General features: G+C 37.6%; 61 protein-coding genes, 1 tRNA gene, 1 other RNA gene and 2 pseudogenes (1 of these 65 only partly in view). 51 read left to right on the forward strand and 14 right to left on the reverse strand.

Features of this window, described 5'->3' with window-relative positions; all coding sequences use genetic code 11:
- Nucleotides 1–881: the 5' portion of a LysR family transcriptional regulator gene (locus JFU20_RS16715; protein ID WP_201038768.1), read on the reverse strand. 13 nt of this gene lie to the left of the window's left edge; the window shows 881 of its 894 coding nt (coding positions 1–881); its start codon is at nt 879–881; its stop codon lies beyond the left edge, outside the window.
- 152 nt (nt 882–1,033) lie between these two features.
- Here JFU20_RS16715 and JFU20_RS16720 point away from each other — a divergent pair, with 152 nt between their 5' ends.
- The 24 genes from JFU20_RS16720 (at nt 1,034) to JFU20_RS16835 (ending at nt 22,106) form a co-directional block, all read left to right on the forward strand.
- Nucleotides 1,034–2,056 (forward strand): YeiH family protein, encoded by a 1,023-nt coding sequence (locus JFU20_RS16720; RefSeq protein WP_002068312.1) that lies wholly within the window; start codon nt 1,034–1,036, stop codon nt 2,054–2,056.
- Nucleotides 2,057–2,310: 254 nt separating this feature from the next.
- Nucleotides 2,311–2,508 carry a helix-turn-helix transcriptional regulator gene (locus JFU20_RS16725; RefSeq protein ID WP_002016109.1) on the forward strand — a complete coding sequence of 66 codons (198 nt, stop codon included), beginning with the start codon at nt 2,311–2,313 and terminating at the stop codon, nt 2,506–2,508.
- Nucleotides 2,509–2,519: 11 nt separating this feature from the next.
- The gene (locus tag JFU20_RS16730; protein ID WP_201038769.1) at nt 2,520–2,909 is read left to right on the forward strand and encodes a hypothetical protein; all 390 of its coding nucleotides are present in this window, start codon (nt 2,520–2,522) and stop codon (nt 2,907–2,909) included.
- A 17-nt stretch (nt 2,910–2,926) separates the two neighbouring features.
- Nucleotides 2,927–3,148, forward strand: coding sequence for a hypothetical protein (locus JFU20_RS16735; RefSeq protein WP_201038770.1), 222 nt, complete (start codon nt 2,927–2,929; stop codon nt 3,146–3,148).
- Nucleotides 3,149–3,208: 60 nt separating this feature from the next.
- On the forward strand, nt 3,209–3,436 hold the full coding sequence (locus tag JFU20_RS16740; RefSeq protein ID WP_201038771.1) for a hypothetical protein: 228 nt from the start codon (nt 3,209–3,211) through the stop codon (nt 3,434–3,436).
- Between the two features lie 100 nt (nt 3,437–3,536).
- The gene (locus JFU20_RS16745; RefSeq protein ID WP_201038772.1) at nt 3,537–4,298 is read left to right on the forward strand and encodes a MerR family transcriptional regulator; all 762 of its coding nucleotides are present in this window, start codon (nt 3,537–3,539) and stop codon (nt 4,296–4,298) included.
- Nucleotides 4,295–4,915 carry a hypothetical protein gene (locus JFU20_RS16750; RefSeq protein WP_002184673.1) on the forward strand — a complete coding sequence of 207 codons (621 nt, stop codon included), beginning with the start codon at nt 4,295–4,297 and terminating at the stop codon, nt 4,913–4,915. Before JFU20_RS16745 ends, JFU20_RS16750 begins: the two co-directional genes overlap by 4 nt.
- Before the next feature lie 46 nt (nt 4,916–4,961).
- Nucleotides 4,962–5,393 (forward strand): DUF4362 domain-containing protein, encoded by a 432-nt coding sequence (locus JFU20_RS16755; RefSeq protein ID WP_201039233.1) that lies wholly within the window; start codon nt 4,962–4,964, stop codon nt 5,391–5,393.
- A 151-nt stretch (nt 5,394–5,544) separates the two neighbouring features.
- Nucleotides 5,545–7,521, forward strand: a complete 1,977-nt coding sequence (uvrB, locus tag JFU20_RS16760) for an excinuclease ABC subunit B (RefSeq protein ID WP_201038773.1) — start codon at nt 5,545–5,547, stop codon at nt 7,519–7,521.
- A gap of 5 nt (nt 7,522–7,526) precedes the next feature.
- The gene (gene uvrA / locus JFU20_RS16765; protein ID WP_002016096.1) at nt 7,527–10,397 is read left to right on the forward strand and encodes an excinuclease ABC subunit UvrA; all 2,871 of its coding nucleotides are present in this window, start codon (nt 7,527–7,529) and stop codon (nt 10,395–10,397) included.
- Nucleotides 10,398–10,455: 58 nt separating this feature from the next.
- On the forward strand, nt 10,456–10,905 hold the full coding sequence (locus JFU20_RS16770) for a DUF4275 family protein (protein WP_201038774.1): 450 nt from the start codon (nt 10,456–10,458) through the stop codon (nt 10,903–10,905).
- A 114-nt stretch (nt 10,906–11,019) separates the two neighbouring features.
- Complete coding sequence (locus tag JFU20_RS16775; RefSeq protein WP_002166471.1) at nt 11,020–11,400, forward strand: phage holin family protein; 381 nt, start codon at nt 11,020–11,022, stop codon at nt 11,398–11,400.
- 156 nt (nt 11,401–11,556) lie between these two features.
- Nucleotides 11,557–12,486 carry an HPr(Ser) kinase/phosphatase gene (gene hprK / locus JFU20_RS16780; protein ID WP_002016091.1) on the forward strand — a complete coding sequence of 310 codons (930 nt, stop codon included), beginning with the start codon at nt 11,557–11,559 and terminating at the stop codon, nt 12,484–12,486.
- 24 nt (nt 12,487–12,510) lie between these two features.
- A complete protein-coding gene (lgt, locus tag JFU20_RS16785) occupies nt 12,511–13,323 on the forward strand; it encodes a prolipoprotein diacylglyceryl transferase (RefSeq protein WP_002016090.1) in 813 nt (270 codons plus the stop codon).
- A gap of 66 nt (nt 13,324–13,389) precedes the next feature.
- On the forward strand, nt 13,390–14,037 hold the full coding sequence (gene ppaX / locus JFU20_RS16790; protein WP_002089567.1) for a pyrophosphatase PpaX: 648 nt from the start codon (nt 13,390–13,392) through the stop codon (nt 14,035–14,037).
- Between the two features lie 53 nt (nt 14,038–14,090).
- The gene (locus tag JFU20_RS16795) at nt 14,091–14,597 is read left to right on the forward strand and encodes an acyltransferase (RefSeq protein ID WP_002129892.1); all 507 of its coding nucleotides are present in this window, start codon (nt 14,091–14,093) and stop codon (nt 14,595–14,597) included.
- Between the two features lie 145 nt (nt 14,598–14,742).
- The gene (locus JFU20_RS16800; RefSeq protein WP_201038775.1) at nt 14,743–16,254 is read left to right on the forward strand and encodes a tetratricopeptide repeat protein; all 1,512 of its coding nucleotides are present in this window, start codon (nt 14,743–14,745) and stop codon (nt 16,252–16,254) included.
- A gap of 84 nt (nt 16,255–16,338) precedes the next feature.
- Complete coding sequence (gene trxB / locus JFU20_RS16805; RefSeq protein WP_002089563.1) at nt 16,339–17,295, forward strand: thioredoxin-disulfide reductase; 957 nt, start codon at nt 16,339–16,341, stop codon at nt 17,293–17,295.
- 160 nt (nt 17,296–17,455) lie between these two features.
- Nucleotides 17,456–18,262, forward strand: a complete 807-nt coding sequence (locus tag JFU20_RS16810; RefSeq protein WP_002016085.1) for a DUF368 domain-containing protein — start codon at nt 17,456–17,458, stop codon at nt 18,260–18,262.
- 215 nt (nt 18,263–18,477) lie between these two features.
- Nucleotides 18,478–18,936, forward strand: a complete 459-nt coding sequence (locus JFU20_RS16815) for an NUDIX hydrolase (RefSeq protein WP_001190080.1) — start codon at nt 18,478–18,480, stop codon at nt 18,934–18,936.
- Nucleotides 18,937–18,956: 20 nt separating this feature from the next.
- Complete coding sequence (gene rapZ, locus JFU20_RS16820) at nt 18,957–19,838, forward strand: RNase adapter RapZ (RefSeq protein ID WP_002016084.1); 882 nt, start codon at nt 18,957–18,959, stop codon at nt 19,836–19,838.
- A gap of 3 nt (nt 19,839–19,841) precedes the next feature.
- The gene (locus tag JFU20_RS16825) at nt 19,842–20,795 is read left to right on the forward strand and encodes a gluconeogenesis factor YvcK family protein (RefSeq protein WP_002016083.1); all 954 of its coding nucleotides are present in this window, start codon (nt 19,842–19,844) and stop codon (nt 20,793–20,795) included.
- Between the two features lie 88 nt (nt 20,796–20,883).
- Nucleotides 20,884–21,834: a DNA-binding protein WhiA gene (whiA, locus tag JFU20_RS16830; protein ID WP_002016082.1), complete on the forward strand. Its 951-nt coding sequence runs from the start codon at nt 20,884–20,886 to the stop codon at nt 21,832–21,834.
- A gap of 23 nt (nt 21,835–21,857) precedes the next feature.
- Nucleotides 21,858–22,106, forward strand: a complete 249-nt coding sequence (locus tag JFU20_RS16835; protein WP_002016081.1) for an HPr family phosphocarrier protein — start codon at nt 21,858–21,860, stop codon at nt 22,104–22,106.
- Nucleotides 22,107–22,631: 525 nt separating this feature from the next.
- Here JFU20_RS16835 and clpP read toward each other — a convergent pair.
- The 9 genes from clpP to JFU20_RS16880 form a co-directional block, all read right to left on the reverse strand.
- Nucleotides 22,632–23,213: an ATP-dependent Clp endopeptidase proteolytic subunit ClpP gene (gene clpP, locus JFU20_RS16840; RefSeq protein ID WP_001049163.1), complete on the reverse strand. Its 582-nt coding sequence runs from the start codon at nt 23,211–23,213 to the stop codon at nt 22,632–22,634.
- Nucleotides 23,214–23,453: 240 nt separating this feature from the next.
- Nucleotides 23,454–24,323 carry a DUF421 domain-containing protein gene (locus JFU20_RS16845; protein ID WP_002016080.1) on the reverse strand — a complete coding sequence of 290 codons (870 nt, stop codon included), beginning with the start codon at nt 24,321–24,323 and terminating at the stop codon, nt 23,454–23,456.
- A 20-nt stretch (nt 24,324–24,343) separates the two neighbouring features.
- Entirely contained in the window at nt 24,344–24,550 is a 207-nt protein-coding gene (locus JFU20_RS16850) for a DUF1657 domain-containing protein (protein ID WP_002034728.1), read from the reverse strand.
- A 9-nt stretch (nt 24,551–24,559) separates the two neighbouring features.
- Complete coding sequence (gene spoVAE, locus JFU20_RS16855) at nt 24,560–24,910, reverse strand: stage V sporulation protein AE (RefSeq protein ID WP_000575919.1); 351 nt, start codon at nt 24,908–24,910, stop codon at nt 24,560–24,562.
- The gene (gene spoVAD, locus JFU20_RS16860) at nt 24,907–25,923 is read right to left on the reverse strand and encodes a stage V sporulation protein AD (RefSeq protein ID WP_000938981.1); all 1,017 of its coding nucleotides are present in this window, start codon (nt 25,921–25,923) and stop codon (nt 24,907–24,909) included. Before spoVAD ends, spoVAE begins: the two co-directional genes overlap by 4 nt.
- The gene (gene spoVAC / locus JFU20_RS16865; protein ID WP_000095410.1) at nt 25,924–26,400 is read right to left on the reverse strand and encodes a stage V sporulation protein AC; all 477 of its coding nucleotides are present in this window, start codon (nt 26,398–26,400) and stop codon (nt 25,924–25,926) included.
- Between the two features lie 28 nt (nt 26,401–26,428).
- Entirely contained in the window at nt 26,429–26,917 is a 489-nt protein-coding gene (locus JFU20_RS16870) for a YhcN/YlaJ family sporulation lipoprotein (RefSeq protein WP_002016077.1), read from the reverse strand.
- Nucleotides 26,918–27,024: 107 nt separating this feature from the next.
- Nucleotides 27,025–27,231: a DUF1657 domain-containing protein gene (locus JFU20_RS16875; RefSeq protein WP_000216167.1), complete on the reverse strand. Its 207-nt coding sequence runs from the start codon at nt 27,229–27,231 to the stop codon at nt 27,025–27,027.
- A gap of 75 nt (nt 27,232–27,306) precedes the next feature.
- On the reverse strand, nt 27,307–28,083 hold the full coding sequence (locus tag JFU20_RS16880; protein ID WP_002016076.1) for a WXG100 family type VII secretion target: 777 nt from the start codon (nt 28,081–28,083) through the stop codon (nt 27,307–27,309).
- Nucleotides 28,084–28,383: 300 nt separating this feature from the next.
- Here JFU20_RS16880 and JFU20_RS16885 point away from each other — a divergent pair, with 300 nt between their 5' ends.
- From JFU20_RS16885 to eno, 10 genes are all read left to right on the forward strand, one after another.
- The gene (locus JFU20_RS16885; RefSeq protein ID WP_002016075.1) at nt 28,384–28,584 is read left to right on the forward strand and encodes a hypothetical protein; all 201 of its coding nucleotides are present in this window, start codon (nt 28,384–28,386) and stop codon (nt 28,582–28,584) included.
- 355 nt (nt 28,585–28,939) lie between these two features.
- Nucleotides 28,940–29,015 (forward strand) — tRNA-Arg (locus JFU20_RS16890).
- Nucleotides 29,016–29,273: 258 nt separating this feature from the next.
- Nucleotides 29,274–30,581 (forward strand): RNA polymerase factor sigma-54, encoded by a 1,308-nt coding sequence (gene rpoN, locus JFU20_RS16895; protein WP_002016074.1) that lies wholly within the window; start codon nt 29,274–29,276, stop codon nt 30,579–30,581.
- A 9-nt stretch (nt 30,582–30,590) separates the two neighbouring features.
- Nucleotides 30,591–30,836 (forward strand): glutaredoxin family protein, encoded by a 246-nt coding sequence (locus JFU20_RS16900; RefSeq protein ID WP_002089547.1) that lies wholly within the window; start codon nt 30,591–30,593, stop codon nt 30,834–30,836.
- Between the two features lie 135 nt (nt 30,837–30,971).
- Nucleotides 30,972–32,000, forward strand: a complete 1,029-nt coding sequence (cggR, locus tag JFU20_RS16905) for a gapA transcriptional regulator CggR (protein WP_002089545.1) — start codon at nt 30,972–30,974, stop codon at nt 31,998–32,000.
- A gap of 26 nt (nt 32,001–32,026) precedes the next feature.
- Nucleotides 32,027–33,031 (forward strand): type I glyceraldehyde-3-phosphate dehydrogenase, encoded by a 1,005-nt coding sequence (gap, locus tag JFU20_RS16910; RefSeq protein WP_002016071.1) that lies wholly within the window; start codon nt 32,027–32,029, stop codon nt 33,029–33,031.
- Between the two features lie 139 nt (nt 33,032–33,170).
- Complete coding sequence (locus JFU20_RS16915; protein WP_002016070.1) at nt 33,171–34,355, forward strand: phosphoglycerate kinase; 1,185 nt, start codon at nt 33,171–33,173, stop codon at nt 34,353–34,355.
- A 32-nt stretch (nt 34,356–34,387) separates the two neighbouring features.
- Nucleotides 34,388–35,143, forward strand: a complete 756-nt coding sequence (gene tpiA / locus JFU20_RS16920; protein WP_002016069.1) for a triose-phosphate isomerase — start codon at nt 34,388–34,390, stop codon at nt 35,141–35,143.
- Nucleotides 35,140–36,669: a 2,3-bisphosphoglycerate-independent phosphoglycerate mutase gene (gene gpmI / locus JFU20_RS16925; protein WP_033715994.1), complete on the forward strand. Its 1,530-nt coding sequence runs from the start codon at nt 35,140–35,142 to the stop codon at nt 36,667–36,669. Before tpiA ends, gpmI begins: the two co-directional genes overlap by 4 nt.
- Nucleotides 36,670–36,699: 30 nt before the next feature.
- Nucleotides 36,700–37,995 (forward strand): phosphopyruvate hydratase, encoded by a 1,296-nt coding sequence (gene eno / locus JFU20_RS16930; RefSeq protein WP_000103948.1) that lies wholly within the window; start codon nt 36,700–36,702, stop codon nt 37,993–37,995.
- Nucleotides 37,996–38,045: 50 nt separating this feature from the next.
- Here eno and JFU20_RS16935 read toward each other — a convergent pair.
- Nucleotides 38,046–38,995 (reverse strand): annotated as a pseudogene (locus JFU20_RS16935) (nucleoside hydrolase).
- 286 nt (nt 38,996–39,281) lie between these two features.
- Between JFU20_RS16935 and JFU20_RS16940 the strand changes: the two are divergent.
- The 13 genes from JFU20_RS16940 to alo all read left to right on the forward strand — a co-directional run bounded on the left by JFU20_RS16940 (nt 39,282) and on the right by alo (nt 52,913).
- A complete protein-coding gene (locus JFU20_RS16940; RefSeq protein ID WP_002016064.1) occupies nt 39,282–39,659 on the forward strand; it encodes a CidA/LrgA family holin-like protein in 378 nt (125 codons plus the stop codon).
- Nucleotides 39,656–40,348 carry an LrgB family protein gene (locus tag JFU20_RS16945; RefSeq protein ID WP_002129877.1) on the forward strand — a complete coding sequence of 231 codons (693 nt, stop codon included), beginning with the start codon at nt 39,656–39,658 and terminating at the stop codon, nt 40,346–40,348. Before JFU20_RS16940 ends, JFU20_RS16945 begins: the two co-directional genes overlap by 4 nt.
- Nucleotides 40,349–40,442: 94 nt before the next feature.
- Nucleotides 40,443–40,676: a preprotein translocase subunit SecG gene (gene secG, locus JFU20_RS16950; RefSeq protein ID WP_002016062.1), complete on the forward strand. Its 234-nt coding sequence runs from the start codon at nt 40,443–40,445 to the stop codon at nt 40,674–40,676.
- Between the two features lie 161 nt (nt 40,677–40,837).
- Entirely contained in the window at nt 40,838–41,578 is a 741-nt protein-coding gene (locus JFU20_RS16955; protein ID WP_162836430.1) for an alpha/beta hydrolase, read from the forward strand.
- Nucleotides 41,579–41,800: 222 nt separating this feature from the next.
- Nucleotides 41,801–44,239, forward strand: coding sequence for a ribonuclease R (gene rnr / locus JFU20_RS16960; RefSeq protein WP_374222327.1), 2,439 nt, complete (start codon nt 41,801–41,803; stop codon nt 44,237–44,239).
- Between the two features lie 216 nt (nt 44,240–44,455).
- Nucleotides 44,456–44,923, forward strand: coding sequence for an SsrA-binding protein (smpB, locus tag JFU20_RS16965; protein ID WP_002089531.1), 468 nt, complete (start codon nt 44,456–44,458; stop codon nt 44,921–44,923).
- Nucleotides 44,924–45,048: 125 nt separating this feature from the next.
- Nucleotides 45,049–45,403: a transfer-messenger RNA gene (ssrA, locus tag JFU20_RS16970) on the forward strand.
- 381 nt (nt 45,404–45,784) lie between these two features.
- A complete protein-coding gene (locus JFU20_RS16975; RefSeq protein ID WP_002016045.1) occupies nt 45,785–46,462 on the forward strand; it encodes a response regulator transcription factor in 678 nt (225 codons plus the stop codon).
- A gap of 483 nt (nt 46,463–46,945) precedes the next feature.
- Complete coding sequence (locus JFU20_RS16980; RefSeq protein WP_201038777.1) at nt 46,946–47,959, forward strand: siderophore ABC transporter substrate-binding protein; 1,014 nt, start codon at nt 46,946–46,948, stop codon at nt 47,957–47,959.
- Nucleotides 47,960–47,978: 19 nt separating this feature from the next.
- A complete protein-coding gene (locus JFU20_RS16985) occupies nt 47,979–48,995 on the forward strand; it encodes an ABC transporter permease (protein ID WP_002166486.1) in 1,017 nt (338 codons plus the stop codon).
- Entirely contained in the window at nt 48,992–50,056 is a 1,065-nt protein-coding gene (locus JFU20_RS16990) for an iron chelate uptake ABC transporter family permease subunit (protein WP_002089519.1), read from the forward strand. The genes JFU20_RS16985 and JFU20_RS16990 overlap by 4 nt, the downstream gene beginning before the upstream one ends.
- Entirely contained in the window at nt 50,053–50,805 is a 753-nt protein-coding gene (locus JFU20_RS16995; RefSeq protein ID WP_000590058.1) for an iron ABC transporter ATP-binding protein, read from the forward strand. Before JFU20_RS16990 ends, JFU20_RS16995 begins: the two co-directional genes overlap by 4 nt.
- A 569-nt stretch (nt 50,806–51,374) precedes the next feature.
- On the forward strand, nt 51,375–52,913 hold the full coding sequence (alo, locus tag JFU20_RS17000; RefSeq protein WP_002016038.1) for an anthrolysin O/cereolysin O family cholesterol-dependent cytolysin Alo: 1,539 nt from the start codon (nt 51,375–51,377) through the stop codon (nt 52,911–52,913).
- Nucleotides 52,914–52,964: 51 nt separating this feature from the next.
- On the opposite strand, the gene JFU20_RS17005 is transcribed toward alo, so the two are convergent.
- The 3 genes from JFU20_RS17005 to JFU20_RS17015 all read right to left on the reverse strand — a co-directional run bounded on the left by JFU20_RS17005 (nt 52,965) and on the right by JFU20_RS17015 (nt 55,435).
- Nucleotides 52,965–54,245, reverse strand: coding sequence for a purine/pyrimidine permease (locus JFU20_RS17005; RefSeq protein ID WP_201038778.1), 1,281 nt, complete (start codon nt 54,243–54,245; stop codon nt 52,965–52,967).
- A 127-nt stretch (nt 54,246–54,372) separates the two neighbouring features.
- On the reverse strand, nt 54,373–54,822 hold the full coding sequence (gene cynS, locus JFU20_RS17010; RefSeq protein WP_001081567.1) for a cyanase: 450 nt from the start codon (nt 54,820–54,822) through the stop codon (nt 54,373–54,375).
- 31 nt (nt 54,823–54,853) lie between these two features.
- Nucleotides 54,854–55,435 (reverse strand): beta-class carbonic anhydrase, encoded by a 582-nt coding sequence (locus tag JFU20_RS17015; RefSeq protein WP_002016036.1) that lies wholly within the window; start codon nt 55,433–55,435, stop codon nt 54,854–54,856.
- A 167-nt stretch (nt 55,436–55,602) separates the two neighbouring features.
- Here JFU20_RS17015 and JFU20_RS17020 point away from each other — a divergent pair, with 167 nt between their 5' ends.
- From JFU20_RS17020 to speG, 4 genes and pseudogenes are all read left to right on the forward strand, one after another.
- Entirely contained in the window at nt 55,603–56,034 is a 432-nt protein-coding gene (locus JFU20_RS17020) for an Lrp/AsnC family transcriptional regulator (RefSeq protein WP_002016035.1), read from the forward strand.
- A gap of 32 nt (nt 56,035–56,066) precedes the next feature.
- Nucleotides 56,067–56,363, forward strand: a pseudogene (locus JFU20_RS17025) (winged helix-turn-helix transcriptional regulator).
- A gap of 71 nt (nt 56,364–56,434) precedes the next feature.
- Nucleotides 56,435–56,839, forward strand: a complete 405-nt coding sequence (gene psiE, locus JFU20_RS17030; protein WP_002089513.1) for a phosphate-starvation-inducible protein PsiE — start codon at nt 56,435–56,437, stop codon at nt 56,837–56,839.
- Between the two features lie 137 nt (nt 56,840–56,976).
- The gene (speG, locus tag JFU20_RS17035; protein WP_002166488.1) at nt 56,977–57,492 is read left to right on the forward strand and encodes a spermidine N1-acetyltransferase; all 516 of its coding nucleotides are present in this window, start codon (nt 56,977–56,979) and stop codon (nt 57,490–57,492) included.
- The last annotated feature ends 179 nt before the right edge of the window (nt 57,493–57,671 follow it).

The raw sequence follows: 57,671 nt of genomic DNA on the forward strand, positions 1-57,671 counted from the left end.
TTCGCAAAAGAATCTACGTGTTTTAAAAAGACTTGAATAGCTTTAGACGGGATAAAATATTTGCCGCGCACGATGGAGAATGGACGGATTAGCTCTTCGTTCGGAACAGGGATGTGGAATAGTTCTTTTGCTAATAGTTCTTTTCGAACAGTCCAATCTGAAAGGATAGCGATGCCAAGACCGGCTGCAACGGCTTCCTTCACGCTTTGAATACTGCTAAATGTAAAGAAGCGTTTCATTTTTAAATGATGTTGGTGTATAAAGCGATCGCTATAGGCACGTGTGCCAGAGCCGCTCTCCCTTAATACCCAGACTTGGTCTTGCAATGCATTTTCGTTAATCCCCTTGATCTGGAGCAATGGATGGTTTGGCGGGACGACGAGTTTCATTTCATCTTGCATAAAAGTTTCAACATCTACGTCAGCGTATACGACTTGGCCTTCCACTAAGCCGATATCAATTTGATTAGAGCGGAGGCTTTGCAAAACTTCTTCCGTATTGGAGATAAATGTATGAACTTCGACGTGTGCATTTTCATTGGCAAAGCGCGCAAGTATTTTTGGAAGTAAGTATTCGCCAATTGTAAAGCTAGCGCCGATGCGAAGTGTTCCTGTTACAACGTTATGCAGCTCGTTAATTTCTTGTTTCGCATCTTCATAAAGTGAGAGCATCTGCTTTGCGTGTATGTATAATATGTTTCCAGCTTCCGTAACTTGGACGTGCTTTGGGGAGCGCTGAATAAGTGTAGTCCCAAATTCATTTTCCAAGTTGCGAATGTGCATACTAACGCCAGGTTGTGAAAGGTTTAATAGTTCCGCAGCACGCGAAAAATGTTTTTGTTCAACGACAGTAACAAAGATCTTTAAAATGTCGACGTTCATTTGTTAGGCCCCTTTATTTTTGCTTTTATTTTATCATAAGTATTTCTGATGATAGGGATTCAATATTGATATTAAACTTATTATTAAAACTCTCTTATAATGTAACTAGAAAGAACATGCATGTTCCAATACGATTATTGGGGTGGTACAAAGTGGAACAAACACTTGTTATACAAAAGAAGAAGGGCTTTGGATTTTCGCAAGGTATTGGGATTACGTTATTAATCGCAATCGCCGCGAAATATTTAGCAGAGCTTCCATTTTTAAATATTATGGGACAATTAGTAATCGCTATTCTAATCGGGATGGTTTGGCGCGCCGCAATCGGGATTCCTCAAGAAGCGATAGTGGGAACGAACTTTGCGAGTAAGAAGTTGCTTCGCTTTGGGATCATTTTACTTGGAATGCGGTTAAATCTTGTAGATATTGCGAAGGCGGGGCCGAAAGTATTGGTCATCGCAGCGGTTGTTATTACATTTACAATTTTCGTTGTATATGGACTAACGAAAGTATTTAAAGTAGAACAGAAACTTGGAATTTTAACAGCATGTGGGACGGCAATTTGCGGTGCGGCAGCGGTCGTGGCAATTGCACCGCAAGTGAAAGCGAAAGATGAAGAAACAGCAGTCGGGGCAGCAATTATTGCAATTTTAGGTACAATATTTACACTTATTTATACGCTATTATACCCAGTGCTTGGCTTCTCACCCTACGGTTACGGGGTGTTCTCAGGGGCGACGCTGCACGAAATTGCTCATGTTATCGCAGCTGCAGCGCCAGGAGGTAGCACGGCTGTAGACATCGCGGTTATTGTGAAGTTAACGCGCGTAGCGATGCTTGTGCCAGTAGCGATTTTAATTGGATTATGGTTTGGTAAGAGCGAGGAAAGCAAGGAAAAAAGATCGTGGCGCGACCTTCCGATTCCTTGGTTCATCTTCGGATTTTTAGCAATGAGTGCGGTGCATTCGATTGGGATTATCCCAGAAGTTGTTGCCGGATATATTGTAGTAATTGCGTACATGCTTATTGCAATGGCAATGGCAGGGCTAGGTTTAAATGTAGAGTTTAAAACGTTCCGCAAATTAGGAAGTAGGGCATTTGTGGCAGGGTTGATTGGCTCGGTTTGCTTATCTGTTCTTGGGTATGTTCTTGTGTATGCGTTAGGATTTATGTAGTAGGACGAAGAAGCTGTCCCAAAAGATATTTTGGGGCAGCTTCTTTCTTATGCTTATAGTTCTACGGATGTCGATATTTGTCGGTAAGTCGATATATTTAAAAAATCGCTGATATAAATTTAATTACTCTTGTACTTTGTTAGAGAAGATGTTCAGTGAAATGTTTTTCTAAAATTTGTAAAGATATCTTTACTTGGATTTGGAAAATATTTATAATTAAAGTAAAGATATCTTTACTTTCGAAGGTGGAGCCTATGGGTGTGAAAAATAAAATTAAAGAATTGCGAAAACAACATCATATAACGCAAATTGAAATGGCAAAGGCGATGCAAGTGACGCGGCAGACAATCGTGGCGATTGAGAACCACCACTATAACCCAAGTCTAGAGTTATCCCTAAAAATCGCCAAATATTTTGGAATGAAGGTAGAGGAAATATTTACGCTGGAGTAAGGGGAGAGAAAATGAACGATACTAAAAAGTTGTATATCGCTACGGTCTTAGGATTATGTGGAGGGGACGTTTTAGTTCGTATTATGGACCCATCTATACCGATGTTATCGCTTATAGTTAGTAACATTTTAGCAATTCTACTTTTAACAGTTTATGTGTATTACAAAAAGCGTAAGTACAAAAAAGAAGAACTTCCAGATATAGATGAGCGAGTAAATGAAAATATAAAAAAGTATGTAAATGTCTCATTTATATTCGCGTTTATTCTGCTTATAGTTTATATTGTTGCGAGCAAAGGAATGGGAAGGGCTGTTATACCGATTCCAGAAATATTCATTGTATGTAGTTTCTTATTTGCTGGTAGTCTCATCATAGGAGTAATGGCGGGAAAACGAGCATAACGATAGGAGGAATGAAAATGCAAGATGAGTTTGAGAGATTTCAGTCGGATAAAGCGTTTAAATATTTAGGGTTGTTTTTAACAATGAGTTTAGCAGTATGGAGTTTGTATAATTTAATTGTTTATGGAAATGCGGGCATGCCGTTTGTTTTATTTGTATTAGGACAGTTTGTTTATTTCTTTGTGAACTATTGGCCGAAATGGAAATATAGAAATAGTAAAGAAGCTGATCGTGTATGAGTATGGCATCGACGAGTGTGTTAGCAACAAGAAATAATAGATAGAAAAAGGGGAACTGGGATGGGATTACCGGTGTTATGTGTCGCTACAGCTATATTTGCACTTTTGTGGGGGATGCAAAACTTCTCTCGTAATCCAGTGCCAAGTGTATGTATTATGATTGGTGCTGTAGGTTTATCATACTATTTATTAATTTTAGCGCATTATCATAAAACAGCAACAAGTGTTGTTGTAGGGGCAATTATTTTATTTTGTGGGCGTGCTATACAAAAGGGGTTATTTCCATAAAAGCTGTTTATACAAAAGGTATAAATAGCTTTTTGTATTTTTTTTACAAACTACTTGAAAGTTACGTTACGTCACCTTTTATAATGAAGGAGAAGAGGTGATGGAGTTGATTTCAATTCAAGAACTAACGAGGGAAACAGGGGTTACAGTAAGGACGTTACGTTATTATGATCAAATTGATTTATTAAAGCCGAGTGGGAAAACTGATGGAGGACATCGGTTATATAGCGAGAGAGATGTTGTTCGTTTGCAGCAAATTTTATTTTTAAAAGAAATGGGTTTTTCATTAAAAGAGATTACGAATATGTTAATAACGGATGAGCTCAATTTAAAAGTATCGCTTGAAAAGCAACTTAGATTTGTACAGGAAGAACAGAAAAAATTTAATCGAATGGAACGTATTTTACAGGCAGTTGTTTATTCAGTAGATGTGGAGGGAGAACTGGATTGGAAAGTTATGTTTGAACTCATTCAGCTTTCGAAACAGTCTCCGCGAATACGTGAGATGTTTCAAAATGAAGTTTTTTCTAAGGGAGAACAAAAGTTGCTTCATAATTTGCCGAACATGAGTGAAGAAGACCCGAATGTTTTAGAATGGGTAAATTTATTAAAGCAACTAAGTAACTTTATGAAAGACGGTAAGGAAGCATCATGTGATGAAGTACAAGGCGCAACAAAGAAATTAATGCAGAAGTGTTTAGAGATGGCAAATGGTGATGAAGCATTTTTAGATAAACTGTGGGAAGTAAGAAAGTCAAAAGAAGATTCACAGAAAATGAGTATGTATCCAATTGAGGAAGAGCTTCTAGTATATATGGATGAGGCTTTTCGTATATATGATGAAAGGGAGAGGGATAAATGAGTATACTCGCAGAATATCAATGGTACTTTTTAATTGGTGCAGAGATTGTATTTTGGCTATCAGCTATTGGATTCTTTTTACTAAGGTATGGATTTCGCTTGAAAAAGGCGAGCTTTATTATGGGGATTGTGCTACTCATAAATGAAGTGTTTATTTTAACTTTAGGGGTATTGGACTATTATCAAACAGGGAAGTTCTCTAATTTTCAAATCATTACGGTAATCATTTTATTATATGCAGTTTTTTATGGGAAAAAGGATTTGAAGAAATTAGACATATATGCACAAAAATTAGTTGCGAAGTGGCGGAATGAACCGGCGCCTATTATCGAAGAACCACTTGAAGTAACAGGGATGGCGCATGCGAAGCAGGAAATAAAAAATTGGATTTTACATCTTATTTTGTTTATTGCGGTTCATATATTCTTTTTCTTCATGTATGGGCTTATTCCAGTAGAACAGTGGGGGAATTGGTTAGAGTCAGGAATCGTTTTAAATAAAACAGCAAGCCGTGTAAGCCAAGTATGGGCTATTATTCTTTTAGTGGATACTGCGATTTCATTTTCATATGTTATTTTTCCGAAGAAGGAGAAAGGGAAAGAAAAGCTACTTTCATAGAGGAAAGTAGCTTTTTCTAGTATACCAATAGTTTGTATAGGAGAGGATAACAATAGGAAAAAGAACAGGTTTTATATGCTTATTTCTCTTTAGTTTAGTAGCATGTTCACAACCTAACAGTGCAATCGATAAGAAGAATGATGTCGTTGCAAAGGGGGCAGAAATTTCTAATCTAGATAAATTCGAGAAGTTCGTTTGGAATGTGGAACAAGGGGAAGTTGATAAAATAAGAATTGTACAGTATACACATGAAGGTGACCCGATTTTTCAAACGTTAGAGCATAGTGAGAAAGATATACTTTATGTGTTAGATAATAGACAAGATCAATTTGCTGGTGACCATAAAGGGTTACATAAAGATAGTTGTAAAAGGATTGTTAAAGAGCAACGTGAATCAGAAACGGCATATAGGTTAATAGATTGTACGAATGAAAATGGGCGCAATGGATATGACTTATTATATGTACTTAAAAAATAGAGTTAGTAGAGGAAGGAAGTATTTATTCCTTCCTTTTTCTATATATAACTTGTCGAAAATTTTACCGAATATCTGTTCGTTTTTTTAGGTTTTTTATGGGCATTCGTGGTAAAATAATAATACAGATTTTTATGAGGAGGTCGGTTTTTAGTTGGAACATCCATTTGAAATTATCTCAGAGTATTCCCCGCAAGGTGATCAGCCGGGAGCGATAGAGAAGCTTGTAGAGGGAATTAATAGTGGAAAGAAAAAGCAAGTGTTGCTTGGAGCGACAGGAACGGGTAAGACATTTACGATTTCAAATGTCATTAAAGAAGTGCAGAAGCCAACACTTGTAATGGCTCATAATAAAACGTTAGCAGGACAGTTATATAGTGAGCTGAAAGATTTCTTTCCTAACAATTCTGTGGAGTATTTTGTTAGTTATTACGATTATTATCAGCCGGAAGCGTACGTACCACATACGGATACGTTTATTGAAAAAGATGCGCAAATTAACGATGAAATTGATAAATTACGCCACTCGGCAACGTCTTCCTTATTTGAACGAGATGATGTTATTATCGTTGCGAGTGTTTCGTGCATATACGGTTTAGGTTCTCCGGAAGAATACCGCGAGTTAGTTGTTTCGCTTCGAGTTGGTATGGAAAAGGACCGCAATCAATTGCTTCGTGAACTTGTTGATGTACAGTATGGACGTAATGATATTGATTTTAAGCGTGGTACATTCCGTGTGCGCGGAGATGTAGTTGAAATCTTCCCCGCATCACTTGATGAGCATTGTATTCGAATTGAATTTTTTGGGGATGAAATAGATCGTATTCGAGAAGTAAATGCATTAACGGGTGAAGTATTAGCAGAACGTGATCATGTAGCAATCTTCCCGGCATCTCACTTCGTTACACGTGAAGAAAAGCTGAAGGTCGCTATTGAAAATATCGAAAAAGAATTAGAAGAGCGTTTAAAAGAATTAAATGATAACGGTAAGTTGTTAGAGGCGCAGCGCATAGAACAGCGAACGCGTTATGATTTAGAAATGATGCGCGAGATGGGCTTTTGTTCAGGGATTGAAAACTATTCCCGTCATTTAACACTTCGTCCAGCAGGTTCAACGCCGTATACGCTTTTAGATTATTTTCCAGAGGATTTCTTAATCGTTATGGATGAGTCGCACGTATCGGTTCCGCAAGTAAGAGCGATGTATAACGGGGACCAAGCACGTAAGCAAGTGCTTGTTGATCATGGATTCCGTCTGCCATCAGCTTTAGATAATAGACCGCTCACGTTTGATGAGTTTGAAGAGAAAACGAATCAAGTTATTTACGTTTCGGCAACGCCAGGACCGTACGAGTTAGAGCAGTCACCGAAAGCAATAGAACAAATTATTCGTCCAACAGGGCTTTTAGATCCACCAATTGATATACGACCAATTGAAGGACAAATAGATGATTTATTAGGAGAAATCCATGACCGGATTGCGAAAAATGAACGTGTATTAATTACGACTTTAACGAAGAAAATGTCAGAGGATTTAACGGACTATTTAAAAGATGTAGGAGTTAAAGTGAATTATCTTCATTCTGAAATTAAAACATTAGAGCGTATTGAAATTATTCGTGATCTTCGCCTTGGTAAGTTTGATGTACTTGTCGGTATTAACTTATTACGAGAAGGATTAGATATTCCAGAAGTATCACTTGTAGCCATTTTAGATGCTGATAAGGAAGGTTTCTTACGTTCAGAGCGTTCATTAATTCAAACAATTGGTCGTGCGGCGCGTAATGCAAACGGCCGCGTTATTATGTACGCAGATCGCATAACGAGATCAATGGGAATTGCAATTGAAGAAACACAGCGTCGTCGTAGTATACAAGAAGCTTACAATGAAAAGCATGGTATTACGCCGAAAACGATTCAAAAAGGAGTACGTGACGTTATTCGTGCGACAACAGCAGCTGAGGATACGGAAATATATGAAGCAACATCAGCTAAGAAGATGACGAAAAAAGAACGTGAAAATACAATTGCGAAGATGGAAGCAGAGATGAAAGAAGCAGCAAAGGCATTAGATTTCGAGCGTGCAGCTGAATTAAGAGATTTACTATTAGAATTAAAAGCGGAAGGGTGAAAAGAGTGAGTAAAGATTTTATTGTTGTAAAAGGTGCTAGAGCGCATAATTTAAAAAATATTGACGTAACCATTCCGAGAAATCAGCTTGTTGTTGTGACGGGATTGTCTGGTTCGGGGAAATCATCGTTAGCATTCGATACGATTTATGCAGAAGGACAGCGTAGATACGTGGAATCTTTATCTGCGTATGCGCGCCAGTTTTTAGGGCAAATGGATAAGCCGGATGTTGATATGATTGAAGGTTTATCTCCAGCGATTTCAATTGATCAAAAAACGACGAGTCGTAATCCTCGTTCAACGGTTGGAACGGTAACGGAGATTTATGATTATTTACGTTTATTATTCGCACGAATTGGTACGCCGATTTGTCCGAATCATGGAATTGAAATTACATCACAAACAGTGGAACAGATGGTAGACCGTGTTCTTGAATATCCTGAACGTACGAAGTTGCAAGTGCTAGCGCCTATCGTGTCAGGGCGTAAAGGTGCGCATGCGAAAGTATTAGAAGATATTAAGAAGCAAGGTTATGTTCGTGTGCGCGTTGATGGAGAGATGCTGGATGTATCGGAAGAGATTACTTTAGAAAAAAATAAGAAGCATTCAATTGAAGTTGTTATTGACCGTATTGTTGTGAAAGAAGGAATTGCAAGCCGACTTGCAGATTCACTAGAAAGTGCTTTAAAGCTTGGCGGGGGCCGAGTTTTAATCGATGTAATGGGAGAGGAAGAACTTCTATTTAGTGAACATCATGCTTGTCCACATTGTGGTTTTTCAATCGGAGAATTAGAGCCGCGTATGTTCTCGTTTAATAGTCCGTTCGGTGCGTGTCCTTCTTGTGATGGACTTGGATCGAAGTTAGAGGTAGATTTAGAACTTGTTATTCCGAACTGGGATGTATCATTAAATGAACATGCGATTGCTCCTTGGGAACCGACAAGTTCACAATATTACCCGCAATTATTAAAATCTGTGTGTAATCATTACGGCATCGATATGGATATGCCGGTGAAAGATATACCGAAGGATTTATTTGATAAAGTGCTGTACGGAAGCGGGGAAGAGAAGCTTTATTTCCGCTATGTGAATGAATTTGGTCAAGTAAAGGAAAATGAGATTTTATTTGAAGGTGTTATTCCGAATATTGAGCGTCGTTATCGTGAGACGAGTTCTGATTATATTCGTGAGCAAATGGAGAAATATATGGCAGAGCAAGCTTGTCCGAAGTGTAAAGGTGGACGCTTAAAGCCTGAGAGTTTAGCTGTTTTCGTTGGTGATAAAACGATTGCCGATGTAACGAAATATTCTGTTCAAGAAGTACAGGAGTTCTTCTCAACTGTTGAGTTAACGGAGAAACAACAAAAAATTGCTCATTTAATTTTAAGAGAAATTCAGGAACGTGTTGGGTTCTTAGTGAACGTCGGTTTAGATTATTTAACGTTAAGTCGTGCCGCAGGAACTTTATCAGGTGGTGAGGCGCAGCGTATTCGTTTAGCGACACAAATTGGTTCTCGCCTTACTGGCGTACTTTACATTCTTGATGAGCCTTCTATTGGTTTGCATCAGCGTGATAATGATCGTCTTATTCGTACATTGCAGGAAATGCGTGATTTAGGAAATACGTTAATTGTTGTTGAGCATGATGAAGATACGATGATGGCTGCTGATTATTTACTTGATATCGGACCTGGTGCAGGTATTCATGGTGGTCAAGTTGTATCAGCAGGTACACCAGCTGAAGTTATGCAAGACGAGAATTCATTAACTGGGAAATATTTAAGCGGTAAAGAGTTTATTCCGGTACCACTTGAAAGACGTAAAGGTGACGGACGTAAAGTGGAGATTGTCGGTGCGAAAGAAAATAACTTAAAGAATGCGAAAATGTCATTCCCCCTAGGAACATTTGTAGCAGTAACAGGCGTATCGGGCTCTGGAAAAAGTACGATAATTAATGAAGTACTATACAAATCATTAGCTCAAAAGCTATATAAAGCGAAAGCAAAGCCAGGGGCTCATAAAGAAATTAAAGGTCTTGAGCAGTTAGATAAAGTTATTGATATTGATCAATCACCAATCGGGCGTACACCACGTTCAAATCCGGCGACATACACTGGCGTATTTGATGATATTCGTGATGTATTTGCGCACACGAATGAAGCGAAAGTACGTGGGTATCAAAAAGGACGTTTCAGCTTTAACGTAAAAGGCGGCCGTTGTGAAGCGTGCCGCGGTGATGGAATTATTAAAATCGAAATGCATTTCTTACCAGACGTGTATGTTCCATGTGAAGTTTGTCACGGTAAACGTTACAACCGTGAAACGTTAGAAGTGAAATATAAAGATAAGAATATTTCTGAAGTGTTAGGGATGACAATTGAAGATGGGGTAGAGTTCTTTGCTAATATCCCGAAAATTAAGCGTAAACTTCAAACTCTTGTAGATGTAGGGCTTGGTTATATGAAATTAGGACAACCAGCTACGACGTTATCAGGTGGTGAGGCGCAGCGTGTGAAATTAGCTTCTGAATTACATCGTCGTTCTACAGGGCGTACGTTATACATTTTAGATGAGCCAACGACTGGCTTACATGCACATGATATTGCACGCCTTCTAGAAGTGTTGCAACGTCTTGTTGAGAGTGGTGAGACGGTACTTGTAATTGAGCATAATTTAGATGTTATTAAAACAGCTGATTATATTATTGACCTTGGACCAGAAGGCGGAGACAAAGGCGGACAAATCGTTGCTTCCGGAACGCCAGAGCAAGTAGTGAAAGAAGAGCGCTCTTATACAGGTAAGTATTTAAAAGAGATTTTAGATCGTGATAAAGCAAGAATGAAAGAGAAAATAAAAGAAGTAGAGTTATCACAATAAGTTGTTAATAAAAACCGAGTGGGAATTGTACTCGGTTTTTATTTTATAGGGGGAGAAAATGGAGTTTATAGAGGTATTGAGAAAGAAAAATATGAAGGTAAGAGAATTTCAAAAGTGGGGCGTATACTTTAGAAAACGCTGGGAGGATAACTTTGCGAATCATTTGAGTTATGAAGAGAAAGAAGAGATTCATTTATATGGGGATAAATATAGCTGTGGTTACTTGTGGCACATATTTAGTTATGAAAAGAAAAAGTGTTTAGAAGGTAAAGAAGCGGAGGATATGTTTCATAATGAGATGAAAAAGGAGTGTTACATCTTCTTTCAACATTGTGATGAAGTACTGCTAATAAAGGATGCGAGTTTATTACGTATGGATGATATATTACGTGAGACAGACGATGCGTATAAAGGCGATATCTATATTGTAGATGAAAATTTCACTTGGACCTTTGTGAAAACTCATGAACATAGATGGTGTGGACCTTATTTTACAAGGAAATGTTAATAGGTATACAAGCATGAAGGATAGAATAAGTTGATATAAGTGTATGTATGTTACTTGCGTTTATTGTCTATTAGCGTATGATGAAATATATATGTTAAAAGGATGTGTAAGGAAATGAGATGGATTGTATCACTTCTTGTAAATAGCGTTGTGTTAATCGCTGTATCCGGACTTTTAAAAGGGGTTGCACCAGACGCATTTTACATAGCAAATATACAAACTGCAATTATTGCGAGTATTATATTGGCGATTTTAAACGTATTTGTAAAGCCGCTTTTAATCTTAATTACGCTACCGATTACTCTTATAACTTTCGGTTTCTTCTTAATTGTTATTAATGCGATTACGTTAAAGATGACGGATTCGTTATTAGGGGACGCCTTTAATATATCTGGATTTGGTGTAGCGATTGTTGCGGCAATTTGTATTTCTATTTTTAATATGATAATTGAAAAAGTAATTGTTGAACCATTACATGAAAAAAAGAGAAAATGACAAAAAGAAAAACATTTCATGATTCATATGAAATGTTTTTTTCTATTTATTAGAAACCGAGTTTCTTGTTTCCAGAAAAAAATGGTACAATATCCGATAGAATAGAATTTTACATCAAATGAGACTGAACCCGCAGCGGAGTGGAGGTTTATACATATGCCGAAAGTAAGGACAAAAGATTTAATTGAACAATTTCAATTGGAGTTAGTAAGTGGTGAAGAAGGGATTCATCGTCCGATTGATACGAGTGATTTATCGCGACCTGGAATTGAAATGGCAGGATTTTTTACATATTATCCAGCTGATCGCGTGCAGCTTCTTGGGAAAACGGAGCTTACGTTCTTTGATACGTTAACGACAGAGCAAAAGCAAGAGAGAATGAAAGCGCTTTGTACTGAGGAGACGCCTTGTATTATTGTAACTCGTAATCAAGATGTACCGGATGAGTTATTACAAGCATCACGTGAATCAGGCGTGCCTTTATTACGTTCTGCTCAAACGACAACGAGATTATCAAGTCGTTTAACAAACTATTTAGAAGGTAAGTTAGCACCAACAACAGCTGTTCATGGTGTGTTAGTAGATATTTATGGTGTTGGTGTTTTAATTACAGGTCAAAGTGGTGTCGGGAAAAGTGAGACAGCGCTTGAACTTGTAAAGCGTGGTCACCGCCTTGTTGCGGATGATAGCGTAGAAATTCGTCAAGAAGATGAAGATACATTAGTAGGGAGCTCACCTGATTTAATTGAGCACTTATTAGAAATTCGTGGTCTAGGTATCATTAACGTAATGACGTTATTCGGTGCAGGGGCAGTACGAAATTATAAACGTATTACACTTGTTATTAATCTTGAAATTTGGGATCAAAAGAAAAATTATGATCGCTTAGGTCTTGATGAAGAGAAGATGAAGATTATTGATACAGAACTTACGAAGATTACACTTCCAGTTCGTCCTGGTCGAAACTTGGCTGTTATTATTGAAGTAGCAGCGATGAACTTCAGATTAAAACGTATGGGAGTCAATGCGGCACAACAGTTCTCTGAACGATTAATGAGTGCGATTGAGTTAGGAAATCAAGAGTAGACTCTGGAGAGGGAGGTCATATATATGCTGTTAGGTTCTGTACCACAGCTTGACCGTATAGCAGTCCAACTTGGGCCGTTCCCTGTTTATTGGTATGGGGTTATTATCGGTACAGGTGTGCTATTAGGTCTTTGGCTAGCAACTCGCGAGGGAGAAAGGCTTGGTATTCACAAAGATACATTTATCGACCTTGTATTAATCGCAGTACCAATTGCCATTCTTTTTGCGAGAATGTATTATGTCGTTTTTGAATGGGAATATTATTCGCAAAATCCGAGTCAAATTATTAATATTCGTCAAGGTGGTTTGGCGATTCATGGTGGTTTAATCGGGGCTGTTATTACAGGAATCCTTTTTGCGAAACGACGCGGGCTTTCATTCTGGAAGTTAGCGGATATTGCTGCGCCGAGTATTTTACTAGGACAAGCAATTGGCCGATGGGGAAACTTTATGAACCAAGAGGCGCATGGTGATGAAGTAACGAGACAGTTTTTAGAAGGTCTTCATTTACCAGATTTCATTATTAATCAAATGTACATTGATGGTGTGTATTATCACCCAACGTTTTTATATGAATCATTATGGAACTTTGCAGGTGTTATTTTACTACTCGCGTTACGAAAAGTGAATTTACGCCGTGGTGAATTATTCTTCACATATTTAATTTGGTATTCAGTGGGACGCTTCTTCGTAGAAGGTTTGCGTACAGATAGTTTAATGTTAGGACCACTTCGTATTGCACAAGTAATGTCTATTGGAATTGTTGTTATTTCTATCATTTTCATTATTGTGAGACGAAAAATGGGGCAAGCTGATAAAAGATATTTAGAAAATTAGAGAAAAGTAGCATCTTATATAAGATGCTGCTTCTTTCATATTCAGGTAATGAAAGGATTAAGGACGATGAAAATAAATACAGTGTTATTTGATTTAGATGGAACGTTAATTAATACAAATGAACTTATTATCTCTTCTTTTTTACATACGTTAAATCACTATTATTCTAATCAGTATAAGCGTGAAGATGTATTGCCATTTATCGGTCCATCTTTGCATGATACTTTTAGTAAGATTGATGCAAGTAAGGTTGAAGAGATGATTACATGTTATCGTCAATTTAATCATGAGCATCATGATGAATTAGTGGAAGAGTATGAAACTGTATATGAAACGGTTCAAGAATTGAAGAAGCAAGGTTATAAGATCGGCATCGTTACAACGAAAGCGAGACAGACGGTTGAAATGGGATTAAAGCTTTCGAAACTTGATCAGTTTTTTGATGTTGTCGTGACGATTGATGATGTGGAACATGTGAAACCACATCCAGAACCACTTCAAAAAGCATTGAAATTATTAGATGCAAAGCCAGAAGAAACATTGATGGTTGGTGATAATCATCATGATATCGTCGGTGGACAAAATGCAGGTACGAAAACAGTAGCGGTTTCATGGACATTGAAAGGTAGAGCGTATTTAGAAGCGTATAAACCAGATTATGTGCTAGATAAAATGAGTGATTTACTACCGATTTTGTCCCGCATTAACGGGTAGTAAGATTCCTGCCGGTTAAAGTGTCACTTTATATAAGTAGAGGAGAGAGTTCAGTGCGACGGACAACGCGCTATCCTGTTTCAGGAGAAAATTCATTGTGGAATGTGTATAAAACAGTTTCTTTTTGGAAGGTGATGAAAAACTTTATTATCATCCAAATCGCACGTTACACGCCATTTTTATCCGTAAAGAATTGGTTATATCGCACGTTTTTACGGATGGAAGTAGGAAAGAAAACGTCGTTTGCACTTATGGTAATGCCAGATATTATGTTTCCAGAAAAGATTACTGTGGGAGAAAATTCAATTATCGGCTATAATACAACGCTTTTAGCGCATGAATATTTAATTCGTGAGTATCGACTCGGAGAAATCGTCATAGGGAATGAAGTTATGATTGGAGCGAATACGACAATTTTACCAGGTGTGACAATTGGAGATGGAGCTATCGTTTCTGCAGGCACACTTGTCCATAAAGATGTACCAGGCGGCGCTTTCGTAGGCGGAAATCCGATGCGTATTATTTATACGAAAGAGGAAATGGCCACTAGAGAAGGTTGATGTTAAAAATGTAACATTTCCCTTCTCTTTTTATGAATAAAAAGGAAATAATTGATTATAATATACTGTTTTGTTTTTTACGGAATCGTTTATACTTATAGATAGAAGAATGTGTGAACGAAGAAAACAAAAAACTGGAGGATATATGGGGAAAAATCAAAGAATATATAAGGAGAACGGACAAGTTATCTCTTTTAATCAGTTAGCGGACTTCTTTTATAAAAAAGGGATGAGGGCTTATAAAGGGCAAAAATTGCAAGATGCAATTAAATATTTTCGAAGAGCAGCACAAAGCGAGAAGGAGCCGTTTATTTTATGCCAACTAGCAATAGCATTATCTGAATCTGGTGAATATCAAGAGTCGAATCAGATATTTCTAAAGCTTGTTAGATCCAATCCTGAACTTGAGCAATGCTATTATTTTATTTCAAATAATTATGCATATATGGGCTTGTTTCAACAGGCGAAGAAGTATGCAGAGCGATATTTAGAAGTTGCGGAAGAGAAGGAATTTGTAGAAGATACATTAGAATTGCTTGAGATTATGGAAGAAGATGCAATGGGTGCGGAAGAGATTGAGGATGAAGATGAGCTAATTGTTATGCAAGAAGAAGCGAACCGCTACATTCGTAACGGACAATTAGAAGAGGCGATTGCTACACTAGAAGTTGTTACGAAAGAATATCCAGAATTTTGGTCAGGACATAATAATTTAGCGATTGCACATTTTCAATCAGGTAATGTAGATCAAGCGCTTAAGCTAACAGAAATGATTTTAGAGAAAAATCCTGGTAATATGCATGCGCTTTGTAATACGCTTATTTTTCTATATTCAATTGGAGAGCATAAGCAAGTAGAGTCATTAGCGGGGCAGTTAGGTTCGCTATATCCAATTTCATTTGAGCATCGTTTGAAACTTGGAACAACGCTTGCAACAATTAGTCATTTTGAACCTGCATATAAATGGTTCAAAGTATTAAAGCGTCAAGGGTACGAAGGAGACGTCAGTTTTTATTACTGGTTTGCATACTCTGCGTATATGGTGAAGGAACAGCAAGTAGCTGAAAAAATGTGGCAACATGTTGTAGAATTGCATCCTGATAAAAAAGGAAAAGAACCGTGGAATGCACTGAATTTAGCAGATGAAGGACAAAATCTTTTATTTGAAGAGTTACGAAAATCATTTCAGCAAAGTACGACGCTAGAAGAGAAAATGCTAGCTTTATATTTAATGAATGAATTGTCAACACCAGAGAAGGTTGGATTCTTCTTTGATGTAACGCAAGCGAAAAATGGTGTTCCAATCGTATCGCAACTTGCAAAATATTTCTTTTTACTTAATAGTCATAAAAGCATCCCAGCTGATTTACAGCAATTTGAAAAGTGCGTACGAATCGCGGATGCATTATACAATTATACGAAAAAAGACGATGAATTAATCGAGGAGTGTTTGAATTTTTGGTTTTGTACGTTCATACGTTTATATACATCTGGAGCGACTTTTACAAATGTGTACGGTTGGTCAGCGGCAATTGAATACATTGTGCGCGGCGAACAAAGAAATAAGATGACACAGGCAGAGCTTGGTGATGTATATAATGTATCTGTAGCGACTGTACGAAAGTATGTGCAGGCTGTTAAGCGCACGCACACGTAGGGTAGGCAAATCATTGGGAAAAAAATGATGCTAACAGTATAATGAGGGTAACTTAATGTGTATGAATGAATGGGAGTGAATAGTGTGTCAGAAGAAAAAATTTATGATGTCATTATTATTGGTGCAGGACCAGCTGGTATGACAGCTGCGGTATATACATCTCGTGCGAATTTAAGCACACTGATGCTTGAGCGTGGTATTCCAGGTGGACAAATGGCAAATACAGAAGATGTAGAGAACTATCCAGGTTATGAGTCTATTTTAGGACCAGACTTATCAAATAAAATGTTTGAGCATGCGAAGAAATTTGGTGCTGAATATGCATACGGTGATGTGAAAGCAATCATCGATGGTAAAGAGTACAAAACAATTATTGCTGGTAAAAAAGAATATAAAGCACGTGCAATTATCGTTGCAAGCGGTGCAGAGTATAAAAAAATTGGTGTGCCAGGTGAAACAGAACTTGGCGGCCGCGGTGTATCATATTGTGCAGTATGTGATGGTGCATTCTTTAAAGGGAAAGAACTTGTTGTTATTGGCGGCGGAGATTCTGCTGTGGAAGAGGGTGTGTTCTTAACACGCTTCGCATCAAAAGTAACGATCGTTCACCGTCGTGACACTCTTCGTGCACAGAAAATTTTACAAGATCGTGCTTTCCAAAATGAGAAAGTAGATTTCATTTGGAATCACACTATAAAAGAAATTAACGATGCAAATGGTAAAGTAGGAAGCGTAACACTTGTAGATGTAAACAGCGGAGAAGAACAAGAAGTTAAAACTGACGGCGTTTTCATATACATCGGTATGTTACCATTATCAAAACCGTTTGTTGAGCTAGGTATTACAAATGAAAATGGTTATGTTGAAACGAACGAGCGTATGGAAACGAAAGTTCCTGGTATTTTCGCAGCTGGTGATGTTCGTGAAAAAATGCTTCGTCAAATTGTAACGGCAACAGGCGATGGTAGTATTGCAGCGCAGAGTGCACAGCATTATATAGAAGAGTTAGTAGAGGAACTAAAGACTGTAACAGAAAAATAAGGTTATTTTTCCTTTTGAGAAGAAAGCTACCGATAGGTGGCTTTCTTTTTTTGTCCAAATGTCAAACTATTGTCAAAAACAATTAAGAATATAATGATTCTTATTGTTATACTAGAATTTACGGGAAAAATCATTATAAGAAATGAGGAATTTATTCAGTATGGAATGGCGTAATATATATCGTGGATTTTGTATGGGCGTTAGTGATTTAATTCCTGGTGTGAGCGGCGGAACAATCGCTGTTGTGTTGGGAATTTATGAACAATTGCTCGCAGCAATTAGCGGATTTTTTAGTCGTGAATGGAAAAAACATTTAGCGTTTTTAATCCCACTTGCAGCTGGTGTAGCGGCAGCTTTTCTAACGTTAAGTCACGTTATTAAATATTTATTAGCAAATCATTATGAACCGACTCAATTTTTCTTTCTCGGTTTAATTATTAGTATATTACCGATGTTAATGAGAGAAGCTGATGCAAAGGCAACGTTTAAAGGTAGTCATATTGCCCTGTTAATAATTGCAGCAATTCTTGTTGCAATAACAGCATTCTTTAAACCAGATAAGGCAGCTGATCCGATTACGACGTTAACAATTTTAAATGCAATTGGTTTATTTTTCGCAGGATGGATGGCTAGTATGGCAATGCTTCTTCCTGGAATTAGTGGATCGTTTATTTTATTAATTATTGGTGTGTATCCGACAGCAATTAACGCTTTAACTACACTCAATTTACCGTTAATCGTGGTTATCGGTGCCGGCGTGATGGCTGGATTTGTTGTAAGTAGTAAAGGAATTAGTTATTTGTTAGATCGTTATAAAAGTATGACATTTGCGGCAATCATTGGGCTCGTTATCGGGTCGATTGTCATTGTGTTCCCTGGCATTCCGACTGGTGGAATTTCAATTGTAAGTTCAATTATTACTTTTATTTTAGGATTTGCGGTTGTTACTTATTTCGGTAAGAAATAAGTGTTTTAATCCCCTTAACGATAAAAATCGTTAAGGGGATTTTTATGTGCTATTCATGGGAAGTAAGGTATTTTGATTGCTTGTTATAGAACGAATTTTTACAATTGCTTAGCGAAAGGGGACTGGCACCTTCGTTGTAGCAAACTGTTTTTGATAGTATAATGAAATGAGTATGCAGTGAGAAATTTTGCTGCAAGTAGCTGAGGTGAAGAAACATGCAAAGAGTGACAAACTGTGTGTTAATTAGAGATAATGAAGTACTCTTACTCCAAAAACCTCGCCGGAATTGGTGGGTTGCACCGGGCGGGAAAATGGAGCGTGGTGAGACAGTAAGAGATTCCGTTGTTCGCGAGTATCGTGAAGAAACAGGTATTTATTTAAAGAATCCAGCATTAAAAGGGGTCTTCACTTTTGTCATCCAAGAAGGTGATAAAGTTGTTTCTGAATGGATGATGTTCTCCTTTTTAGCAACAGATTTTGCAGGAGAAAACAAATTAGAGAGCGAAGAAGGCATCATTGGTTGGCATACATTTGATAAAATTGATGATTTAGCAATGGCACCAGGAGATTATCACATTATTGATTATTTAATTAAAGGGAATGGTATAATCTACGGTACATTTGTATATACCCCAGATTTTGAGTTGCTTTCATATCGATTAGATCCGAGTTAAACCTGCAAGGAGAGGATACGATGACAGAGAATAATGATATAAAAATGGTAATTATTACAGGGATGTCTGGAGCTGGAAAGACGGTAGCGTTACAAAGTTTTGAAGATTTAGGATATTTTTGTGTAGATAATTTACCACCGATGTTATTGCCGAAGTTTATTGAACTTATGGCAGATTCAAAAGGTAAAATGAATAAAGTGGCACTCGGTATTGATTTACGTGGCCGAGAGTTTTTTGAATATTTATGGGGAGCGCTTGATGATTTATCAGAACGTACATGGATTATTCCTCATATTTTATTTTTAGATGCGAAAGATAGCACACTTGTAACTCGTTATAAAGAAACGAGACGTTCGCATCCACTTGCGCCAACTGGCTTGCCGTTAAAGGGAATTGAAGCTGAGCGTGGTCTCTTAACTGATATGAAGGCACGAGCGAATATTGTGCTTGATACATCTGATTTGAAACCGAAAGAATTACGAGAAAAAATTGTTCACTTATTCTCAACAGAAACTGAGCAAGCATTTCGTGTAAATGTTATGTCATTTGGATTTAAGTACGGAATTCCAATTGATGCTGATTTAGTATTTGATGTTCGTTTTTTACCAAATCCATATTATATTCCACATATGAAGCCATTAACAGGACTGGATGAAGAAGTTTCGTCGTATGTGTTGAAATTTAATGAAACACATAAGTTTTTAGAGAAATTGACGGATCTTATCACTTTCATGCTGCCTCATTATAAAAGAGAGGGTAAGAGTCAACTTGTAATTGCGATTGGATGTACAGGTGGGCAACATCGTTCTGTTACGCTTACAGAGTACCTTGGGAAACATTTGAAACCAGAGTATAGCGTTCATGTATCTCATCGTGATGTGGAGAAGAGAAAGGGCCATTAAGGGATGAAAAAAGAGAGAAAACCTAAAATTGTTATCATGGGAGGTGGAACTGGACTTTCTGTTTTATTAAGGGGATTAAAACAATATCCTGTTGATATTACAGCAGTTGTAACAGTAGCCGACGATGGAGGCAGTTCAGGTAGACTACGTGATGAGCTAGAAATTCCACCTCCAGGTGATATTCGTAACGTACTTGTTGCGTTATCGGATGTAGAACCATTAGTGGAAGCTTTATTTCAGCACCGTTTTACAACTGGAGACGGACTGAAAGGGCATGCGTTAGGGAATTTACTATTGGCAGGTATGACTTCGATTACAGGAGACTTTTACCACGCGATTACGGAAACGAGTAAAGTATTAAATGTCAGAGGACGTGTATTACCAGCAGCGAATCAAAGTGCGGTACTTCATGCAGAATTAGAAGATGGAGAAATTGTAACAGGTGAATCAAAGATTCCTCATTTCGGGAAGAAGATTAATCGTGTCTTTTTAACTCCAGAAGATGTAGAACCGTTATGTGAAACGTTGACGGAAATTAAACGAGCTGATTTGCTTGTTTTCGGTCCAGGAAGTCTGTACACAAGTATATTACCGAATTTAGTCGTTAACAAAATTGGAGACGCTGTTCTTGCTGCAAAAGCGAAGAAGGTATATGTATGTAATGTTATGACGCAAGCGGGCGAAACGAAGGGTTATACTGCGTTTGATCATGTGCAGGCGTTACATGATCATTTAGGTAAACCATTTATCGACACTGCGATTGTAAATAATCGTGATATTCCTCGTGAATTACGTAAGTTATATGAGGAAGAGATGTCGGAACCAGTGGCACTGGATACAAATCGTTTTGCTGAACATAATATCGAAATCATCCAAGATCGATTAGCGAAATATGATGATCGTGTTGTAAGACATGATACATTAAAGTTAGCTTCTATTTTATATTCATTGTTATAAATGTGCGTTGCCTCATTTGAGGTAACGCTCCTCATTCATATAGGACAAGATTTTTGTTCCAAAGTAATAGTATAAGGAGGTGTTGACTGTGTCATTTGCATCAGAAACAAAGAAAGAGTTGACCAACCTTGAAATGAAGGAATGCTGCGAGAAATCAGAATTATCGGCGTTGCTTCGAATGAACGGATCGCTTTCTTTTTCAAACCGTCGCCTATCTATCGATATTCAAACGGAAAATGCAGCAATTGCAAGAAGGATTTATACGCTTTTGAAAAAAGGATATGATGTGACGGTAGAATTACTTGTTCGTAAAAAAATGCGATTGAAGAAAAATAATGTATATATCGTGCGGCTTGTTGAGAAGTCTCGCGAAATATTAGCAGATCTTCACATTGTTCGAGATGACTTTTCGTTTATTCGAAATATATCGCAGGAATTAATCGAAAAGAAATGTTGTAAACGATCGTATTTACGCGGTGCATTTTTAGCAGGTGGTTCAGTAAATAACCCAGAAACATCATCTTATCATTTAGAGATCTTTTCGTTATATAAGGAACATAATGATTCTATATGTGAACTGATGAACGGATTTGATTTAAATAGTAAGACGTTGGAAAGAAGAAAAGGGTACATTACGTATTTGAAAGAAGCTGAAAAAATTACAGAGTTTTTAAATATTATAGGTGCTCATAATGCACTTTTAAGATTTGAAGATATTCGAATTGTTCGCGATATGCGTAATTCAGTAAATCGTTTAGTTAACTGCGAAACAGCTAATTTAAATAAAACAATTGGTGCAGCGCTAAGGCAAATTGAGAACATCCGCTATATTGATGAGACGGTTGGGCTTGATATTTTGCCAGATAAATTAAGAGAAATTGCACAGTTACGAAGAGATTATCAAGATGTAACATTGAAAGAGTTAGGTGAGATGGTATCCGGGGGGAAAATTAGTAAATCGGGTATTAATCATCGTTTGCGTAAAATCGATGAAATTGCAGAGAAATTACGCGCGGGGGAAACAGTAGCAAAAAAATAAAAGGTTAAAGGGGAAATGGAGCTGTGGTTCAAAAACTGGTTAAAGTAGCATTAAAAAACGGCTTACAAGCACGTCCGGCTGCGTTGTTTGTACAAGAGGCAAATCGCTTTCATGCGGATATCTTCATCGAGAAAGATGGAAAGACAGTGAATGCAAAGAGCATAATGGGGATTATGAGCTTAGCAATCGGAACTGGTAGCATGATTACAATCACAACAGAAGGTTCAGATGCAGAAGAGGCTTTGGAAGCATTAACTGCATATGTACAATAAAGGGTTATCGCGAATGTGCGATAGCTTTTTTTATTTTTCTGTTTGTGGGGTGCGTGGTTGGTGCGGTAACGAATGATCGGTGGGTATATAGCTGGTTCGCACTTGTCGGAAATTGTCGGTAAGTCGATAAGTTGTGTCGAAACGCCGATATAATTTGAGTTGTGGTCGATAAAATTGAAAAATCACCGATATATTGGATTAGATACTAGGTGGGGTATGTGATACCCTTGTACATAATAAAAAAAGCGCCCTGTAATAGGGCGCTTCCGCTTTTAGATGTATCCAGCTCCAGCGGCTAGAATCTCCGGTCGTTTCGCCCCTTCATTCGAGGCAAAAAGCGCCTCGGAATCAGGGGCTTAGGCGCCCTGCGATTCTGAACGAGCCACTTCCGCTTTAAATTCTATCCAGCTCCGGCGGCTAGAACAGTCGGTCGTTTCACCCCTTCATTCGAGGCAAAAGGCGCCTCGGAATCAGGGGTTCCAACTTCCTCCTGTTCTAAACGAGCCGCCTCCGCTTTTAAGTGTATTAACGATTTGTAAAGATCTTATCGATTAAGCCGTATTCTAGAGCTCTTTCTGCTGTCATGAAGTTGTCGCGGTCTGTGTCGCGTTGTAGAACTTCAAGTGGTTGACCTGTGCGGTCAGCAAGAATTTGGTTTAATTTTTCACGTAAGAATAGGATACGTTTTGCAGCGATTTCGATTTCAGTCGCTTGACCTTGTGCTCCGCCAAGTGGTTGGTGAATCATAACTTCACTGTTTGGAAGTGCGTAACGTTTTCCTTTTTCACCTGCTGCAAGTAAGAATGCACCCATAGATGCAGCCATACCGATACAGATTGTTGATACTTGTGGTTTAATAAACTGCATTGTATCGTAAATTGCCATACCAGCTGTGATAGAACCACCAGGGCTGTTGATGTAAATGTGAATATCTTTTTCTGGATCTTGAGATTCCAAGAATAAAAGCTGGGAAACGATTGAGTTTGCTACATTGTCATCAATTGCGCTACCAAGCATAATGATGCGATCCTTTAATAGTCGAGAGTAAATATCGTAAGCGCGTTCTCCACGATTTGTTTGTTCAATTACTGTAGGAATTAAATTCATCTGTTATTTCCTCCTTTAAAAGCTTTCTTAGTCTTATAATACAATTATGGTCAATGAAGGTCAAACGAAACCACTTTAAATCAAAAAATATGTAGTTGTATCATGATTTATTCGCTATGTTTTTAAAATTCCCTGCTTATGTATCTTCAACATCATAACCGAATTACATAAATTTAAACGTGATTAATGGTGTGGGAAAGGCAAAAGAACGCCTTTTGTATAGAAGCGTTCTTTCATTTTTTATTCTTTTAACAAATAGGTTACTTTATTTAAGATTTTCTCGATTTGTTTTGCGTTTTTACTATACATATCACTCGCTGATTTTGATTTCGTTTCTAAAGAGAATAATTCAAGATCAGCATTGCATTTCTTTAAGGATGCCAATAGTAAAGGCTTGTTTTGAGGAGAAGGCATTTGGAGTTTATCATTATAGATGTCGATAGTAAGTTGTCCGTATGAATCAACTTGACCAAGAAAGACATTTTCAATGACAACACCGAGTTTTTCTAGCTCAGAATGTAACCAAGCGCGATTATGCCCGCTAGCAGAAAGAGGTTCATCTAGTACATTTCCATCCATAATAACAGTTTGCGGTTCTTTTTCGTTTGGCACTTTTAAGCTGATATCTTTTGCTGTAAGTGGTTGGCGATCTTTCTTTAATAATACATTTAATTCACCGCTCGGTTCTAGTACAGCAAATTCAACATCAGCTACGCTGAACGCATTTTTTCCTCTGAGAAGCTCAAGTAATTCATCACTTGTATACTTTTCTTTCTTTAAATTATCTTCAAGTATTTTGCCATCTTTTATTAATACGGTAGATTTTCCTTCAAAAAAATCTCGAGCTGTTTTGTTCTTTAAAGAGAGGATTCCAGTGAAAAAAGGTACCACAGCGAAAATGAGTATCGCAAAGACGCCGTGGAAAAATTTTGAATCAAGCCCTGTAGATACTTGGGCAGCGATGTCACCGATTGTCATTCCGGCTATGTATTCAAAAAAGGAGAGCTGAGAGATTTGTCTTTTTCCTAACCATTTCGTAATAGCGAATAAAATAATTAATATGAATACAGAGCGAAGAATGACAAGTGTCCATTCCGGCAGGTGAGACATAGTCATTTCCTCCAGTCTACTTAAAACCCTTTATATTGAGGTTCTTCACGTTCTAATACTGAAACTCTATTCTGTAAATCGGTGATGATGCTGTCCATTTCTAACATACATTCATGAAATACACGTTTTGATTCCGCGTCCTGTGAATTTAGTGAAAGGGAGCTTAAACTTGCTTGAGCGCCCCTTACACTGGCAAGGCAGGTTTTAACGCTAGCGATAACTGTCATACGAACACCTTATCCTTTCGGTTTGAATAGCAATGCTCCAATGAAGCCGAAAATAATGGCAGCTGATACACCAGCACTCGTTACTTTAAACATGCCGGTAATAACGCCGACGATGCCATGTTTGGCTGCTTCCTCCATCGCGCCATGAACGAGGGCATTACCGAAACTTGTAATAGGTACAGTTGCCCCAGCGCCTGCAAAGTCGATTAATGGTTCATACAGATTGAATCCATCTAATATAGCTCCAGCAACAACGAGTGTTGCCATCGTATGAGCGGGGGTTAGTTTGCCGACATCAAACATAAGCTGTCCGATTACGCATATGAGTCCACCAATGACGAAAGCCCAGAAAAAAATCATTGCGTTGCACCTCCAAATTCAATCGAAACAGCGTGAGCGATACACGGAATCGTTTCTTCTTGTTGGAATGTAAGTGGAGATAGTAAAGCGCCTGTCGCAACGACAAGTATTTTCTTGAATTCTCCTCTTTTCATTCGGTTTAATAAATGTCCGTATACGACTGTTGCTGAACAGCCTGGACCACTTCCACCAGCTATGACAGGTTGACCTTCTCTATAAATGATGATTCCGCAATCTTGAAATTGCTCGCTCTTTACCTTTGTTCCATGTTTATGTAGTAGGTCGTAAGCGATTTCGCGACCGACATGTCCAAGGTCACCTGTTACGATTAAGTCGTAATAAGAGGCGTCAATTTGTCGTTCGCGTAAATGAGCTTCAATCGTATCGACAGCAGCTGGGGCCATCGCACCACCCATATTAAAAGGATCTGTTAGTCCCATATCAATAACTCGTCCAATGGTGGCCGATGTTACTTGTGGACCATATCCAGTGTCGCTTAAAATAGCCGCGCCTGCACCGGTCACTGTCCACTGAGCCGTAGGAGGTTTTTGACCACCATATTCAGTTGGATAGCGGAATTGTTTTTCTACCGCAGCGTTATGACTTGATGCCCCAGTTAATAAATACTTTGCACCTTTTGCATTTACGATACTTGCGCCGAGTGCTAAGCCTTCCATAGAGGTAGAACAGGCGCCGAATAAACCGAGATAAGGTGTTCCGAGTGTGCGGCATGCAAAGCTCGTTGGAGTTATTTGGTTAATTAAATCCCCTGCGAGTACGAATTGAATATCGTCTTTACGGAGCTTTGCCTTTTCGGTAGCGCGGCTACAAGCTTCTTCAAATAAAATTTTATGCGCCTTTTCGTAAGAATCTTGTCCGAGCCATAAATCTTCATGCAGGGTATCGAAGTCTTCAGGAATTTTTCCATTTGCCTCAAATGGGCCACCGACTACACCTGTTGAGATGATAACTGGTTTGTTTTCGAATACCCATGTTCGGTGTCCTTGTAACATTTACAGCCCTCCCCATTGAAAGAGAATCGTTTTAATAAGAGCGATGACAAAAGCTGAAAATACGCCAAATAAGATGACCGATCCTGCTAGTTTAAACATGTTACCACCAACGCCGAGAACGAACCCTTCTGTACGGTGTTCAATACACGCGGCAATAACAGAGTTACCAAATCCAGTAACGGGAACTGCGGTACCAGCACCAGCAAATTGTCCGAGGCGATCGTAGACGCCAAATCCCGTCAGTAGCATAGAAATAAAAATAAGAGTTGCAACAGTAGGGTTCCCGGCAGATCTTTCAGTGAAATCAAAGTACGTAATATAAAAGGTGGAAATCAGTTGGCCTATTAGACAAATGAATCCCCCGACGAAAAAAGCTTTTATACAATTTTTTAAAACGGGGCGCTTCGGTTCGCGCTGTTGTTCAAATTTTTTATATTCTTGTTGCACAGGTGTTAAATTTTTATCTTTACTAGACATTTGAATCCTTCCTTCTCTTTTAGAAAACTTAAATATTAGATCCCATTTCTGATTGAATGAGTTTCAATTGATCTTTAATGCCATCCTTGCTTATTTTCTTGTTCTTAATTTTGTTTTCAAGTTCTTCTATGAGCATAAAAATCTTTTTGTCTGTACTTACACGAATATCGAAAGTAGGGTTTTCATCACTTAGCTTCTTTTTTAATTTACTTCGTAAAGGTTTTAAACCAAATCTTTCGTGATGTTCAGGTTTGATGGCTATGTAAAGATCTAAATTTGTATTAACTGCGGTAGCTTCTATAATTCCCTCCATAGCAAGAGCTTTTTTCTTAGCGTCTTGCGATATAGATTGATTAAAGGATTCTGTACTCATTTTTGTTAATTTAGGGCCCTTTTTCTCATCTGCCCGCTTAGCTTCTTCTTTCTTTACTTTTTTATCTAACGGGCTATTATCACATCCGGTAAGTGAACCGAATAGGAGCATAAATAACGCGGTTATGATTCCAAGTTTTCGCATTATAATCATTCCATTTCTATTGCAGTATGTAATGTGAGAGAAAAAGGATGATTGCATATCATCCTTTTTCTCAAATTGTGTACCATTAGATGAAATGGCACTTTTGGTTATTGCTGTGTATATTGTGGTTCTTCTTGCTGGACTTCTTCAACACGCGGGTTTAAAGAATCGATAATTGTTTGTGTTTGCTGCGCAGCTGTTTGGAAAAGTTGCTTTGCTTGTTGGTTATCCGTATCAAGAGCGAATCCCTCTAAGCTAGCTTGTGCACTTTTTAATCCAGAAACAGTTTGCTTTAGTTTTGTAATTACAGTCATTGAATGAAGCCCCCTTTGGAATATCAATTCAAAGATTATAATTTGTGAGTTGGGGTGAATTTATGATTGGAAAATTTAGGGGAAGGCTTTTTTCTGATTTTTAGTAAGGGGTGCAGTAGGTGACGATTTTAACTCCACTAAGTCAATCTTACCATTTGCGTCCTTGCCTCCTATATCTATACGAGTGCGTACGCCCGATTTTGTTTGTACGGTTATTTGTTCATTCAATTCAGATTTAGGTTTTTGTTGTTTTATAACCTCGAACATTTTTGTTTCGTATTCTTTACCTGCTAAGCTATTAGCTTTTAAAGTTTTCCGTTGTTTTTCTAGTGTGGCTGCTGCATCTATTGCATTGGAAACTTTTTTGGCGCCTTTGACTACTTTTATTCCCTTACCAACAGGAGTAAGACCCGCAAAAACCATGACACCAGCACCAGTGCGTTCCCACCACGAAAGTTTTTCACCAGTGTCGGGGTCAACACCTTCTATAACGCGTCGTACATCATATTCACCCGATAACTCGCCCGCTAGGTCTCTAGTAACTTTCTCTAAACTTTCGCCATTTTTTTTCGAAGAAGGTGTATTAATTGCATCCCTTCCTTTTTCTGAAGAAGCCGCAGTATTTGTTATCTCGCCTTTGATTAGATTGCCTTCGTATTCAGCATCCGCCGTGTGGAATTTTTCCGCAGCCCTTTCTAGTTCGTCAGCTATTTTATCGAATTCCGTTAAAACAGTGAACATTTTCGGCTTAGCTTCGTTAAACATTTGATAGAAATGTTGACTGGTTGCCCCTATCCAGTTTGCAGATATATATTCGGTTTGGTTATATAAGTCGTTACATAGTCGATTCAAAGGCGCAACGATCCCAGAAAATGCGATCTATGAATTCAGCGCTTATTTAGCTATCGTGTACAATGATACGAATCGAATGCAACAACAGGGGACCGCATCGTTTAGTATTACGGGGGGGGGGTGGTTCATTCACGTTCAAAGAAAACAACGTATCAAGCGCGATCGGCCAGCCATTATCCGAGTTGATCCCCAATAGTGTGTTAAAATTAATCGAAGAGGTCAACGACAACCTTCAATTGACTGGACGCATGATCGGTTGGACAATTTAAGAGGGTTGCGTAAACGGGAGATGACGCAAAGATGGCGAAAGCAAACGAGAATGATATAACGGAGAAATTGGCAGAAGGTCACCGAAAATATGGTGACGGCAACTTTACAATACAGAACATGGGTGATGAAACTAACCCGAATTGGACTGTCTTAAAAAACGTGAGGAAGGGAGCGGCGGGTATTCACGAGGGCGAAGATATATTTAGCCTGCGATCAAAATATATAAAATAGTGCGGAAATGGGCGGAAATCACTTCGCCTGTCTTTCTTTTTGTAGACTATATGCGGAAAGTGCGATGCCGAGCGGCGCAATTCCAGTCGATTAAATTTAATGTGATGAACAGTTATACACCTATATGCGTTCTATTGCGATTTAATTAGATTAAGAGGGGGAACGAAAGAAGGAAAACTGCGTGCTAAAGCTAGTGTAGACGAGATTTTTATGCTTGCGCATTAGGTTAGCGTCAGGATATAATATCCATATGTAAAGAAGCGAACGTCTACGTGTTCGTATCCTACGTTTAACTTTCGGTAAGAACAAATCGGAAGAAGACGGAAGCAAACCGTTGATATTATCATATTTTCATGCGCCCATAGCTCAGTCGGATAGAGCGGTGGTTTCCGGTACCACGTCTGCCGGGGGTTCGAATCCCTCTGGGCGCGTCAAAAAGTCCCAACTTACGTTTTGTAGGTTAGGACTTTTTTATTTCCCTCTTGTTATATCTAGTTATAGGATTTACTATTAGTATGTGGTAATAACTTTTTCGCGTTATTATTTTCTTTCAATATTATTCAAATTTCGGTTGTAAGTTGTAAATCTCATTAATACATATAAATTAATAATATTTTGGAATGGGTGTCTGCGATAGGATTCTCCTTTTACCAAACTTATTGTACAATAGAAACAAGGGGGAGATTAGTTTGAAGGCAAGTCTTTTACAAGAACAAAGCTTACGTTTGGCAATGACACAAGAGTTAAGGCAAGCGATTACAATGCTCCAGTATAATGTACAAGAATTATCGGAGTTTTTGTATGAGCAATCGTTAGAGAATCCCCTTATTGAGTTAGGTGGTTTTGAGAGGGAGAAGAAAAAGAGCTCTAACACAAGTAAAAGTACCCGCAAACAAGTCGAGAATCAAATGGAAATCTACAGTGTGGATTCTACAACGATTCAGCAACATTTATTAAATCAACTACAGTATTATAAAATAGATGAAGAAGAGCGAAAAGCAGCTTCTTTCATTATTATGAACATGGATGGAAATGGCTATTTACAAGAAACTAATGAAGAGTTATCAGAGCTTCTTTCTGCGCCAATTGATGTAGTGGACTGTTCCGTGGAGCTTGTTCAATCGTTAGAGCCAGCAGGGGTAGGTGCGCGTAATATTCAGGAATGTCTATCAATCCAATTGAAGCGCTTACAAAGAAGAAATGGGTTAGCGGAAGAAATTATAGATGATCATTTTAATTATTTCGTTAAGAAAGATTGGCGAAAGCTCGTTCAAGTGTTGAAGTGTACTAACGAGGAATTACAGGATGCGGTGAACTGTATTACATCATTGCAGCCGAAACCAGGTCTTGCATTTTCTTCTGATAAACCACTTTATATCGTGCCTGATATGGCGGTAAAAAAAGATGGCGATCATCTCGTTTTACAGATGAATGAGAGAAATATGCCAAGAATTGAAATTCACTCTGAGTATAGTGCGTTACTAAATAATAGTGAAAGTGAAGTGGCTTCTTACGTATCGGAGAAGTATCAGCATGTGCAATGGATTATGCGCAGTTTGAAACAGAGAAAACAAACACTCTTACAAGTGATGAATATTATTATGGAAAAACAGCATGATTTCTTCTGGGGAGGTCCAGAGTATTTAAAACCACTTGCTTTAAAAGAGGTGGCGGAAGAGTTAGGTGTGCATGAGTCTACAATTAGTCGTGCAACGCGTAATAAATATGTGCAAACGCCGCACGGTTTATTTGAGATGAAATCGTTCTTTAGTAATTCTATTTCTACGACGGAAGATGAGGCGGTTTCTACAAAGCGTGTGAAACAATTCATTCAAACGCTTGTTGGAGCAGAAAATAAGAAAAAGCCACTTTCGGATCAAAAGATTTCAAAATTATTAGAAGAAGAGCATGAAATCGTTATTTCTCGAAGAACGGTTGCGAAATATAGAGAACAAATGCATATTCCTGCTTCGTCTCTAAGAAAAACAATTGGATAGGTGAAGAAGATGAAGGTTGTACTATATACAAAAAAAGATTGTGGTCTTTGCGTGAAGGCGAAACAAGTTTTAAAAGAAGTACAATATGAATATTCTTTTCAAATTGAGGAAATAGATATATATGAAGATAATGACCTTTTAGAGAAATACCATCTAATGATTCCTGTTGTAGAAATAGGCGGAAGACAAGTAGAATATGGTAACATTCACAAAGGTGTCATAATAAACTATATAAACAATGCAGTTAAGAGTTGAATAAGTTTCTGTCTCCTGTTACAATAATACACGTAGCAGGGATTATTTTTTTAACCTAAGTGGGACGGAAAATGTCACTATGGGACATAAAGTGACCACGAAGGAAAATGAACCGATGTAGTGAGGAGAAAAGATATGCGCTCATGGATTCAGAACACAAAAAAATTATTACCTGATCTGCTACCTGTTATGCAAACGAGAATGCAAGTGCTTCAGTACATTAGGCTTATGCAGCCGATTGGAAGAAGAAACTTATCTGCAAGTCTCGGTATGACAGAACGAGTATTGCGAAGTGAAGTTCAAGTTTTGAAAGAACAAAACTTAGTTCACGTCGCTTCTTCTGGAATGACTTTGACAGAAGAAGGAACAGCTTTAGTTCTTGCTTTGGAAGACTTTATGAAAGAAATTTCCGGGTTAAAGGTTTTAGAAAAACAACTTAAGGAAACATTAGACTTGGATGAAGTTTTCGTTGTCCCTGGTGATAGTGATGAATCACCTTGGGTCAAACTGGAGATGGGCCGTGCTTGTGTGACTTGTATAAAAGACCGTCTGACAGTGAATAATATCGTTGCTGTGGCTGGAGGAACTACGCTAGCTGCTGCTGCGGACATGATGCAACTTGATTGCAAAGATTTACATATGCTATTTGTCCCAGCACGTGGTGGAATTGGAGAAGGTGTCGAGTTAGAAGCCAATACCATTTGCGCCAAAATGGCACAAAATACGATGAGTAATTATCGCTTATTGTATGTTCCAGATCACGTTAGTAGCGAAGCATATGCGTCTATTGTAACAGAGCCCTCCGTGAAAGAAGTTCTTGAGTTGATTCGATCTTCCAATATCGTCATTCATGGAATTGGTGATGCGTTAACAATGGCACGTCGCAGAAATACTTCAGAAGCAGATTGGTTAAAGATTCAGGCAAGCGAAGCAGTTGGCGAAGCTTTCGGTTACTACTTTAATGAACAAGGAAATGTTGTTCATAAAGTAAGAACAGTTGGTATGCAACTTGAAGATTTACAACATGTATCTCACGTTGTTGCAGTCGCTGGAGGTTCTTCAAAGGCAAAGGCAATACAGGCTGTAATAAAGCAAGGGCACACTTCAATTCTAATTACAGATGAAGGTGCAGCAAAACAATTAACAAAGGGTATTACCCTTTAATATAATCCCCCAAGGAGGAAATTTAAATGACTAAAATTGGTATTAATGGATTTGGACGTATCGGACGTAACGTATTCCGCGCAGCTCTTAACAACTCTGAGGTAGAAGTAGTAGCAATCAACGACTTAACAGATGCTAAAACATTAGCTCACCTTTTAAAATATGATACAGTTCACGGAACTTTAAATGCAGAAGTATCTGCTAACGAAAACAGCATCGTTGTTAACGGTAAAGAAATTAAAGTTATCGCTGAGCGTGACCCAGCTCAATTACCATGGAGCGACTACGGAGTAGAAGTAGTAGTAGAATCTACTGGCCGTTTCACTAAAAAATCAGACGCTGAGAAACACTTAGGTGGATCAGTTAAGAAAGTTATCATCTCAGCTCCAGCTTCTGACGAAGATATCACTGTAGTTATGGGTGTTAACCACGAACAATACGATGCAGCTAACCACAACGTAGTATCTAATGCTTCTTGTACTACAAACTGTCTAGCTCCATTCGCTAAAGTATTAAACGAAAAATTCGGCGTAAAACGCGGAATGATGACAACAATTCACTCTTACACTAACGACCAACAAATCTTAGACTTACCACATAAAGATTTACGTCGTGCTCGTGCAGCAGCTGAAAACATGATCCCAACATCTACTGGTGCTGCTAAAGCTGTAGCATTAGTATTACCAGAACTTAAAGGTAAATTAAACGGCGGCGCTGTACGTGTTCCAACTGCTAACGTTTCTCTTGTTGACTTAGTTGTTGAACTTGACAAAGAAGTAACAGTTGAAGATGTAAACGCAGCATTCAAAGCAGCTTCTGAAGGCGAATTAAAAGGTATCCTTGGATACAGCGAAGAGCCATTAGTATCTATCGACTATAACGGATGTACAGCTTCTTCTACAATCGATGCATTATCTACAATGGTAATGGAAGGTAACATGGTTAAAGTACTTTCTTGGTACGATAACGAAACTGGTTACTCTAACCGCGTAGTAGACCTAGCTGCATACATGACTTCTAAAGGTCTTTAATTCTTAAGTATATAAGCAATCAATGACAAAACGAGGGAGAGGGTTTGTTCCCTCTCTCTCTTCTTTCGTTTTAGAAGCAAATGTGTTAAGCTTTTGAATGGGTTTTGTCAATCCTAACTAGTAGTCGGAGGGAAATCCAATGAACAAAAAATCAATTCGTGACGTAGATTTAAAAGGTAAGCGTGTATTTTGCCGCGTTGATTTCAACGTACCTATGAAAGAAGGCAAAATTACAGATGAAACTCGTATCCGTGCAGCTCTTCCTACAATTCAATATTTAATAGAGCAAGGTGCGAAAGTAATTTTAGCAAGTCATTTAGGCCGTCCAAAAGGTCAAGCAGTAGAAGAGTTACGTCTTACTCCAGTAGCAGCACGTTTAGGCGAGCTTCTTGGTAAAGATGTTAAAAAAGCGGACGAAGCATTCGGACCAGTTGCACAAGAAATGGTTGCAGCAATGAACGAAGGCGACGTATTAGTTCTTGAAAACGTACGTTTCTATGCGGGCGAAGAAAAGAACGATGCAGAACTTGCGAAAGAATTTGCAGCTCTTGCTGATATCTTCGTAAACGATGCATTCGGTGCAGCTCACCGTGCTCACGCTTCTACAGCAGGAATCGCAGACTACCTACCAGCAGTATCTGGTTTATTAATGGAAAAAGAGTTAGATGTATTAGGTAAAGCACTTTCTAACCCAGAACGTCCATTCACAGCTATCATCGGTGGTGCGAAAGTAAAAGATAAAATCGGTGTAATTCGTCATCTATTAGACAAAGTAGATAACTTAATCATCGGTGGCGGACTTGCTTACACATTCGTTAAAGCATTAGGTCATGAAATTGGTCTATCTCTATGTGAAAACGACAAAATTGAACTAGCTAAAGAATTTATGCAACTTGCAAAAGAAAAAGGCGTAAACTTCTATATGCCAGTTGATGTTGTAATCACAGAGGAATTCTCTGAAACTGCAACAACTCAAATCGTTGGTATCGACTCTATCCCTTCTACATGGGAAGGCGTGGACATCGGTCCTAAAACACGTGAAATTTATGCAGATGTAATTAAAAACTCTAAGCTTGTTGTATGGAATGGACCAATGGGTGTATTCGAAATGACTCCATTCGCAGAAGGTACAAAAGCAGTAGGGCAAGCATTAGCAGATGCAGAAGATACATACTCTGTTATCGGCGGTGGTGACTCTGCAGCAGCTGTTGAAAAATTCGGTATGGCTGATAAAATGAGCCACATTTCTACTGGCGGCGGTGCGTCATTAGAATTCATGGAAGGTAAAGAACTTCCAGGTGTAGTTTGTCTTAACGACAAATAAGTAGCAGCCAAAGAAAAAGGACGGTGCAAAGCATGCGTAAACCAATTATCGCAGGTAACTGGAAAATGAATAAAACTCTATCTGAAGCAGTTAGCTTCGTAGAGGAAGTTAAAGGTCAAATCCCAGCAGCTTCAGCTGTTGATGCAGTAGTTTGTTCGCCAGCTCTATTCTTAGAGCGCTTAGTAGCAAAGGCTGAAGGAACTGACTTACAAGTAGGTGCACAAAACATGCACTTCGAAAAAAATGGTGCATTCACTGGCGAAATTAGCCCAGTAGCACTTAGCGACTTAAAAGTAGGCTACGTAGTACTTGGCCACTCTGAGCGTCGTGAAATGTTTGCTGAAACAGACGAGTCAGTAAATAAAAAGACTCTTGCAGCATTTGAACATGGTTTAACACCAATCGTTTGTTGTGGTGAGACTTTAGAAGAGCGCGAAAGCGGAAAAACATTTGATCTAGTAGCAGGTCAAGTAACAAAAGCACTTGCAGGTTTAACAGAAGAGCAAGTTAAAGTAACTGTTATCGCTTATGAGCCAATCTGGGCTATCGGTACAGGTAAATCTTCTTCTTCTGCAGATGCAAATGAAGTATGTGCGCACATCCGTAAAGTTGTTGCAGAAGCTGTTTCTCCAGAAGCTGCAGAAGCTGTTCGTATTCAATACGGCGGTAGCGTAAAACCAGAAAACATTAAAGAGTATATGGCACAATCTGACATCGACGGCGCTTTAGTTGGCGGTGCTAGCTTAGAGCCTGCTTCGTTCTTAGGTCTTCTGGGGGCGGTAAAATGAGAAAGCCAACAGCTTTAATCATTCTTGATGGTTTCGGACTACGTGAAGAAACTTACGGGAATGCTGTAGCACAAGCTAAGAAACCTAATTTTGATGGTTACTGGAACAAATTCCCTCACACAACGCTTACAGCTTCTGGTGAGGAAGTAGGTCTTCCAGCAGGTCAAATGGGTAACTCAGAGGTTGGTCACTTAAATATCGGTGCTGGCCGCATCGTATATCAAAGCTTAACACGCGTAAACGTTGCAATTCGTGAAGGTGAGTTCGATCAGAACGAAACTTTCCAAAATGCAATTAAAAGCGTGAAAGAAAAAGGTACTGCTCTTCATTTATTCGGTTTACTTTCTGATGGTGGTGTGCACAGTCACATGAACCATATGTTTGCTCTTCTTCGCTTAGCAGCAAAAGAAGGCGTGGAGAAAGTATATATCCATGCATTCTTAGATGGCCGCGATGTTGGACCACAAACAGCAAAAGGTTATATCGATGCAACAAATGAAGTAATTAAAGAAACAGGAGTAGGGCAATTCGCGACTATCTCTGGTCGTTATTACTCCATGGACCGTGACAAGCGCTGGGATCGCGTAGAAAAATGTTACCGTGCTATGGTGAATGGTGAAGGCCCTACTTATAAATCAGCAGAAGAGTGTGTAGAAGACTCTTATGCAAATGGTATTCATGATGAATTCGTATTGCCGTCTGTAATTGTTAACGGAGATGACACGCCAGTTGCAACAATCAATAATGATGATGCAGTTATCTTCTATAACTTCCGTCCAGACCGTGCAATTCAAATTGCTCGTGTATTTACAAACGAAGACTTCCGTGAGTTCGATCGTGGTGAAAAAGTACCTCACATTCCTGAGTTCGTTTGTATGACACATTTCAGTGAAACTGTAGATGGTTACGTGGCATTCAAGCCAATGAACCTTGATAACACATTAGGTGAAGTTGTTGCGCAAGCGGGATTAAAGCAACTTCGCATCGCGGAAACTGAAAAGTATCCGCACGTTACATTCTTCTTTAGCGGTGGTCGTGAGGCCGAATTCCCAGGAGAAGAGCGTATTTTAATTAACTCACCGAAGGTTGCAACGTATGACTTGAAACCTGAAATGAGCATTTATGAAGTAACGGACGCTTTAGTAAATGACATCGAAAATGATAAACATGATGTTATCATTCTTAACTTTGCAAACTGTGATATGGTTGGCCATTCTGGGATGATGGAACCAACAATTAAAGCAGTAGAAGCAACTGACGAATGTTTAGGAAAAGTTGTAGAAGCGATTCTTGCAAAAGATGGTGTAGCACTTATTACTGCTGACCATGGTAATGCCGATCAGGAGTTAACTGCTGAAGGTGGACCAATGACAGCTCATACAACTAACCCGGTTCCTTTCATCGTTACAAAAAATGATGTAGAGCTTCGTGAAGGTGGTATTTTAGGAGATATCGCCCCAACAATGCTTACACTTTTAAATGTGGAACAACCGAAAGAAATGACAGGTAAAACAATTATTAAATAATTTGCTTATATAAAAAGGAGAGAATTTATTATGTCAACAATTATTGATGTTTATGCTCGCGAAGTCCTTGACTCTCGTGGTAACCCAACTGTAGAAGTAGAAGTTTACACAGAAAGCGGCGCATTCGGACGCGCTATCGTACCAAGTGGTGCATCTACTGGTGAGCACGAAGCAGTAGAATTACGTGACGGTGACAAATCTCGTTACCTTGGTAAAGGTGTTCTTAACGCAGTAAACAACGTTAACGAAGCAATCGCTCCAGAAATCGTTGGTTTCGACGTAACTGACCAAGCTGGTATCGACCGTGCTATGATCGAATTAGATGGCACTCCAAACAAAGGTAAACTAGGTGCTAACGCTATCCTTGGTGTATCTATGGCAGTAGCTCACGCAGCAGCTGATTTCGTAGGTCTTCCATTATACCGTTACCTTGGTGGATTCAATGCAAAACAATTACCAACTCCAATGATGAACATCATCAACGGTGGTTCTCACGCTGATAACAACGTTGACTTCCAAGAGTTCATGATCTTACCAGTTGGTGCTCCAACATTCAAAGAATCAATCCGTATGGGTGCTGAAGTATTCCATGCACTTAAAGCTGTATTACATGACAAAGGTCTTAACACTGCAGTAGGTGACGAAGGTGGATTCGCTCCAAACCTTGGTTCTAACCGTGAAGCATTAGAAGTAATCATCGAAGCTATCGAAAAAGCTGGTTACAAAGCTGGCGAGAACGTATTCTTAGGAATGGACGTTGCTTCTTCTGAGTTCTACAACAAAGAAACTGGTAAATATGACCTTGCAGGCGAAGGCCGTACTGGCTTAACTTCTGCAGAAATGGTTGATTTCTACGAAGAGCTTTGCAAAGACTTCCCAATCATCTCTATTGAAGATGGTTTAGACGAAAACGACTGGGATGGTCACAAATTATTAACTGAGCGTATCGGTGATAAAGTACAATTAGTTGGTGACGATTTATTCGTAACTAACACTCAAAAACTTGCTGAAGGTATCGAAAAAGGTATCTCTAACTCAATCTTAATTAAAGTTAACCAAATCGGTACTTTAACTGAGACTTTCGAAGCAATCGAAATGGCTAAACGTGCTGGTTACACAGCAGTTGTATCTCACCGTTCTGGTGAAACTGAAGATGCTACAATCGCTGACATCGCAGTTGCAACTAACGCTGGCCAAATCAAAACTGGTTCTATGAGCCGTACTGACCGTATTGCTAAGTACAACCAATTATTACGCATCGAAGACGAACTAGGCGAAATCGCTGTTTACGATGGTATCAAATCTTTCTACAACATCAAACGATAATTGTAGAAAATAACGACAGACCGTGAGAAATCACGGTCTGTTTTTTTATGCTAAAATTGTTCGTCTGTCATAAGTGACATGAAGTATTTAAAGAAGAGATTATAATCAAAATCGATAGCAATTTGCTGCGAGGGCCGATTGGTGAATGGGTTTGATCCTACTAAAGAGCGGAAATCACCGATGCTTGCTCCTTGAGCGTAAGATTCGGTCATGACGGTAATTGGTGATTTGTAGTAGGTAAACATAGAATTATCAAGTAAAGCTAATATCGGTATCGTGTCATGAAAAGGGCAGCCTTTTAATTGTGGTAAAATTTTTTCGTAATATCCATAGTAGTAATGATCGAATAGAGGTTTGACGAGAGAAGCCTTTCCTTTCGCCTCAATATATTCAGCCATATCAGGTGTAACGATGGAATACTGAGTTACATTTAACGGATATATGTACATGTTGGATGCAGATTGTAATACAATGTTAGCCGCGATTGGATCGCCATAAAAATTCGCTTCTGATACGGGAGTTACATTACCTGGGTGCAGAAAGGAACCACCCATTACATAATAAGATTTAATTTGCTGCATTAAGTTTTTACATAAAATAAATAAAGCAGCTAGGGAAGTGAGTCGCCCTAAACTTACAATGATTAGTTCGTCTTTATACTGCTCGATAAGAGGGATAACTTCAAAAAAATTCTCCATTTCTCCGTTTTGTAACTTTTCATTTTGGATGATTGGCCCTAACCCTTCTTTACCGTGAATATTAGTAAAAAAAGCGGGTGGACCTCCATTGAGAGGACGGTCTGAACCACCAAATATTTTCATATCTCTATTTCTTGATTTTCGTTTAAGAAAATGAGCATTTTGTACGGCCATTTCTTTTGGAACATTGCCGTAATCAGCGACAATCCCAACAATTTCAATTTCATCGATAAAGAATGCGAGGAGGAGGGCTATCGCATCGTCGATTCCAGGATCACAAAAATGAGAATTTTTTTAGACATACGTTCACCACCTATCTTTATATATATATGTGTGCTAGAGAGAAGGCAGAATAAAAATGGAGTGAAGGATTTTGTTTTATTAAAATAATAACCAGCAAAATTCAGAAAATATAAACTTTATATATTAGGTCAAGGTTTTTGACGTAAATTACATTAGGAAACGCAGTCATATCAAGGGTGTAAGCGTATAATATAGTGGGTTTTCGTTGTCGATTTGATAAATTGCAGGTTTTTACAATTTATACTATGATAAGGATATTAACAGAAGATCGTATAAACATGAGGGATGATGAACATGAAACTTACAAAGATTCTTGTCCAAATTGCTGCTCTTTATGTATTTTATATGGTTGGAAATTGGGTGCAAGAAATGTTGAATCTTCCGATTCCAGGAAGTTTGATTGGGATGTTCCTCCTACTTGTTTTGCTTAGCCTAAAAGTACTTCCAGTGAAATGGTTTGATTTAGGAGCAGAAACACTCGTTGCTATTATGCCGTTTTTATTAATTCCGCCAACGCTTGGCTTAATGAATTACGGTGCTTTTTTTATGAGTAAAGGAATTTCCCTTTTCATTACAGTTGTAGCGAGTACGTTTTTAATTATTATTGTCGCAGGACATACAGGACAATATCTTGCGAATAGAAAGGAAAAAGAGACACAATGAGCCAAATATTAATCGGAATCGGTTGGGTTCTTTTTACGGTGCTATTATATCAATTATCTAAAAAAATCTACAAATTATTTCCAACACCATTTACCATTCCAATGCTTGTTGCAACAGGATTAATGGCTTTCTTATTTATAATGCTTGATATACCATATCAAAATTATATGGAGAGTGGTGGTGGCTGGATTGCGAAGCTACTCGGACCAGGTGTGGTAGCATTTGCAATCCCGCTTTATAAACAACGTCATGTTCTGCAAAAATATGTTGTACCAATTGCTGGTGGTGTATTAGTAGGTACAACAGTTGCTATTGCAAGTGATTTTGCTATCGCCACACTTATGGGAACAGATAAAAGCTTAATTTTATCTTCTTTACCAAAATCAGTGACAATGCCAGTTGCGATGAGTGTATCTGAACAAGTTGGTGGTGTCCCGTCCTTAACAGCAGCATTCGTCGTTATCGCAGGGATTACTGGAACGATTTCAGGACCAATTTTATTAAAATGGAGCCGTGTTACAAACTCAGTTGGTAAAGGAATTGGCTTTGGATGTGCGTCTCATATTATGGGTGTTATGAGAGCGATGAAAAATAATGAGCATGAAGGTGTTATTGGATCGGTAACAATGACATTAACAGCAATTTTGACATGCTTGCTTGGACCGTTATTCGCAATGATGTTCATGTAATAGAAGAAAAGCGAGAGCGATTCTATAGCTCTCGCTTTTCTATAGGATTTATGCTACATTTAAAATAACTGAATCTTTGTAGGAGGTACGCCAAGTGCATACGTTATTATCAGTTTTACTTATTATTGTATCGATTTTAATGATTGTTATGGTACTTATGCAGTCTAGTAATAGCTCAGGCCTTTCAGGCGCTATTTCAGGTGGTGCAGAGCAATTGTTTGGTAAGCAAAAAGCACGTGGAATTGAAGCGGTATTAAACCGTGTTACAGTTGTCTTAGCTGTACTATTCTTCGTACTAACAATTGGTGTTACGTACTTAAATTTATAAAATTAAAAGAAGAAGCGTTAGCGGATTATGCTAATGGTTCTTCTTTTTTTGATTTGTTATTCAAAAAAAGTTTCTAATTAGATTATAGAATTATAAATATGGTACACTAAGAATAGAAAGAATACGACTAGATTACAGAAGAGAAAGAGGAGAAGTACATGATGAAATTAGCATCTCCGAAACCATTTACATTTGAAGGTGGAGACCGCGCTGTTTTATTATTACATGGATTCACAGGGAACTCAGCTGACGTACGCATGCTAGGGCGTTTCTTAGAGAAGAAAGGCTATACTTGTCATGCACCAATTTATAAAGGACACGGCGTACCACCAGAAGAGCTTGTTCATACAGGCCCTGAAGACTGGTGGAAAGATGTAATGAATGCCTACCAGCATTTAAAAGATCAAGGTTACGAGAAAATAGCTGCGGTTGGATTATCATTAGGCGGAGTATTCTCATTAAAACTTGCTTATACATTACCGATTTTAGGTGTTGTACCAATGTGTGCACCGATGTACATTAAAAGTGAAGAAATTATGTACCAAGGTATATTGGCATATGCCCGCGAATATAAAAAGCGTGAGCAAAAATCACCAGAACGAATTGAGCAGGAAATGTTTGAATTTAAACAGACACCAATGAATACATTAAAAGCATTACAGGAGTTGATTCGTGACGTACGCAATAATGTTGATATGATTTATGCTCCAACATTCGTTGTACAAGCACGTCATGATGAGATGATTAATACAGATAGTGCTAACATTATTTATAACGGTGTAGAATCTACGTTAAAAGACATTAAATGGTATGAAGACTCTACGCATGTCATTACACTTGATAAAGAACGTGATGTGCTACATGAGGATGTATATAACTTCTTGGAGCAACTAGATTGGTAAGGTCTAGTTGCCTCTTTTTTTCATAAGGGAATTTTTATCCCGCTATTTGTAGGCTAATAATCAGTGGGGACGGACAAAAAACCACTGGTTAAAGTTACACTTTATGAAAGCTGTAAAAAATCATTGGGAGATGATTAAAGTTTCACTTTATACATCCCCCATCTTTCGGATACACTAAATAATATAAGGGTTTAAAGGAGGTATTTCTGCTTGGAAGAAATCATGCAAGAACATATTGATAAGTTGTTATTATTTATGAGGGAAGAAGCGTATAAACCGTTAACGATACAAGAATTAGAATCGGCATTTGGAATCGAAGGCTCTGAGGGCTTTAAAGATTTCGTAAAGGCACTTGTAATGATGGAAGAGAAGGGGCTTGTTATCCGCACACGTAGTAACCGCTACGGTCTTCCAGAAAAAATGAATTTAGTACGCGGTAAATTAATTGGGCACGCACGTGGTTTTGCGTTCGTCGTTCCAGAAGAGAAGAAAACAGGAGATGATGATCTTTTCATCCCGCCGACAGAATTAAATGGTGCACTTCATGGTGATACAGTATTAGCACGTGTTAGCGCACAATCAAGTGGATCACGCCAAGAAGGCGCGATTGTTCGTATTTTAGAGCGTGGAACGAAGGAACTAGTTGGTACATATACAGAGTCAAAGAACTTTGGATTTGTTATACCTGATAATAAACGCTGGACAAGTGACATTTTTATCTTGAAAAGTGCATCTATGGGCGCTGTAGAAGGCCATAAAGTAGTTGTGAAAATTACGGGCTACCCAGAGAACCGTTTAAGCGCAGAAGGTGAAGTTATTCAAATTCTAGGTCATAAAAATGACCCAGGAGTAGATATTTTATCTGTCATTCATAAACATCATTTACCTTTAGCATTCCCTGAAGAAGTGATGGAGCATGCAAACAGTGTACCAGAAACGATTTCAGAAGAAGATATAAAAGATCGTCGTGATTTACGTGATCAAATGATTGTTACAATTGATGGTGCGGATGCGAAAGACTTAGATGACGCTGTTACAGTAACGAAGCTTGAGAACGGTAACTATAAGCTTGGCGTTCATATTGCGGATGTAAGTCATTACGTTCAAGAAGGTTCTCCAATTGATGTTGAAGCAGCAGAGAGAGCAACGAGTGTATATCTTGTAGACCGTGTAATTCCGATGATTCCGCATCGTTTATCAAACGGTATTTGTTCATTAAATCCGAAAGTAGACCGTCTGACACTATCTTGTGAAATGGAAATCAACAATCTAGGTGATGTTGTAAAACACGAGATTTTCCAAAGTGTAATTAAAACGACAGAGCGTATGACGTATGCTGACGTAAGAAGCATTTTAGAAGATGAAGACGAAGCGCTAATTGAACGCTACGAGCCGCTAGTGCCAATGTTTAAAGAAATGGGGCAGTTAGCACAAATTTTACGTGAAAAACGTATGCGCCGTGGTGCGATTGACTTTGACTTTAAAGAAGCGAAAGTACTAGTAGATGAAGAAGGAAAACCGACTGATGTTGTAATGCGTGATCGTTCTGTATCAGAGAAGTTAATTGAAGAGTTTATGCTTGTTGCGAACGAAACAGTAGCGGAGCATTTCCACTGGATGAACGTACCGTTTATGTACCGTGTCCATGAAGATCCGAAAGAAGATAAGCTTGAGCGTTTCTTCGAGTTTGTAACAAACTTCGGATATGCAGTAAAGGGACGTGCGAATGAAATACACCCTCGTGCATTGCAGCAAATTCTTGAAATGGTTCAAGGTCAGCCGGAAGAAATAGTTATTTCAACAGTTATGCTTCGTTCTATGAAGCAAGCACGTTACGATTCGAACAGCTTAGGACATTTTGGTTTATCAACTGAGTTCTACACGCATTTCACATCGCCAATTCGTCGTTACCCAGATACGATTGTTCATAGATTGATTCGTGAATACATCATTAATGGTAAAGTAGACAACGAAACGCAAGCGAAATGGCGTGAAAACTTACCTGAGATTGCAGAGCACTCTTCTAATATGGAACGCCGCGCTGTTGAAGCAGAGCGTGAAACAGACGAAATGAAAAAAGCAGAGTATATGGTTGATAAGATCGGTGAAGAGTATGACGGTATGATTAGCTCTGTAACAAACTTCGGTTTATTCGTAGAGCTTCCAAATACAATTGAAGGTCTTGTACACGTTAGCTATTTAACAGATGATTACTACCGTTATGACGAAAAACATTTTGCGATGATTGGAGAACGTACAGGTAACGTATTCCGCATCGGTGACGAAATTACAATTCGTGTTATTAACGTAAATAAAGACGAGCGCGCAATCGACTTTGAAATCGTTGGCATGAAAGGCACACCTCGTCGTAAGTTCAAAGATCGTCCAGTTGTGATTGAACAGCCAAGAACAGGCAGAAAGAAACGCGGTGGACGTAGCGAACGTAGTAATGAGCGCGGTGGTGAACGCGGCACAGGAAGAAAGTTTGATCGTGGTGGACAAGGAAAAGGAAAAGCATCTGCATCCACATCCGCTAGTCAGCCAGGGAAAAAAGATAGTAATAGTAATAGTAATAGTAATAGTAATGGTAATGGTAAGAAGAAAAAAGGATTCTTTGAAAATGTACCAGGATTCAAGAAGAAAAAGAAAAAGCGCAAGTAAGAAAAGAGTGGCTTCGCCTTACATTCTGAGCGAGCCACTTTCGCTTTTTGTTGGAATCCAGCTACAGTGGCTAGAATCTATTGGCCATTTCGCGCCCTCGGACGAAGCAAAAAGCGCTTCTTTGTCGGGAGCTCCAATGTCCAAAGATTCTGAGCGAGCCACTTTCGCTTTTGGTTTACATTTGTTACAATGGTAAAAATAGAGGAGGGACGTTATATGCCAAAGGGTACAGGTAAGGTTATTGCGCAAAATAAAAAAGCATTTCATGATTATTTCATCGAAGAAACATACGAAGCAGGGCTTGTCCTTCAAGGAACGGAAATTAAGTCGATTCGCGCTGGACGCGTGAACTTGAAAGACGCGTTTGCACGTATACATAACGGTGAAGTATGGGTTCATAATATGCATATTAATACATATGAACAAGGGAATCGTTTTAATCACGATCCGCTTCGTACAAGAAAGTTACTTCTTCATAAGAAAGAAATTGATAAGCTAGCAGGTTATGCAAAAGAAACAGGTTATGCATTAATTCCAGTTAGAATCTATTTGAAAAATGGATTTGCGAAAATGGCACTTGGTTTAGCAAAAGGTAAGAAGCAATATGATAAGCGTCACGATTTAAAAGAGAAAGAAGCTAAACGTGAAATTGCACGCGTGTTCCGTGATCGTCAAAAGATGTAATACAGATATTTACATTTGTAAAACGGCGCGCGTATGATATAATAACTTATGTAAGATTGTTGCACATTGAAAAACAGCTCTTAGTAGCTATCACGATATTTCTTCGTATGCTCCATTTTTATCATGGGGACGTTACGGATTCGACAGGGATAGTTCGAGCTTAGGTTGCGAGTCGAGGGGATCGGCCTCGTTAAAACGTCAAAGCCTATAATTGGCAAACAAAACAATCTTTCTTTAGCTGCTTAATTGCACTAAAGGTTCCTCCCTCCATCGTCCATGTGGTAGGGTAAGGGACTCAAACTAAGTGGACTACGCCGGAGTTCGCCGTCTGAGGGCGAAGGAAGAGAACAATCAGACTAGCAACTTGGAAGCCTGTCGATAGGCCGAAGAGTTCGCGAAATGCTAATATATCGACTACACTCGTAGAAGCTTAAGTGCCGATATTTTTGGACGTGGGTTCGACTCCCACCGTCTCCACCAATACATAACTGTTTGGTGGTTTTTTATTTTGTATGATATGAACCATAACTTTGCCAGAGTGGCGGGGGGATGGTTCTTTTTGTTTTGTGGTTTTATAAAATGCTTAAGTTGAGGACGGTACCCTTGAAACAGAAACTGAGGGAATAGTTATTGATAATAAGCAGCTAGATAATATAGTTGCTCTTAATGATTAAATAATATGTATTTAAATCTTCATATATTTTGTGTTTTTATCCATATCTATTGTAAGATTATATAGAGTTCTCCTAATAAGCTGTTATAATGGCTTTTTTAGGGATTTAATATTTATAAATCTTAAATTATTTTTTGGGGATAACTTTTTATCCAACTAAGTTATATTGAAGTAGAGGTGAACCATCGGTGAAGCAGGTGTTAGTAATTAAGAATGAACGGTCTTTTGCAAAGAAAATCGTAAGCGGTCTAACGCAAGAGGGCTATTTCATTTTAAAACTTCACAATGAAAACCAAGGTTTAAATATAGTATATGAACAAGATTGGGATATTATCATATTGGATTGGGATTCATTAAGTATATCGGGGCCAGAAATTTGTAGACAAATACGACTTGTTAAAACGACACCGATAATTATTGTGACCGACAATATTTCTAGCAAGGATTGCGTAGCAGGGTTACAAGCAGGAGCAGATGATTATATTAGAAAACCATTTGTGAAAGAAGAATTAGTAGCAAGGGTTCAAGCTATTTTAAGGAGAAGTGACTGTATCCAGCAAAATGAGACAAACTTTTTTCAGTTTAAAGATCTCTTTGTTGATGCATCTAGCCATGTTGTGAAAAAAGGTGGTAAAAATCTCTCGCTTACGAAGCGCGAGTACGATTTACTTGTATTTTTAATTAAGAATAAAAATACAATATTGAGCCGTGAAATGCTTTTGAATCAGGTTTGGGGATATAACGTAGTAGTCAATCCAAATGTAGTGGATTTATATATTGGGTATGTAAGAAAAAAGTTAAAGTGCGAGAAGAAAGGTAGATATATTCAAACGATACATGGCAGAGGCTATTCAATGGTTGAATGATAAAAATAAGATAATAGGTAAAGTACAGTTTGTCATAATAGCAAAAACGAGTAAAACTATTTCATACAGTTTTACTCGTTTTTTTCTATTAAACCTGATAATCAAATAGTTTCTGTGAAATATTAAAAGACGGAAACTATAAAAAGAAGATTGCTACCAGGCAATGGATTATGAAAAAATCAGCTATTAATGGGCATTTTTTTTGCAGTAGAAATCATGGTTTATAAGGTGCCCAATCTATTGATTAGTACGTGTGGGGGATGACTCTGGTGCGCATTAGATGAGACTGTATCTAATTTATGTTTAATTTTATTAACTCACACCATTCACAAGATTTTCACATAATTAATGACTATACTTATTAACAGGATATTCAAATGAAAATGATTATCAATAGCAATTTAGATGCATAAAGGTTACTATCTAATTTAATCTATGGACGTTATCATTTTCGAACTAAATTACATTATAAGGAGTATACGTATGAAAAAAACTATGCTTTTAAAATTAGTAAGTATTTTAGCAATTTTCACTTTAATGTTAGTGGCTTGCTCAGATTCAAGTAAGGAAACTTCGAAAGCTAATAAAGGTGATAGTAGTGATAAGCCAAAAACAGTTGAAATCACTGATGCACATGGAACTGTTAAAGTCCCTGTAAATCCAAAAAATGTAGTTGCTTTGGATAATAGAACTTTTGAAACTTTAGCTGATTGGGGAATTAAATTAGCGGCTGCTCCAAAGGATGTAATGCCTGCAGATTCAGCATATGTAAAGGATAGTGAAGTTCAAAATATTGGAAATCACCGCGAACCAAATCTTGAAATTATTGCAGCGGCAAACCCTGAACTTGTAATCGTTGGTCAAAGATTTGCTGGCCATTACGAAGAAATCAAAAAATTAGTGCCAAATGCGGCTGTTATTGATCTTAATGTTGATGTTTCTGAGAAAGCTACTAAGCCTGGAGAAAACTTAGTAAAAGGACTTAAAGATTCTACAATTTCTCTAGGAAAAATCTTTGATAAAGATAAAGAAGCTAAAAAATTAGTAGCTGATTTTGATAAATCTATTGAAAATGTAAAATCTGCTTATAATGGAAAAGATAAAGTTATGAGTGTTATCGTTACTGGTGGGAATATTGGTTTTGCTGCTCCTCACTCTGGTCGCGTTTGGGGACCAATGTATGAGATTTTCGGTTGGACTCCAGCGCTAGAAGTGTCTAATTCTACTGCAGGTCATAAAGGTGATGACGTTTCTGTTGAAGCTATTGCACAAACAAATCCTGATTGGCTTTTCGTATTAGATCGTGATGCTGCAACATCTGATGCTGCTACTTCAGCTCCTGCTCAAGATGTTATTTCTAAATCACCTGCTCTTCAAAACACAACTGCTGTTTCTAAAAAACAAATTGTTTATGCACCAGCAGATACTTACACAAATGAATCAATTGAGACTTATATAGAGTTATTTGGAAATATCGCAAAAACTTTAGCTAAGTAGTGTAAAGGAGTACGAAACAGTGTCAAAAAATATGATTTCTAGGGTTGAGAATATTTCTCAACCCCAGTTTTATAATCACAATAAAATATGGACAAAACCTTTTATAATAGCGATTATAGTTGTTATAATTTTAGGGATTATATCACTGTTTACTGGAGTTTATGATATACGTGGACAAGAGGACGGAATGGAGATGTTTTTCATAACTCGTGTTCCGAGAACAGTTGCATTAATGCTTACTGGAGCTGCAATGGCGATGGCAGGGCTCGTAATGCAACTAATTACACAGAATCGTTTTGTTGAACCTACTACAACGGGGACTATTGAATGGTCAGGCTTAGGCCTGCTTTTTGTATATTTATTATTTCCTGCCCCGACGTTAGTTCAAAGAATGACTGGTGCAATCATTTTTTCTTTTATAGGAACTATGATTTTCTTTCTATTTTTAAGAAGAGTTAAACTTCGTTCGTCTTTAATTGTCCCGATTATTGGATTGATGCTTGGAGCAGTTATTTCTGCAGTGTCTACTTTTTTGGGACTCCTTTTTCAAATGACGCAAAGTATTGAAACTTGGTTCGTAGGTTCATTTGCTACCGTTCAGGTGGGAAGATATGAATATTTATGGCTGATTGTTATCGTTACTTTGCTTATTTTTATGTATGCTAATAGATTGACTTTAGCTGGACTAGGAGAAGATGTCGCAACAAGCCTTGGAGTTAATTACAATAGAATTGTTCTTTTTGGGACTGGCCTTATCTCTGTTGCAGTTGGAATTGTTGCAGCTGTTATTGGAAACTTACCTTTCTTGGGATTAATTGTTCCAAACATTGTTTCAATGTTTAGGGGAGATGATCTTAGGAGTAATTTACCTTGGGTATGTGTGATCGGAATGGGGACAATAACTGCCTGTGACATCATTTCTCGAACAATTATAAAGCCTTTTGAAGTACCTGTTTCTTTAATACTTGCAACAGTGGGAGCAGTCGTATTTATTACTATTTTATTGAGAAAAAGAAAACCAAGGAGGCTGCGATGATCACATTAGACTATAGAAATAAAGAAAATGTCGAAATCGATTCTAGCCTTCATAATGAAAGTAGATCAGCTAGCGCTTTTCGTTCTAAGAAGGAAGCAAGACGCTATTGGATTGTACTGATAACATTGATCGCTTTAGGTCTCCTTTCTTCATATGGACTTTTAGTTTATAACAATCCAGTTCCGATAGATTCACCTTCTTTTATCCCGGTTGTTAAGAGAAGGATAATAGCCATTGTTGCGATGATTATTGCTGCAGTTTGCCATAGCTTGTCGACAGTTGCTTTCCAATCTATTACGAACAATAAGATTATTACTCCTTCGCTTTTAGGTTTCGAATCACTTTATTCAGCAATTCATACGAGTACAATATTCTTCTTTGGTGCTAGTGCATTAATAAACTTTAATGGAATTGGATCGTTTGTATTCCAAGTTGTTGTTATGGTCTTCATGAGTTTGATACTTTATGGATGGTTACTTTCCGGTAAATACGGGAATTTACAACTTATGCTTTTAGTTGGAATTATTATTGGTACCGGACTAAATTCTGTGTCAACTTTTATGAGAAAGCTACTTGCGCCTTCAGAGTTTGATATTTTACAAGCGAAATTATTTGGTTCTGTTAATCACGCAGATCCTGCATATTTTCCTATTGTAATTCCTATGATCATAATTGTAGCAGTATTAATTTTTGCTCATTCTAAGAATTTGAATGTTTTGTCACTAGGAAAGGATGTTGCTACTTCTTTTGGAGTTAAATATCAACCTAGTGTAATTTATACGCTTGTATTAGTTGCTATTTTGATGTCCATTTCAACAGCTCTAATTGGGCCACTTACTTTCTACGGCTTTTTAGTAGCAACTTTGAGTTATCAGGCGGCGTCAACTTATGATCATAGATATATTTTTCCAATGGCTTTTGCAATAGGATTTTTGATAATGACGAGTGCATACTTTTTAATGTATCATGTATTCCATGCTCAAGGTGTAGTTTCAGTTATTATTGAATTATTTGGTGGAATAATATTCTTAACTATAGTTTTAAGGAAGAGGGCTTTATGATAAAAATTGATAATGTTAAAAAGTTCTATACTGATAAGGTGAAAATAGGACCTTTGGATATTGAAATACCAAAAGCGGGCTTTACTTCTTTAATTGGACCAAATGGCGCTGGAAAGTCAACGACACTATTGATGATTGGAAGACTTTTAGATATGGATGAAGGTCAAATTCAGGTAGCAAATATGGATGTTTCTGAATCCAAATCAAAAGACTTAGCAAAAGTTTTGACTATATTGCGACAAGAGAATCATTTTGTAACTAGGCTTACTGTTAGACAATTAGTTGGATTTGGGCGCTTTCCTTATTCAAAGGGAAGATTAACTAAAGAGGATGAAGCTATTATTTCTAAATATATCGATTTTCTAGATTTAACTAATTTAGAGAATAGATATTTAGATGAGCTTTCTGGTGGTCAAAGACAAAGGGCATATGTAGCGATGGTATTGTGCCAAGAGACTGAATATGTACTTTTGGACGAGCCTCTGAACAACCTTGATGTTGCTCGTTCTGTTCAAATGATGGAGCATTTGAGACGTGCAGCTAATGAATTTGGAAGAACAATTTTGACTGTTATGCATGACATAAATTTTGCAGCCAAATATTCGGATAAAATTTGTGCTATGAAGGATGGACAAATTGCTGCTTTTGGAACAGTAGAAGAGGTTATGGACCCAACAATTTTAACAGATATTTTTGAAACGAAAATTGAAATTATCAATGGTCCTTATGGGCCAATCGCTGTTTATTAGTTACAAAATGTGAAAAATGAGTATGTCAAAAAAATACTGTAGCTTGTGTAAATCATGCCAGCTACTCTAGTTGAAGTTGCTGTCTGTATTTTATAGGCAGCAGCTTTTTTTAATGCGGTTGCCCATGATAACTCTTAATATTTCTGGCTGCTCGTAACAGTCCTGCATGTATTTCATTACTTCCGGTCCTGCGATGCTTCCAACAATAAACTTGTAAATTACTCATGAAATGCAAAGGAACGCTTCGTATTTTCAAGTATTTACCAAACGAAAAATTTATCTCTGTATAACTTTTTATAAGAATTCAGCTTGTTTTTTTTGTATGTAATATTGCATATAAGAGTGTATTGATAAAAGTGTAAGGGGTCACTATAATGAGGGCATAAAGATAAATCACATTTTCGTAGCAATAAAAAAGGAGGAAATAATATGGAAATCGCAATGGCAGTTTTGAAATTTGTAGGTGGCGTAATCCCGTTAATTCAAGAACTTTTGAAAGCATTTATGTAGGTTTATTAGTTAGCTATCATTTATCAATCATTATCATATCTTACTAAAAAAAGAACGGGGTGATTTTTCTGAATATTAAGAAAAACACTAAAAGAAGAAAGTTCCTTGCGTGTTTATTAGTTAGTCTATGCACTATTAATTATTCATCTATTTCCTTCGCAGAAACACAAGCAGGTAATACAACTGATGTAACCAAAAATGCTAGTGGCATTGATACTGGTATAGCAAATCTTAAATATAATAATCAAGAGGTTTTAGCTGTAAATGGTGATAAGGTAGAGAGTTTTGTTCCGAAAGAAAGTATCAATTCAAATGGTAAATTTGTAGTAGTGGAACGCGAGAAAAAATCACTTACAACTTCACCAGTCGATATTTCGATTATTGATTCTGTGGTGAATCGTACGTATCCAGGAGCGGTACAACTTGCAAATAAAGCTTTTGCAGACAATCAACCGAGTTTATTAGTGGCTAAGAGAAAGCCTTTGAATATTAGTATAGACTTACCTGGCATGAGAAAAGAAAATACAATTACTGTCCAAAATCCGACATATGGTAATGTGGCTGGAGCAGTAGATGATTTAGTATCTACTTGGAATGAAAAGTATTCTAAAACACATACGTTACCTGCAAGAATGCAGTATACAGAATCTATGGTTTATAGTAAATCACAAATCGCAAGTGCCCTTAACGTTAACGCTAAATATCTTGATAACAGTCTAAACATTGATTTTAATGCGGTTGCAAATGGAGAGAAAAAAGTGATGGTAGCGGCATATAAGCAAATATTTTATACCGTAAGTGCTGAACTACCTAACAATCCATCCGATCTTTTTGATAATAGTGTTACTTTTGGTGAGTTAACTCGTAAAGGTGTAAGTAATTCGGCCCCACCTGTTATGGTCTCAAATGTAGCTTATGGTAGAACTGTTTATGTAAAATTAGAAACAACATCTAAGAGCAAAGATGTACAAGCTGCTTTTAAAGCCTTACTTAAGAATAACAGCGTCGAAACGAATGGACAGTACAAAGATATTTTTGAAGAAAGTACTTTTACTGCTGTAGTATTAGGCGGAGATGCGAAAGAGCATAACAAGGTTGTTACTAAAGATTTCAATGAAATCCGAAATATCATTAAAGATAATGCTGAATTAAGTCTTAAAAATCCAGCATACCCAATTTCATATACAAGTACTTTTTTAAAAGATAATGCAACTGCTGCTGTTCATAACAATACAGATTATATCGAGACGACAACTACAGAATATTCAAGTGCTAAAATGACACTGGATCATTACGGTGCTTACGTTGCGCAATTTGATGTATCTTGGGATGAATTCACATTTGATCAAAATGGTAAAGAAGTACTAACACATAAAACATGGGATGGTAGCGGCAAAGACAAAACGGCTCATTACTCTACAGTTATCCCTCTTCCACCAAATTCAAAAAATATAAAAATCGTAGCAAGAGAATGTACTGGTCTTGCATGGGAATGGTGGAGAACAATTATTAATGAACAAAATGTTCCATTAACAAATGAAATAAAAGTTTCAATTGGAGGAACAACATTATACCCAACTGCTAGTATTAGTCATTAGGTATAAAAAGGCGCCCTGTAAGCAGGGCGCTTTTTTACTTAGTCACAAATTTTACTCTTTCCAAAACTGTTCCAATAGAATGACAAGCATGGTACCCACAAGTAATCCATTACTTAAAACATATTGTAAGGAAGAAGGAATTCCGCTAAATGCACTTTCTGGAAGAAACATTATTCCCAAACTGATTAATAATGAAATTCCTAATATAGTTAATCGGCGTTGATTTAATTCTTCGCGTAAAATGGATTGAAATGAAATGCCTATTACTTGGACAAATGTTGCTAAAAGTGCGGCATTAGCAATAGGACCTGGTAGCAAGGATATAAAGTTTACAATTGAAGGAATAAAAGAAATTCCTGCTAATATAAGACTTGCTATAAGGAACGACTTCACTTTTCTTTGTCCTGTTAGTTGAATAAATCCTGCTGATGCAGGTAATGGTACAATTCCAATTGTAGAAAACAACGACGAGATAATATGCGATATACCTCCGGCCCACACGCCGCGGTTCAGTATTTGCTTTTCATTTTCTTTAGATAACGGAGCCACTTGTTTTACAGCCGAAATAGCAGCGATTGTATTTGCAACTAAAAGAAATGTAAATAAAGTTGCAGTTAGAGCCATTCCAATATCTAATCTAGGTGTGCCCCAAGAAAATAGCTCTGGTAACTTAACTAACGGTGTGTGTGAAGGCATATGAGATGACTTTCCTAATACAGCATACAAAAGCCAACCACATGAAATTCCAAGTAACACAGCGTAACTTTTCATCCATCCGTTCCCTTTAATTGATAAGAAAGTAATAAGGGCAAAAACAAAGAGCGCAATAGCAGCCGTTGTATAATCAGGATGAGTTACAGCTCCTTGTAATCCCATCATTCCTTTTAGTAACACACCACTAAGCTGAAGAGATAATATTAAAAGAAAAGTTCCTGTAACCAAGGGTGTAAATAAACGTAGAATTCGATGAACAAGCCCTGTTATACCAAGGACGAAGAGTAATATACCTGCAATAATTAATCCGCCTTCTAAAAGTTGTAATACATCCTTTGCACTTTGTCCCTGATGCATAGCGACTTGTCCCAATATGACAAATATACTTACCCATGAACCGGCTGGCCCATCCGCTATGGGATAGCGATGCCCAAACCATGCTTGTATAAATGAACTTACTCCTACAACTAAAAAAGTTCGTTGCACTAATGTTGAGATATCTTCTATTGATAAATGGAATATGCCACCAATAATGATAGGCAATGCAATTGCATTTGCTAATAAAAACACAAACCACTGTAGAATACTAAAGCTCGTATCGACGTATTTTTTATTCATATTATTCTCCCTTGTATAAAAAGAATCTCATAGTAAAAATCCATCCTTTCTACACAGCTAGATTAAAAAGGATGGATTTTGTAAATCTATAAAATTACTTTAATTATATAGATAGATTTTTAATTAATTACCATGTACGGAACGGTAAGAATTTCCCGTTAAGTGTAATCACGATACGAGGGTCGCCACCTTTTGGATCTTCTTGTGTGTCCACACCTAGATTGAAGTTAATTGCACTCATTACACCTTCGCCAGCTTTTTCTAGAATTAATTCTCTAAGAGTTGGTGCGTATTGTAACATCATTTCATATAATCGATATAAGATTGGGTCAGTAGGAGGCATTTGCATTACTTGACCTCTAAGTGGAACTACTGTTAATGCTTGAACTACTTCTTCATCTAATTCTAATAGTTTACCGATTTTTTCTGCTTCTGGACGTGTCATTGTAGCTTGTCCTAATAACGCTGTTACAACCCAAGTCTCAGAGTTTTCACTTACTTTTGAAATTTCTTCCCATGTTAAACCTTTTGCAATTTTTGCTTCCATAATTTTTTGCGTAGCTTCTTGTCTATTCATATCTAATAACTTCCCTTCATTTAAGTAATAATTAATTTTTTATACCATTTAATGCTTTATATCCATCAACTATTAAATCTAATTTACCTGTGTGAGGATCAATAACTAAACCATGTACAGGAACATCTTTTGGAATAAGTGGATGATTTCTTACTAAATCAACATTAGCTTGAGTTGAACCGTTGACATCATCGAATCCAAATAACCATTTTTCAAGGTCAACACCAGCATATTCAATCGCTGATAAAATTTCTGGTGAAGCTACTCCACGATCTAATATTTTTTGAAGTGTTCCTTTTGGATTAGTTTGGCTCGCACCACATCTTTGGTGTCCGATAAGGAAGATTTCATCTGCATTTAGATCATATACTGATGCGACAACACTTTGCATAACACTATCGAAAGCAGAAGCAATTTTACCACCTGCATTTCTGATAACTTTTGCATCACCATCGTGTATATCTAAAGCTTTTGGAAGTAGCTCAATTAGACGAGCATCCATGCAAGAAACAACAACCATACGTTTTTTAGGCATTTTTGTTGCTTCACGAGGAGCGTATTCCTTATTTTCTACAAATTGTTCATTGAACGATAGGATTTCTTGTAATAACATATTTGTAACCTCCTTTAAATCTAGATGTATTTTTTTGTTGCGTCCTCTATGTTATAAGTGAATATGACTGATAAATAATGTGATGTAAGAGGATAGACTAAGTATAGTGAATTGTATCGATAAGCAGAATAAGTTGGCGAAACACTTTCGGGCTTTCTACTTTCACGGTGAAAGGATTGGTTTATATCATTGATCAAACAGATTTTGAGATATTGAAATTATTAGGAGAAAACTCAAGAATACAATGGAAAGAACTTGGTCAAAAAATACATATGACGGGGCAGGCTGTAGGAAATCGAATTCGAAGATTAGAGGATTTAGGGATTATTGAACAATATACAATCGCAATAAACCGAATCAAATTAGGACAAGTAGTGACTGCATTTGTTACTTTATTCGTAACAACAGCTAATCATCAAGAGTTTATGAATTTCTTTCAAAAAGAAGAAGGGATTTCTGAAGTAGACCGTATAAGTGGTGAGGGATGTTATTTATTAAAAACACATTTTGCTTCTAATGAAGAATTGGATAACTTTCTGGGGCGACTATTAAAGTATGGGAATTATCGTGTTAACTTATCAATAGGAAAGTTAAAATAAGATTTCTTTTTTTGAGGTTATAGTAACATTATTTGCTAATCCCTATTTGTATAGAGATAATAAAGTCGTTTGATTTTTATCCCGCATTAACGGGCGAGTTAAAACGATTGGTAACTGGTATTACGCAAAAAATGCTTACTGAGCAATTGAAAGAGCTTGAAAAAGATGGGCTTGTGTCTAGAAAAGTATACAATCAAGTACCACAGAAAGTTGAGTGAAACAGGGACAATCATTAAAAGAAGTTTTAAAAGTACTTTGCGATTGGGGAGGCAACTATATTAAGCAAAGATATCCTAATGGTGATAGTGAAAGAGGACGATCATATATGATTTAACACTCCTATAATTGTAAGTTTGCTATAATGAACAAGTACTTATACGAAGGGGAGTTTAAAGAGAAAATGAAATCATTTAACATCGATCATTTTATTGCTAGTGTCTTGCAGTGGATATTAAATATAGCTCTAATCATATTATCCATTGTCTTATCTATCTTTTTAATTAATGAAACGATTACTTTTATTCAATACATATTTTCGACGAAGAAGTATACATCTTATAAATTAGTTGAAAGTATTATCGTCTATTTCTTATACTTCGAGTTTATCGCATTAATTATTAAGTATTTCAAATCGAATTATCATTTTCCGTTACGTTATTTTATTTATATCGGAATTACGGCTTTAATTAGATTAATTATTGTATCTCATGAGGAACCGATGGAGACGTTATTATATGCGGGATCCATTCTTGTTTTAGTTATTGCTTTATACATATCGAATATGAGAGATTTGAGAAAAGAGTAGTGCAGACATAAGTTTGCACTACTTTTTGTACCTTGACCTTCAAGTTACTTGAAGGTTTACAATGTAATTAGGGCGTTTGAAATCGAAAAAAATTGAGAAATTAAGTGAAGAGGTTATTTTACTTGGAGGTTATAGAAATGAGTCAGGAATTAAAGTTACGTCCTTTAGAACGGGAAGATTTAAAGTTCGTGCACGAACTTAATAATAACGCACATATTATGTCTTATTGGTTTGAAGAGCCGTATGAGGCTTTTGTAGAACTACAGGATTTATATGATAAACATATCCACGATCAAAGTGAACGCCGTTTTATCCTGGAGAAAGATAATGAGATGGTTGGATTAGTTGAGTTAGTGGAAATTGATTATATTCATCGAAGAACTGAATTCCAGATTATTATTGATCCGAATTATCAAGGACATGGTTATGCAGCGGAAGCGACGCGTTTAGCGATGGATTACGCTTTTTCTGTATTAAATATGCATAAACTCTATTTAGTTGTTGATAAAGAGAATGAAAAGGCTGTACATGTTTATAAAAAGGTTGGATTTACGGTAGAAGGTGAGTTACAAGACGAATTTTTCGTTGATGGTAACTACCATAATGCGATAAGAATGTGTATGTTCCAAAAGGCGTATTTTGGATCGAAATAATTGATTAAAGAGGCTATAGACAATGATTTGTCTATAGTTTTTTTATTGTGATAAACAACAACTATTTATTGTAAAACGATAAATAGTTGTTGACTTGAAATGCGATTTGATTTATTATGATGGTATTAAGAATAGTGAAAAGGAATACAAATCAATTAATTATGAAATTGAAGGAGAAT

Source organism: Bacillus sp. TH30 (assembly GCF_016650875.1).
GTDB classification, from domain to species: Bacteria; Bacillota; Bacilli; order Bacillales; family Bacillaceae_G; genus Bacillus_A; species Bacillus_A mycoides.

Coding starts and splice junctions, on each gene's coding strand:
- JFU20_RS16725 (WP_002016109.1), top strand. CDS start 2,311: ATGGGTGTGAAAAATAAAATTAAAGAATTGCGAAAACAACATCATATA.
- JFU20_RS16730 (WP_201038769.1), top strand. CDS start 2,520: ATGAACGATACTAAAAAGTTGTATATCGCTACGGTCTTAGGATTATGT.
- JFU20_RS16735 (WP_201038770.1), top strand. CDS start 2,927: ATGCAAGATGAGTTTGAGAGATTTCAGTCGGATAAAGCGTTTAAATAT.
- JFU20_RS16740 (WP_201038771.1), top strand. CDS start 3,209: ATGGGATTACCGGTGTTATGTGTCGCTACAGCTATATTTGCACTTTTG.
- JFU20_RS16745 (WP_201038772.1), top strand. CDS start 3,537: ATGGAGTTGATTTCAATTCAAGAACTAACGAGGGAAACAGGGGTTACA.
- JFU20_RS16750 (WP_002184673.1), top strand. CDS start 4,295: ATGAGTATACTCGCAGAATATCAATGGTACTTTTTAATTGGTGCAGAG.
- JFU20_RS16770 (WP_201038774.1), top strand. CDS start 10,456: ATGGAGTTTATAGAGGTATTGAGAAAGAAAAATATGAAGGTAAGAGAA.
- JFU20_RS16775 (WP_002166471.1), top strand. CDS start 11,020: ATGAGATGGATTGTATCACTTCTTGTAAATAGCGTTGTGTTAATCGCT.
- hprK (WP_002016091.1), top strand. CDS start 11,557: ATGCCGAAAGTAAGGACAAAAGATTTAATTGAACAATTTCAATTGGAG.
- lgt (WP_002016090.1), top strand. CDS start 12,511: ATGCTGTTAGGTTCTGTACCACAGCTTGACCGTATAGCAGTCCAACTT.
- ppaX (WP_002089567.1), top strand. CDS start 13,390: ATGAAAATAAATACAGTGTTATTTGATTTAGATGGAACGTTAATTAAT.
- JFU20_RS16800 (WP_201038775.1), top strand. CDS start 14,743: ATGGGGAAAAATCAAAGAATATATAAGGAGAACGGACAAGTTATCTCT.
- JFU20_RS16810 (WP_002016085.1), top strand. CDS start 17,456: ATGGAATGGCGTAATATATATCGTGGATTTTGTATGGGCGTTAGTGAT.
- JFU20_RS16815 (WP_001190080.1), top strand. CDS start 18,478: ATGCAAAGAGTGACAAACTGTGTGTTAATTAGAGATAATGAAGTACTC.
- rapZ (WP_002016084.1), top strand. CDS start 18,957: ATGACAGAGAATAATGATATAAAAATGGTAATTATTACAGGGATGTCT.
- JFU20_RS16825 (WP_002016083.1), top strand. CDS start 19,842: ATGAAAAAAGAGAGAAAACCTAAAATTGTTATCATGGGAGGTGGAACT.
- clpP (WP_001049163.1), bottom strand. CDS start 23,213: ATGAATTTAATTCCTACAGTAATTGAACAAACAAATCGTGGAGAACGC.
- JFU20_RS16845 (WP_002016080.1), bottom strand. CDS start 24,323: ATGTCTCACCTGCCGGAATGGACACTTGTCATTCTTCGCTCTGTATTC.
- JFU20_RS16850 (WP_002034728.1), bottom strand. CDS start 24,550: ATGACAGTTATCGCTAGCGTTAAAACCTGCCTTGCCAGTGTAAGGGGC.
- spoVAE (WP_000575919.1), bottom strand. CDS start 24,910: ATGATTTTTTTCTGGGCTTTCGTCATTGGTGGACTCATATGCGTAATC.
- spoVAD (WP_000938981.1), bottom strand. CDS start 25,923: ATGTTACAAGGACACCGAACATGGGTATTCGAAAACAAACCAGTTATC.
- spoVAC (WP_000095410.1), bottom strand. CDS start 26,400: ATGTCTAGTAAAGATAAAAATTTAACACCTGTGCAACAAGAATATAAA.
- JFU20_RS16870 (WP_002016077.1), bottom strand. CDS start 26,917: ATGCGAAAACTTGGAATCATAACCGCGTTATTTATGCTCCTATTCGGT.
- JFU20_RS16875 (WP_000216167.1), bottom strand. CDS start 27,231: ATGACTGTAATTACAAAACTAAAGCAAACTGTTTCTGGATTAAAAAGT.
- JFU20_RS16885 (WP_002016075.1), top strand. CDS start 28,384: ATGGCGAAAGCAAACGAGAATGATATAACGGAGAAATTGGCAGAAGGT.
- JFU20_RS16900 (WP_002089547.1), top strand. CDS start 30,591: ATGAAGGTTGTACTATATACAAAAAAAGATTGTGGTCTTTGCGTGAAG.
- cggR (WP_002089545.1), top strand. CDS start 30,972: ATGCGCTCATGGATTCAGAACACAAAAAAATTATTACCTGATCTGCTA.
- gap (WP_002016071.1), top strand. CDS start 32,027: ATGACTAAAATTGGTATTAATGGATTTGGACGTATCGGACGTAACGTA.
- JFU20_RS16915 (WP_002016070.1), top strand. CDS start 33,171: ATGAACAAAAAATCAATTCGTGACGTAGATTTAAAAGGTAAGCGTGTA.
- tpiA (WP_002016069.1), top strand. CDS start 34,388: ATGCGTAAACCAATTATCGCAGGTAACTGGAAAATGAATAAAACTCTA.
- gpmI (WP_033715994.1), top strand. CDS start 35,140: ATGAGAAAGCCAACAGCTTTAATCATTCTTGATGGTTTCGGACTACGT.
- eno (WP_000103948.1), top strand. CDS start 36,700: ATGTCAACAATTATTGATGTTTATGCTCGCGAAGTCCTTGACTCTCGT.
- JFU20_RS16940 (WP_002016064.1), top strand. CDS start 39,282: ATGATGAACATGAAACTTACAAAGATTCTTGTCCAAATTGCTGCTCTT.
- JFU20_RS16945 (WP_002129877.1), top strand. CDS start 39,656: ATGAGCCAAATATTAATCGGAATCGGTTGGGTTCTTTTTACGGTGCTA.
- JFU20_RS16955 (WP_162836430.1), top strand. CDS start 40,838: ATGAAATTAGCATCTCCGAAACCATTTACATTTGAAGGTGGAGACCGC.
- rnr (WP_374222327.1), top strand. CDS start 41,801: ATGCAAGAACATATTGATAAGTTGTTATTATTTATGAGGGAAGAAGCG.
- smpB (WP_002089531.1), top strand. CDS start 44,456: ATGCCAAAGGGTACAGGTAAGGTTATTGCGCAAAATAAAAAAGCATTT.
- JFU20_RS16980 (WP_201038777.1), top strand. CDS start 46,946: ATGAAAAAAACTATGCTTTTAAAATTAGTAAGTATTTTAGCAATTTTC.
- JFU20_RS16990 (WP_002089519.1), top strand. CDS start 48,992: ATGATCACATTAGACTATAGAAATAAAGAAAATGTCGAAATCGATTCT.
- JFU20_RS16995 (WP_000590058.1), top strand. CDS start 50,053: ATGATAAAAATTGATAATGTTAAAAAGTTCTATACTGATAAGGTGAAA.
- JFU20_RS17005 (WP_201038778.1), bottom strand. CDS start 54,245: ATGAATAAAAAATACGTCGATACGAGCTTTAGTATTCTACAGTGGTTT.
- cynS (WP_001081567.1), bottom strand. CDS start 54,822: ATGAATAGACAAGAAGCTACGCAAAAAATTATGGAAGCAAAAATTGCA.
- JFU20_RS17015 (WP_002016036.1), bottom strand. CDS start 55,435: ATGTTATTACAAGAAATCCTATCGTTCAATGAACAATTTGTAGAAAAT.
- psiE (WP_002089513.1), top strand. CDS start 56,435: ATGAAATCATTTAACATCGATCATTTTATTGCTAGTGTCTTGCAGTGG.
- speG (WP_002166488.1), top strand. CDS start 56,977: ATGAGTCAGGAATTAAAGTTACGTCCTTTAGAACGGGAAGATTTAAAG.